Annotated in this window: 53 protein-coding genes (1 of these 53 cut by a window edge); 28 read left to right on the forward strand and 25 right to left on the reverse strand. The window is 71.1% G+C overall.

Features of this window, described 5'->3' with window-relative positions; translation table 11 throughout:
• Positions 1–85 precede the first annotated feature (85 nt).
• Positions 86–478 (reverse strand): response regulator, encoded by a 393-nt coding sequence (locus BM314_RS07090; RefSeq protein ID WP_026604893.1) that lies wholly within the window; start codon positions 476–478, stop codon positions 86–88.
• A 320-nt stretch (positions 479–798) separates the two neighbouring features.
• Between BM314_RS07090 and BM314_RS07095 the strand changes: the two genes are divergently transcribed.
• Positions 799–1,584 (forward strand): class II glutamine amidotransferase, encoded by a 786-nt coding sequence (locus BM314_RS07095; protein WP_091977645.1) that lies wholly within the window; start codon positions 799–801, stop codon positions 1,582–1,584.
• A 101-nt stretch (positions 1,585–1,685) separates the two neighbouring features.
• Positions 1,686–3,119 (forward strand): NAD-dependent succinate-semialdehyde dehydrogenase, encoded by a 1,434-nt coding sequence (locus tag BM314_RS07100; RefSeq protein ID WP_091977647.1) that lies wholly within the window; start codon positions 1,686–1,688, stop codon positions 3,117–3,119.
• 39 nt (positions 3,120–3,158) lie between these two features.
• Here the strand turns inward: BM314_RS07100 and BM314_RS07105 are convergent, their stop codons facing one another.
• Positions 3,159–3,365, reverse strand: a complete 207-nt coding sequence (locus BM314_RS07105; protein WP_020092944.1) for a SlyX family protein — start codon at positions 3,363–3,365, stop codon at positions 3,159–3,161.
• A 372-nt stretch (positions 3,366–3,737) separates the two neighbouring features.
• On the opposite strand from BM314_RS07105, the gene BM314_RS07110 reads away from it, so the two are divergent.
• Positions 3,738–5,213, forward strand: coding sequence for a methyl-accepting chemotaxis protein (locus BM314_RS07110; protein WP_091977649.1), 1,476 nt, complete (start codon positions 3,738–3,740; stop codon positions 5,211–5,213).
• Positions 5,214–5,230: 17 nt separating this feature from the next.
• Here BM314_RS07110 and BM314_RS07115 read toward each other — a convergent pair whose 3' ends face one another.
• The 3 genes from BM314_RS07115 to BM314_RS07125 all read right to left on the reverse strand — a co-directional run bounded on the left by BM314_RS07115 (position 5,231) and on the right by BM314_RS07125 (position 11,450).
• The gene (locus tag BM314_RS07115) at positions 5,231–6,385 is read right to left on the reverse strand and encodes a GGDEF domain-containing protein (protein ID WP_091977650.1); all 1,155 of its coding nucleotides are present in this window, start codon (positions 6,383–6,385) and stop codon (positions 5,231–5,233) included.
• A gap of 295 nt (positions 6,386–6,680) precedes the next feature.
• On the reverse strand, positions 6,681–10,751 hold the full coding sequence (locus BM314_RS07120; RefSeq protein WP_091977652.1) for a Pls/PosA family non-ribosomal peptide synthetase: 4,071 nt from the start codon (positions 10,749–10,751) through the stop codon (positions 6,681–6,683).
• A gap of 111 nt (positions 10,752–10,862) precedes the next feature.
• Positions 10,863–11,450 carry a histidine phosphatase family protein gene (locus tag BM314_RS07125; protein WP_020092948.1) on the reverse strand — a complete coding sequence of 196 codons (588 nt, stop codon included), beginning with the start codon at positions 11,448–11,450 and terminating at the stop codon, positions 10,863–10,865.
• 96 nt (positions 11,451–11,546) lie between these two features.
• Between BM314_RS07125 and BM314_RS07130 the strand changes: the two genes are divergently transcribed.
• Both BM314_RS07130 and BM314_RS07135 read left to right on the forward strand, forming a co-directional pair.
• A complete protein-coding gene (locus BM314_RS07130) occupies positions 11,547–12,539 on the forward strand; it encodes a polyphosphate kinase 2 family protein (protein WP_091977654.1) in 993 nt (330 codons plus the stop codon).
• A gap of 16 nt (positions 12,540–12,555) precedes the next feature.
• Positions 12,556–13,710 (forward strand): AAA family ATPase, encoded by a 1,155-nt coding sequence (locus tag BM314_RS07135; RefSeq protein WP_091977656.1) that lies wholly within the window; start codon positions 12,556–12,558, stop codon positions 13,708–13,710.
• A gap of 55 nt (positions 13,711–13,765) precedes the next feature.
• Here the strand turns inward: BM314_RS07135 and fabI are convergent, their stop codons facing one another.
• Together fabI and BM314_RS07145 are read right to left on the reverse strand one after the other, a co-directional pair.
• Positions 13,766–14,590: an enoyl-ACP reductase FabI gene (fabI, locus tag BM314_RS07140; RefSeq protein WP_020092951.1), complete on the reverse strand. Its 825-nt coding sequence runs from the start codon at positions 14,588–14,590 to the stop codon at positions 13,766–13,768.
• A gap of 127 nt (positions 14,591–14,717) precedes the next feature.
• Positions 14,718–15,638 carry a DnaJ C-terminal domain-containing protein gene (locus BM314_RS07145; protein ID WP_056531888.1) on the reverse strand — a complete coding sequence of 307 codons (921 nt, stop codon included), beginning with the start codon at positions 15,636–15,638 and terminating at the stop codon, positions 14,718–14,720.
• A 231-nt stretch (positions 15,639–15,869) separates the two neighbouring features.
• Here BM314_RS07145 and BM314_RS07150 point away from each other — a divergent pair, with 231 nt between their 5' ends.
• The 4 genes from BM314_RS07150 to BM314_RS07165 are packed head-to-tail and all read left to right on the forward strand — an operon-like array spanning position 15,870 to position 19,139.
• Positions 15,870–16,253, forward strand: a complete 384-nt coding sequence (locus BM314_RS07150) for a VOC family protein (protein ID WP_091977658.1) — start codon at positions 15,870–15,872, stop codon at positions 16,251–16,253.
• A complete protein-coding gene (locus BM314_RS07155) occupies positions 16,253–17,317 on the forward strand; it encodes an iron ABC transporter substrate-binding protein (RefSeq protein WP_091977660.1) in 1,065 nt (354 codons plus the stop codon). Before BM314_RS07150 ends, BM314_RS07155 begins: the two co-directional genes overlap by 1 nt.
• Positions 17,314–18,366, forward strand: coding sequence for a FecCD family ABC transporter permease (locus BM314_RS07160; protein WP_091977661.1), 1,053 nt, complete (start codon positions 17,314–17,316; stop codon positions 18,364–18,366). The genes BM314_RS07155 and BM314_RS07160 overlap by 4 nt, the downstream gene beginning before the upstream one ends.
• Complete coding sequence (locus BM314_RS07165; protein ID WP_091977663.1) at positions 18,366–19,139, forward strand: ABC transporter ATP-binding protein; 774 nt, start codon at positions 18,366–18,368, stop codon at positions 19,137–19,139. The genes BM314_RS07160 and BM314_RS07165 overlap by 1 nt, the downstream gene beginning before the upstream one ends.
• A 28-nt stretch (positions 19,140–19,167) precedes the next feature.
• Here BM314_RS07165 and BM314_RS07170 read toward each other — a convergent pair whose 3' ends face one another.
• A complete protein-coding gene (locus BM314_RS07170) occupies positions 19,168–19,941 on the reverse strand; it encodes a Crp/Fnr family transcriptional regulator (protein WP_020092957.1) in 774 nt (257 codons plus the stop codon).
• A gap of 134 nt (positions 19,942–20,075) precedes the next feature.
• Entirely contained in the window at positions 20,076–20,960 is an 885-nt protein-coding gene (locus BM314_RS07175; protein ID WP_020092958.1) for a glycoside hydrolase family 25 protein, read from the reverse strand.
• A gap of 202 nt (positions 20,961–21,162) precedes the next feature.
• Here BM314_RS07175 and BM314_RS07180 point away from each other — a divergent pair, with 202 nt between their 5' ends.
• A complete protein-coding gene (locus tag BM314_RS07180) occupies positions 21,163–21,606 on the forward strand; it encodes a DUF488 domain-containing protein (protein WP_020092959.1) in 444 nt (147 codons plus the stop codon).
• A 6-nt stretch (positions 21,607–21,612) separates the two neighbouring features.
• Here BM314_RS07180 and BM314_RS07185 read toward each other — a convergent pair whose 3' ends face one another.
• The 4 genes from BM314_RS07185 to BM314_RS07200 all read right to left on the reverse strand — a co-directional run bounded on the left by BM314_RS07185 (position 21,613) and on the right by BM314_RS07200 (position 26,711).
• The gene (locus BM314_RS07185; RefSeq protein WP_091977665.1) at positions 21,613–21,999 is read right to left on the reverse strand and encodes a DUF6894 family protein; all 387 of its coding nucleotides are present in this window, start codon (positions 21,997–21,999) and stop codon (positions 21,613–21,615) included.
• 47 nt (positions 22,000–22,046) lie between these two features.
• Complete coding sequence (locus BM314_RS07190; RefSeq protein WP_042669484.1) at positions 22,047–22,280, reverse strand: hypothetical protein; 234 nt, start codon at positions 22,278–22,280, stop codon at positions 22,047–22,049.
• A gap of 146 nt (positions 22,281–22,426) precedes the next feature.
• Entirely contained in the window at positions 22,427–23,344 is a 918-nt protein-coding gene (locus BM314_RS07195; RefSeq protein WP_091977666.1) for a response regulator transcription factor, read from the reverse strand.
• On the reverse strand, positions 23,337–26,711 hold the full coding sequence (locus BM314_RS07200) for a hybrid sensor histidine kinase/response regulator (protein WP_091977668.1): 3,375 nt from the start codon (positions 26,709–26,711) through the stop codon (positions 23,337–23,339). The genes BM314_RS07195 and BM314_RS07200 overlap by 8 nt, the downstream gene beginning before the upstream one ends.
• A 283-nt stretch (positions 26,712–26,994) precedes the next feature.
• On the opposite strand from BM314_RS07200, the gene urtA reads away from it, so the two are divergent.
• From urtA to BM314_RS07250, 10 genes are all read left to right on the forward strand, one after another.
• Complete coding sequence (gene urtA / locus BM314_RS07205; RefSeq protein WP_091977670.1) at positions 26,995–28,263, forward strand: urea ABC transporter substrate-binding protein; 1,269 nt, start codon at positions 26,995–26,997, stop codon at positions 28,261–28,263.
• A gap of 194 nt (positions 28,264–28,457) precedes the next feature.
• Positions 28,458–29,384, forward strand: a complete 927-nt coding sequence (gene urtB / locus BM314_RS07210) for an urea ABC transporter permease subunit UrtB (RefSeq protein WP_012322399.1) — start codon at positions 28,458–28,460, stop codon at positions 29,382–29,384.
• Positions 29,385–29,396: 12 nt separating this feature from the next.
• On the forward strand, positions 29,397–30,569 hold the full coding sequence (gene urtC, locus BM314_RS07215) for an urea ABC transporter permease subunit UrtC (protein WP_091977671.1): 1,173 nt from the start codon (positions 29,397–29,399) through the stop codon (positions 30,567–30,569).
• A gap of 7 nt (positions 30,570–30,576) precedes the next feature.
• The gene (gene urtD / locus BM314_RS07220) at positions 30,577–31,362 is read left to right on the forward strand and encodes an urea ABC transporter ATP-binding protein UrtD (protein WP_091977673.1); all 786 of its coding nucleotides are present in this window, start codon (positions 30,577–30,579) and stop codon (positions 31,360–31,362) included.
• A gap of 2 nt (positions 31,363–31,364) precedes the next feature.
• Positions 31,365–32,129 carry an urea ABC transporter ATP-binding subunit UrtE gene (gene urtE, locus BM314_RS07225; protein WP_244539876.1) on the forward strand — a complete coding sequence of 255 codons (765 nt, stop codon included), beginning with the start codon at positions 31,365–31,367 and terminating at the stop codon, positions 32,127–32,129.
• A gap of 9 nt (positions 32,130–32,138) precedes the next feature.
• Positions 32,139–33,158 (forward strand): alpha/beta fold hydrolase, encoded by a 1,020-nt coding sequence (locus tag BM314_RS07230; RefSeq protein WP_091977674.1) that lies wholly within the window; start codon positions 32,139–32,141, stop codon positions 33,156–33,158.
• A gap of 65 nt (positions 33,159–33,223) precedes the next feature.
• Positions 33,224–34,453 (forward strand): formamidase, encoded by a 1,230-nt coding sequence (gene fmdA / locus BM314_RS07235; RefSeq protein ID WP_012322394.1) that lies wholly within the window; start codon positions 33,224–33,226, stop codon positions 34,451–34,453.
• Between the two features lie 118 nt (positions 34,454–34,571).
• Positions 34,572–34,889, forward strand: coding sequence for an FmdB family zinc ribbon protein (locus BM314_RS07240; RefSeq protein ID WP_091977676.1), 318 nt, complete (start codon positions 34,572–34,574; stop codon positions 34,887–34,889).
• 47 nt (positions 34,890–34,936) lie between these two features.
• Entirely contained in the window at positions 34,937–35,992 is a 1,056-nt protein-coding gene (locus BM314_RS07245) for an aliphatic amidase (protein ID WP_091977677.1), read from the forward strand.
• Positions 35,993–36,051: 59 nt separating this feature from the next.
• On the forward strand, positions 36,052–36,621 hold the full coding sequence (locus BM314_RS07250; protein WP_091977679.1) for a ClpP family protease: 570 nt from the start codon (positions 36,052–36,054) through the stop codon (positions 36,619–36,621).
• 189 nt (positions 36,622–36,810) lie between these two features.
• Here BM314_RS07250 and BM314_RS07255 read toward each other — a convergent pair whose 3' ends face one another.
• Positions 36,811–38,772 (reverse strand): cytochrome C oxidase Cbb3, encoded by a 1,962-nt coding sequence (locus tag BM314_RS07255; RefSeq protein WP_091977680.1) that lies wholly within the window; start codon positions 38,770–38,772, stop codon positions 36,811–36,813.
• Between the two features lie 134 nt (positions 38,773–38,906).
• Complete coding sequence (locus BM314_RS07260; RefSeq protein ID WP_091679002.1) at positions 38,907–39,659, reverse strand: SDR family NAD(P)-dependent oxidoreductase; 753 nt, start codon at positions 39,657–39,659, stop codon at positions 38,907–38,909.
• Positions 39,660–39,770: 111 nt separating this feature from the next.
• Between BM314_RS07260 and BM314_RS07265 the strand changes: the two genes are divergently transcribed.
• Positions 39,771–40,664, forward strand: coding sequence for a LysR substrate-binding domain-containing protein (locus BM314_RS07265; RefSeq protein ID WP_091977682.1), 894 nt, complete (start codon positions 39,771–39,773; stop codon positions 40,662–40,664).
• A gap of 10 nt (positions 40,665–40,674) precedes the next feature.
• Here the strand turns inward: BM314_RS07265 and BM314_RS07270 are convergent, their stop codons facing one another.
• Together BM314_RS07270 and BM314_RS07275 are read right to left on the reverse strand one after the other, a co-directional pair.
• The gene (locus BM314_RS07270; RefSeq protein ID WP_091977683.1) at positions 40,675–41,616 is read right to left on the reverse strand and encodes a 2-hydroxyacid dehydrogenase; all 942 of its coding nucleotides are present in this window, start codon (positions 41,614–41,616) and stop codon (positions 40,675–40,677) included.
• Between the two features lie 104 nt (positions 41,617–41,720).
• On the reverse strand, positions 41,721–42,008 hold the full coding sequence (locus tag BM314_RS07275) for a hypothetical protein (protein WP_244539877.1): 288 nt from the start codon (positions 42,006–42,008) through the stop codon (positions 41,721–41,723).
• A gap of 160 nt (positions 42,009–42,168) precedes the next feature.
• Here BM314_RS07275 and BM314_RS07280 point away from each other — a divergent pair, with 160 nt between their 5' ends.
• Positions 42,169–43,641, forward strand: a complete 1,473-nt coding sequence (locus BM314_RS07280) for an MFS transporter (RefSeq protein ID WP_091977687.1) — start codon at positions 42,169–42,171, stop codon at positions 43,639–43,641.
• An 85-nt stretch (positions 43,642–43,726) separates the two neighbouring features.
• On the opposite strand, the gene BM314_RS07285 is transcribed toward BM314_RS07280, so the two are convergent.
• The 3 genes from BM314_RS07285 to otsB all read right to left on the reverse strand — a co-directional run bounded on the left by BM314_RS07285 (position 43,727) and on the right by otsB (position 46,022).
• Positions 43,727–44,728, reverse strand: coding sequence for a glucokinase (locus tag BM314_RS07285; protein WP_091977688.1), 1,002 nt, complete (start codon positions 44,726–44,728; stop codon positions 43,727–43,729).
• A 117-nt stretch (positions 44,729–44,845) separates the two neighbouring features.
• Positions 44,846–45,250 carry a DUF4260 domain-containing protein gene (locus BM314_RS07290; RefSeq protein ID WP_091977690.1) on the reverse strand — a complete coding sequence of 135 codons (405 nt, stop codon included), beginning with the start codon at positions 45,248–45,250 and terminating at the stop codon, positions 44,846–44,848.
• 28 nt (positions 45,251–45,278) lie between these two features.
• Entirely contained in the window at positions 45,279–46,022 is a 744-nt protein-coding gene (otsB, locus tag BM314_RS07295) for a trehalose-phosphatase (protein WP_091977692.1), read from the reverse strand.
• A 114-nt stretch (positions 46,023–46,136) separates the two neighbouring features.
• Between otsB and BM314_RS07300 the strand changes: the two genes are divergently transcribed.
• The gene (locus BM314_RS07300; RefSeq protein WP_091977693.1) at positions 46,137–46,646 is read left to right on the forward strand and encodes a DUF427 domain-containing protein; all 510 of its coding nucleotides are present in this window, start codon (positions 46,137–46,139) and stop codon (positions 46,644–46,646) included.
• 52 nt (positions 46,647–46,698) lie between these two features.
• Positions 46,699–47,922 carry a serine hydrolase domain-containing protein gene (locus tag BM314_RS07305; RefSeq protein WP_091977695.1) on the forward strand — a complete coding sequence of 408 codons (1,224 nt, stop codon included), beginning with the start codon at positions 46,699–46,701 and terminating at the stop codon, positions 47,920–47,922.
• A gap of 28 nt (positions 47,923–47,950) precedes the next feature.
• Here BM314_RS07305 and BM314_RS07310 read toward each other — a convergent pair whose 3' ends face one another.
• From BM314_RS07310 to BM314_RS07330, 5 genes are all read right to left on the reverse strand, one after another.
• Positions 47,951–48,562: a DUF2147 domain-containing protein gene (locus tag BM314_RS07310; RefSeq protein ID WP_020090565.1), complete on the reverse strand. Its 612-nt coding sequence runs from the start codon at positions 48,560–48,562 to the stop codon at positions 47,951–47,953.
• Between the two features lie 237 nt (positions 48,563–48,799).
• The gene (locus tag BM314_RS07315) at positions 48,800–49,330 is read right to left on the reverse strand and encodes a GNAT family N-acetyltransferase (RefSeq protein ID WP_020090566.1); all 531 of its coding nucleotides are present in this window, start codon (positions 49,328–49,330) and stop codon (positions 48,800–48,802) included.
• A gap of 141 nt (positions 49,331–49,471) precedes the next feature.
• The gene (locus BM314_RS07320) at positions 49,472–49,681 is read right to left on the reverse strand and encodes a hypothetical protein (protein ID WP_020090567.1); all 210 of its coding nucleotides are present in this window, start codon (positions 49,679–49,681) and stop codon (positions 49,472–49,474) included.
• A gap of 394 nt (positions 49,682–50,075) precedes the next feature.
• Positions 50,076–50,276, reverse strand: coding sequence for a hypothetical protein (locus tag BM314_RS07325; protein WP_012322375.1), 201 nt, complete (start codon positions 50,274–50,276; stop codon positions 50,076–50,078).
• Between the two features lie 98 nt (positions 50,277–50,374).
• Entirely contained in the window at positions 50,375–51,478 is a 1,104-nt protein-coding gene (locus tag BM314_RS07330; RefSeq protein WP_091977696.1) for a helix-turn-helix transcriptional regulator, read from the reverse strand.
• Between the two features lie 458 nt (positions 51,479–51,936).
• On the opposite strand from BM314_RS07330, the gene BM314_RS07335 reads away from it, so the two are divergent.
• The 4 genes in view from BM314_RS07335 to BM314_RS07350 are tightly spaced (each overlapping or abutting the next) and all read left to right on the forward strand, a layout consistent with a single transcriptional unit that may run on beyond the window.
• Positions 51,937–53,091 carry a polysaccharide biosynthesis/export family protein gene (locus BM314_RS07335; RefSeq protein WP_091679028.1) on the forward strand — a complete coding sequence of 385 codons (1,155 nt, stop codon included), beginning with the start codon at positions 51,937–51,939 and terminating at the stop codon, positions 53,089–53,091.
• Positions 53,088–54,620 (forward strand): GumC family protein, encoded by a 1,533-nt coding sequence (locus BM314_RS07340; protein WP_091977698.1) that lies wholly within the window; start codon positions 53,088–53,090, stop codon positions 54,618–54,620. Before BM314_RS07335 ends, BM314_RS07340 begins: the two co-directional genes overlap by 4 nt.
• The gene (locus BM314_RS07345) at positions 54,617–55,258 is read left to right on the forward strand and encodes a CpsD/CapB family tyrosine-protein kinase (RefSeq protein WP_091925281.1); all 642 of its coding nucleotides are present in this window, start codon (positions 54,617–54,619) and stop codon (positions 55,256–55,258) included. The genes BM314_RS07340 and BM314_RS07345 overlap by 4 nt, the downstream gene beginning before the upstream one ends.
• On the forward strand, positions 55,255–56,005 hold the beginning of the coding sequence (locus tag BM314_RS07350; protein WP_091977700.1) for an O-antigen ligase family protein. Its footprint extends 878 nt past the window's final position; the window shows 751 of its 1,629 coding nt (coding positions 1–751); its start codon is at positions 55,255–55,257; its stop codon lies off the right edge, out of view. The genes BM314_RS07345 and BM314_RS07350 overlap by 4 nt, the downstream gene beginning before the upstream one ends.

The raw sequence follows: 56,005 nt of genomic DNA on the forward strand, positions 1-56,005 counted from the left end.
CGCCAGCTCAGGCCGCCAGCTCAGGCCGCCAGCTCAGGCCGCCAGCTCAGGCCGCCAGCTCAGGCCGCCAGCTCAGGCCGCCAGCTCAGGCCGCCTTGGCGGCCATGGTGGCGTGCTCGGCCTGGACCAGCACGTCGAGGGCCCGCCAGGGCTTCTGCATGTAGACCGCCTGATCGGGGAGCCGCGCATCCCGGCTCGCGCCCGAGGTGACGACCACGCGCACGTCCGGCCACCGCCGCTTGACCGCCTGCGCCAGCGACACGCCGTCCATGGCGCCCGGCAGGCGCACGTCCGCGAAGAGCAGCGCCACGGTCACGTCGGACCGCTCCAGCACCGAGAGGGCCGCCTCGGCGCTCTCGCAGGCGATCACGCCGAGATCGGTCTCCTCGAGCACCGCCGTCGCGAGATCGCGCACAGCCGCATCGTCCTCCACGACGAGCGCCACGGGGGCGGAACTATCGGGCGTTGCGCGATCCATCAAAGTCTCCTGCTGCCGGTGCCTTGCCCCGCGTCGGGTGGCCGCCTGTACGGCGAGCTTCTGATTCCCCGATTCGGCCATGCTGATCCTTCATGAGGCGGCTCACAAGAGTCGCGTCGCTCCGGAGGCGAATGCCTGCCCTGCGGACAGGCGGCACCATTTTCATGCGGAACGCACGAAAATGGCGCAGTTTCCGGGCGGTTAAGAAACTGTTCACCGGAGTGGACCGACTGTTAACGTCCTGCGGCGGAACGTCTCCACCCGCGCGGGGCGTTTCGCCGGATCGAACGCGGCCCAGAGCTGAAGGATCATCGTCCGACATGTGCCGCTTCCTCGCCTACAGCGGTGAGCCGGTCTTCCTCTCCGACCTCGTCTGCGCGCCGACCCACTCGCTGGTGCACCAGTCGCTGCACGCCGACGAGGGGAAGACCGAAACCAACGGCGACGGTTTCGGCATCGGCTGGTACGCCGAGCGGCCCGAGCCGGGTGTCTACCGCGACATCTCCCCGGCGTGGTCGGACGAGAACCTCGTGAACCTCTGCGGGCAGGTGCGGGCGCGGACGTTCTTCGCGCACGTGCGCGCCTCGACCGGGACGGCCACTGCCCGGGCCAACTGCCACCCCTTCGTGCTCGGCCGCCACCTCTTCATGCACAACGGCCAGATCGGCGGTTACCACCGGATCAAGCGTCGCCTGGAGGCGCTGATCCCGGATTCCTACTACGACCATCGCCGCGGCAGCACCGACTCGGAGGCGATCTTCCTCCTGGCGCTCGCCAACGGCCTCGAGGCGGACCCCGTCGGCGCGATGGCGCGGACGCTGAAGACCGTCCGCGAGCTGATGGAGGCGGCGAATGTCTGCGAGCCGCTGCGCTTCACCGCGCTGCTCACGGACGGCGAGACGCTGACCGCCTATCGCTGGGCCTGCGACGGCCGGCCGCCGAGCCTGTACTACCGCGAGGGGCCGGGCGGCATCGTCGTCGTCTCGGAGCCCATCGACGGCTGCCGCGAGGGCTGGCGGGTGGTCCCGAAGGGCGCGACCCTGCGTGCCCGCCACGGGACCGCGACCATCGTCGAGGCGCCGGAGCCGGCCCGCGCCGCCGCCTGAATACAGACGGCCCCAGCCATGCCGCCGCGGGGATTGCCGGGGCGCGCCACATCGCCACATTCCGCCTGCGGCCGATGGTGCGGCCGAGCGGGAATCGACCGATGTATCCGGATACCGAGCTTCACATCGCCGGGCGCTGGCGCGCGGGTGGCGACCGGGACACCCTGGGGGTCCTGAACCCCGCGACGGGCGAGACGATCGGCCAGTGCGCGGTCGCCACCACGGCGGATCTCGACGAGGCCCTGGCTGCGGCCGCCCGCGCCTTCCCGGCCTGGCGCAAAGTCGCCCCCTTCGAGCGCGCCAAGGTGATGCGCAAGGCGGCCGACCTGCTGCGCGCCCGGGTCGACGAGATCGCCCGGATCATGACCCTGGAGCAGGGCAAGCCACTGGCCGAGTCGCGGGTCGAGACAATGGCGGCGGCCGACATCATCGACTGGTTCGCCGAGGAGGGTAAGCGCGCCTACGGCCGCGTCATCCCGGGCCGCGCCGACGGCGTGCTGCAGGCGGTGGTCCGCGAGGCCGTCGGGCCGGTGGCCTGCTTCACGCCCTGGAACTTCCCGATCAACCAGGCGGTCCGCAAGATATCGGCGGCGCTCTGCACCGGCTGCACGGTGATCCTGAAGGGTCCTGAGGACACGCCGGCGAGCTGCGCCGCCCTGGTCCGCGCCTTCCTGGATGCGGGCGTCCCGGGCGACGCGCTCTCGCTGGTCTACGGCGATCCCGAAGCCATCTCGGCCTACCTGATCCCGCACCCGGTCATCCGGAAGATCTCGTTCACCGGCTCGACTGTGGTCGGCAAGAAGCTCGCGGCGCTCGCGGGCGAGCACATGAAGCGCGCCACGATGGAACTCGGCGGCCACGCCCCCGCGATCGTGTTCGGCGACGCCGACGTGGAGAAGGCGGTGGCCGTCCTGGCCCCCTCGAAGTTCCGCAATGCCGGCCAGGTCTGCGTCTCGCCGACCCGCTTCCTCGTGCACGATTCGGTCTTCGACCGCTTCGTCGAGGGCTTCACGACCTTCGCCAAGTCGGTGAAGGTCGGCGACGGGCTCGATCCCGAGACCAAGATGGGACCGCTGGTCCACGGGCGGCGCCTCGACGCCGTAACGGCGCTGGCGGCGGACGCCGAGTCGAGCGGCGCGACGCTGCGCGCCGGCGGCAAGCGCATCGGCAACCAGGGCAACTTCTTCGAGCCGACGGTCTTCACCGAGGTGCCGCTGACCGCGCGGATCATGAACGAGGAGCCCTTCGGCCCTCTGGCGATGATCAACCGGTTCTCCGACGACGAGGAGGCGCTCACCGAGGCCAACCGCCTGCCCTACGGGCTCGCGGCCTACGCCTACACCCGCTCCGCCGAGCGCGCGGCGCGGGTGTCGAACGCGGTCGAGAGCGGCATGATCTCGATCAACCACCACGGCCTCGCCCTGCCCGAAACGCCGTTCGGCGGCGTCAAGGATTCGGGCTACGGTAGCGAGGGCGGCCCGGAGGCCCTCGACGCCTACCTGGTCACCAAGTTCGTCACGCAGGCGAATTTCTGACGCACCGGCCGGCGCGCCGCGGCGCGCCGGCCCCTCCCCTCAGTAATGCGGCGGCGGCGGTTCCGGCCCGCGCGGCGCCGCGCGGGCGGCCGCCTCCTCCACCTGCTCCCGCAGCGCGTCGAGCTGCCGGACGAGCCGGTCGATCACCCGCCACTGCTCGGTCACGGTCCGGTTCAGATCCTCGATTGTCGCATCCTGCTCGGTCAGGCGCATCTCCAGGCGATCGATCCGTGTCGCCTCGTCCATGTCGGGTCTCCAGGCAGTGCCGTGTCGCGAGCTGTCCCCGACCCGATCGTCTCGGACCGCCGGCGCTCAACGCTCCTCCTAACGCAGGCCGCGCGCCGAACAACCCGACGGACCGCCTCCAGCCATGACCAGTCGAGAACGTCCATCAGTCGATGTATAGACTCGAAGACCGATAATTGCGCGAAATTGATTTATATCTCGCGTGTCTTTGCCGTCTGAATAAATGCATCTTGCGACGATTGACTGCGCTCCTACAACTTTCTCGCGCTCTCATTGAGCCTGTTTCATGACGAGAGCACGCCATTGACGGTTTTTTAAGCGCGTCTCCTCATGATCGTCCGAACTTTACAGATTAGGCGGGCACGGGCTCCGATGGCGATGTTTGGTTCACGCGACGACGCCCTCCTCGCGGCGATCGACCGGACGATGGCGCGGGTAGAATTCGACCTCGACGGCACCGTCACCGACGCGAACGCCGTATTCCTCGACCTCGTCGGCTACACGCTCGACGAAGTCCGGGGCCAGCATCACAGAATGTTCGTGCCTGAGGCCGACAGGTCCGGTCCGAACTACAGCGCCTTCTGGGACCGGCTGCGCGCCGGTCGGCACGAGGCGCGTGCCTTTCCGCGGGTGACGAAAGCCGGCCAAACCGTGTGGATCCAGGGCTCCTACAACCCGATCCTCGACCGCCGCGGCAAGCCCACCAAGGTCGTCAAGCTCGCCACCGACATCACCGCGGAACGCGCCCGCAACGCGCTCCACGCCGGTCAGGTCGAAGCGCTCAACCGTTCGCAGGCGGTGATCTGCTTCGCCCTCGACGGGACGATCACGGACGCGAACAGCAATTTCCTGTCCACGATGGGCTACACGCTGGAGGAGATCCGCGGGCGGCATCACCGCATGTTCATGGCGCCGGCGGAGGCGGCCAGCCCGGACTACACGGCGTTCTGGGCCGCGCTCGGCAACGGCCAGTACCAGGCGGGCGAGTTCCGGCGGATCGGGAAGGACGGCCGCACCGTCTGGATCTTCGGCGCCTACAACCCGATCCTCGACGCCGACGGCAAGCCCTGCGCGGTGGTGAAGTTCGCTACCGACGTGACCCGGCAGGTCGAAGACCGCCAGCGCCGGGCCGAGGGGCAGCGCGCGATCGACGCCGACATCGCGGCGATCCGCGATTCGATGAGCCGGGTAGTCCGGCAGGCGGACGAGACCGCGGAGGCCTCGAGCCGGACAAGCCGCAACGTCGATGCGGTCGCTGCGGGTTCGGAGGAGTTCGCCGCCTCGATCGAGGAACTCAGCCGTCACGCGATGCAGGCGAAATCCTCCGTCGATCTGGTCGTTTCCCGCGCCGAGGAGGCGGGGGCGATCGTCGTGGGGCTGACCGGCGCCGCGGACCGGATCGGGGCGGCGGTGAGCCTGATCCGGTCCATCGCCGACCAGACGAACCTGCTGGCGCTGAACGCCACGATCGAGGCGGCCCGGGCCGGAGCGGCCGGCAAGGGCTTCGCGGTCGTCGCCGCCGAGGTGAAGGCGCTCGCCGAGCAGACCGCCAAGGCCACCGGCGAGATCGGAACCCAGATCGCCGCCGTGCAGGCCGAGACCTCCCGGGCCGTCTCGGCGATCGACGGGATCGGCGCCACGATCGAGCAACTCAGCGCGATCTCGCTCAGCGTCTCGTCGGCCGTGACCGAGCAGGCCGCGGTGACCCGCGACATGACCGAGAACATGCAGTCGGCGGCGCAGGGCGTCGCGGCGATCCACACCGCCATGGCGGAGATCGCCTCCTCGGCGAGCGTCGTCGACGCCTCGGTGCGCAAGGTCTCGGAGGCGGCGCGCGCCCTCGCGTGAGCCGGCCCGGCAGGGCCTCAGGCCGCGCGGGTGGCGACCGGATCGGCCACGGAGATCCGGTCCCGTCCGCCATTCTTGGCGGCGTAGAGCGCGGCGTCGGCCCGCTGCATCAGCAGGTCGAACGCGATGCCGGGGCGCGCCTGCGCGATCCCGATACTGACGCTGACGCGCAGGGCCGGAAGCTCGGGAACCGCGAGTTGCGCGAAGGTCTGGCGCAGCTCCTCGGCCCGGGCCAGGGCTTCGGCGGGCGAGACGTCCGGCAGGAGGCACGCGAACTCCTCACCGCCGAGGCGGCCCAGCAGGGCCTCCCGCGGCAGCAGGGTCGACGCCATGGTGCAGAAGCCGACGAGGACCGCGTCGCCCACTCCGTGGCCGAAGCGGTCGTTGACGGCCTTGAACCGGTCGAGGTCGAACAGCAGCAGGGCGGCGTCGCCGTGCCGCGCCATCGCGTCCGCGGCGGCCCCGGCGAAGGCCCGGCGGTTGCGCACGCCCGTCAGCGCGTCGGTGGAGGCGGCGATGCGCTGCTCCCGCTCCGCCCGCTCCTTGACCAGCGCCATGAAGGTGAAGGCCGAGGCAATCGAGAACATCAGGGTGACGAAGCACAGGATCGCCACCCAGTGCGACGCGAGCGGGCTGAGACCCGGCTGCGGGGGCGCCACCAGCGTCGCGGGGATCCGCACGATGTAGAAGCTGCCGTGCAGTCCCAGGATGGTGGCGGCGGCGATCCGGGAGGCGAGCCGCTCGGCGCGACCGCGCCAGATCTCCGCGGCCGCGGCGCAGCAATAGAGCGCCGCGGTCCCCGAGGCGTAGATGATGCGGGCCTCGATCGACGCGTAGAAGGTCGGGATCAGGCACAGGACGCACCAGCCGAGGGCGCCGGCCATGGCGATGCCCACCCGCGGCTCCCGATGCTCGAAGGAGCGGACGCCGCTCCAGATGAGGCCGTAGGCGGCGAGCACCACGGCATTGGCCAAGCCCACCGAGATCAGGTCGGGGATCTGGTTGCGCAGCGCGAGGCCGGCCGATCCGGCCGCGCCCACGAGATGCGCCGCGCCCCAGTAGGCGAGCACCCGGGATTCGGGCGCCTGCCGCCACGAGGCCATGAAGAGCGTGCCGACCAGGAAGGTCGTCGCCGCGCTGACGACCAGCAGGGTGGCGGGATCGAGCTGCACGGACGCCTGTCTATCCTCGACCCGGACGTTAGCCGCCCCCGCCCCCGCGTCGCACTACGGCCGAGCAACGATACGAGCCGGCAGAGTATATCGCTCTATCTTGCCGGAAGCCACTGTAAGCTAGATTAGAACGACCAACCGGGACGAGGGTGCTAGTACACCGGCATATTCGCCCCGGAGCCTGCCGGGTCTCTCGTGCTGAGTGCCGCAGGGTCGCCGACTCTGACCTCGGCGGGGGCCCGCCCCCGCACGGTCCCGGGACGCCGGGGCCGGAACGCGCGGTGCGGCCCGCCCGTCAGGCGCGGTGGATCACCGGGACCGCGGGCGCGCCCTCCCACTCGGTGTTGGCGGGGATCGACTCGCCCTTCATGACGATGGTGAGCGGGCGCAGCCGGGCGAAATCGCCCACCTTGGTGTCGTAGAGCACGGTCGAGAACGCACCCACCGAGACGCCGCGCCCGACGACGACGCGGCCGATCTTCATGATCCGGTCCTCGTAGAGGTGCGTCTGCAGTGCCGAGACGCGGTTGATCGTGGCGTAGTCGCCGATGGTGACGCAGTCGAATTCGGTGATGTCGGTGGTGAGCATGCAGACGCCCTTGCCGACCTTCACGCCGAACAGCCGGAGCACCCAGGGCAGGAAGGGCGTGCCCTGGAGGTGCTCGAGCAGCACCTTGCCGGCGAGCCCCCAGTAGGCCACCGCGATCGCCTCGGTGCGCATCGCCCACCACGACCACATCGGCTGCATGCCGGGCTTGTAGACGCCCATCAGCAGCCACTTCATCGCGATGACCGCCGAGGACTGGATCAGCGCGATGGCGACGCTCGCACCGACGAAGCTGTAAGCCAGACCCCACCAGTCCTGCTCCAGGATGGCCGGGTAGAAGTACCAGTCGATCGCCGTGATCGCGAGGGTGATGTAGAGCATCGGCGAGAACGAGGTCGCGAAGGCCTCGAAGACGCCGCGCCGGATCTTCGGCCACGCGCCGGGCTCGTAGGTCTGGGCGGTCGAGCCGAGATCGACCTTCTGGCGGGCCGGCAGCCGGATCGGCGGCGAGCCGAACCACGTCTCGCCGGGGCTCATCGCGGCGTTCTCGGGCGGCTTCGACTTGATGCCGATGAGAACGTCGTCGGGGATGACGGCGCCGGGCGGCACAACGGCGTCGTTGCCGACGAAGACCCGGGCGCCGGTGCGCACCGGCTCCAGGTGCATCCAGCCGCGCCGGATCTCCTCCTCGCCGTACACCACTTCGTCGGCGATGAAGTTCTTCGCGCCGACCTCGGCGAGGTCGTAGCGGCCCGCGAGGTTGGTCGAGATCTCGGCGCCGTGGCCCATATTGGCGCCCATCAGCCGGTACCAGGCCCGCATGTAGACGGTCGCGAACAGCGACGAGAGCGTCTCCAGGGTGACCTCGACGGCGAGCGCCAGCGACCATTTCCGCAGGTAGAACAGCGAGTGGACCGAGTAGGTGCCGGAGCGGGTCCGCGGCAGCACCACCCAGCGGATGCCGGCGATCAGCAGCACCGTGCCGGCGGTCATCAGCATGGCGGTCGGCCAGGTGAGGATCGGCAGGTACCAGTGGTAGTCGATGTCGGTGATGTCGGAGAGCGAGTCCGAGATCTGGTCGAAGATGAAGAAGGCCGGGAAGATCGGCAGCAGACCCACCGCGGGGATCGCGCCGAGCAGCACCACGTAGGCCGCCATGAACGCCGCGCGGCGCGCGAAGGAGGCCTCGGCGGGGGGGGGCAGCTCCGCGGGGTCGGCCATCCCGACCTTGCGGCCGGGCGAACCGTCCCACCGCTCGGCCGCGCCCACCCGCGAGCCCGTGGGGATCGTGGTGAGGTCGGCGATCTCCGCCTGCGGCCCGATCACCGCGTCGTGGCTGATCACGCAGGAGGTGCCGACCGCCGCGTCCGCGCCGATCTCGACCCTGCCGATGACCAGCTCGTTGCCGACGATCTCCGCGTTGGCGATGACGAGGCGGCCGCCCAGGGACGCGCCGTCCCCGATGGTCAGGAGGTCGGCCGCGCCGATCTCGATGTCGGAGATGAGCGTGTCGCGTCCGACCTTCGCACCCATCAGCCGGAGGTAGACGGCGATCGCGGGCGAGCCCTGGAGCCACTTCACGTGGACGAGGGGCGCCAGCCGCTGCGCGAGCCACCAGCGATAATAGTAGGTGCCCCAGAGCGGGTACCGGCCCGGCTTGGTCCGGCCGAGGATCAGCCACTTGCCGGCGACCGCCGCGACCGCGGTCACGCCGTTGATCGCCACGTAGACGAGGAGCAGCACGCCGAGTTCGGCGAAGAAGCTCAGGCCTCCGCCGGTGAGCAGCAGGTAGGTCACGAACATGCCGAGCCACTGCGCGGTGGCCAGCGCGATCACGAAGGGCAGCGCGACGAGCTGCCCGAGGCCGCACAGCGCCCGGCGCAGCAGCGGCGGCGGCGCGAAGCTCAGGTCGCGGGTCGCGGCCCCGGCGCCCATGCCGCCCGTCCGGGCGATGAGCGCGTCGGCCATCGCCCGCACGGTGCGCAGGGCGTAGACGTCCGGCAGCGTGATCCCGGCCAGCGGCGGGTTCTCGCGCACCGCCGAGACGAAGCGCGCGGCGAGCAGCGAGTGGCCGCCGAGATCGGCGAAGAAGTCGCCCTCGAGGGCGATCGGCTGGTTGCCGAAGATCTGCTTGGCCGCGGCGACCAGGGCCGCCTCGGTCTCGTTGGCGGGCGGCTCCTGCTCGCCGTCGGCGGCGACCACCGTGAGCGGGGCGACCTTGAGCGCCTTGCGGTCGACCTTGCCGGACGTGAGCCGGGGCAAAGTCTCGGCCACCTCGAAATGGCCGGGCACCATGTAGGGCGGCATCTGCCCGGCGAGGGTCCGGCGGAGGGCGGCGGCGTCGATGGACCGGCCGCGCTCCGGGATCAGGAAGGCGACGAGGCGGTCGACGCCGTCGTCGTTCCGCAGCACGACGGCGGCCTGGTTGACGTCGGGCGCCGCCCGGATCCGGGACTCGATCTCGCCGAGTTCCACGCGGAAGCCGCGGATCTTCACCTGGTCGTCGATCCGGCCGTGGAACACGATCCGGCCGGCGGCGTCGAGGGAGACCGCGTCGCCCGAGCGGTAGAGCACCGGGTCGGTCCCGTCCGACGCGAACGGGTTGGCGATGAACTTCTCCGCCGTCAGCTCGGGACGGGCGAGGTAGCCCCGCGCCACGCCGGGACCGCCGATCAGCAGCTCGCCCTGCTGGTCTCGGCCGAGCAGGGTCAGATCCTCGCCGGCGACGTAGACGGAGTAGTTCGGGATCGGGCCGCCGATGGTCACCGGCTCGCCGGGCCGCATCTCGGCCGCGGTAGCCACCACGGTGGCCTCCGTCGGGCCGTAGGTGTTGAACAGTTGGCGGCCGCCGGTCGCCCAGCGGGCGATCAGCGGCTCGGGCAGCGCCTCGCCGCCGAGCAGGACGAGGCGCACCCGCGGCAGGTCGCCGGAGATCATCGCCAGGAGCGTCGGGACGGTGTCGAGCACCGTGATCCCTTCGGCCTCCAGGATGCCGGGGAGCGATTCTAGGTCGCCCATCATGGCGGGGCTCGCCACGAACAGGGTCGCGCCCACGAGATACGGCACCCAGATCTCCTCCATCGAGAGATCGAAGGCCACCGAGGCGCCCTGGAAGACCACGTCGTCGGCGCGCATCCCGTAGAGGGCGTTCCCGGACCGCAGGAAGTGGCAGATGTTGGCGTGGCTGATGACGATGCCCTTGGGCACGCCGGTCGAGCCCGAGGTGTAGATGAGGTAGGCGGGGTGCTCGGGTGTCAGCCCGGCCGCGCGCGGATCGGGCAGCGGCGCGCCGGCGGGCGTCCCGGAGTCGAGATCGGCGGGCGTCAGGGCCGGGGCGGCGTCGGGCGCCGCCCCGGCGAGCGCCGGGGAGACCAGCAGCGCCTTCGCGCCCGCGTCGGCGAGGCACACGCCCACCCGGTCCGCCGGCGCCTCGGCGTCGAAGGGCAGCCAGGCTGCGCCCGCCATCGTGATGCCGATCTGCGCCACGAGGAGGTCCGGGCCACGGGCCATCCAGAGGCCGACGATGTCACCCGGCCCGATGCCGCGATGGGCGAGGCCGGCGGCGATCCGGCCGGCCCGGGCGGCGACCTCCGCGTAGGTCAGGTGCGGGTGGACGCCCCCGGCGCCGACGCCGGCGCCGTCGACCAGGCAGGGATGATCGGGCCGGGTCTCGGCCGCGTGCAGGAAGATCTCGGCCAGGACCTCGTCGCGGATGAGGTCGGGCCGGTGGTCGCCGCGCAGGATCGCCGCCGCGGCTCCGAGAGGCGCGGGCTCCCCGGCCGTCGGTCCGGGCCGGGTCTTCTCGGCGACGTCGCTCATCCGCTGCTCCGCTGGCCGCCCGCTCGGGCCGGCGCCTGTCCTGGCCGCCGCCCTATAGCCTGCCGATCATGCCGTTATCGAGGCGGCTTTGCACTGCGCCGGCGCACGGGATCAAGCCCAGCGCCAGCCACCGGGCTCGAGGATCAGGACCTCGCCCTGGCGGATGCCCAGGCGGGGCGCCGCGTAGACGTCGAGATGGCCGAGGGCGACCAGCGCGGCCCGCGCGACGCCGCCATGGGCGACGATGACTGTGTCCCGCTCCAGCCCCGCGATCATCGGCCCGACGCGCTCGACGAGGCCGGCATAGCTCTCCGCGCCGAGGCCGGGCGGGCGGTAGTGCCAGCGGTCCCGGTCGCGGCCGGCGGCCCCGGCCGGGTCGCGGCGGCGGATCTCCGCCCAGGTGGAGCCTTCCCAGCTGCCGAAACCGATCTCCCGCAGGCGCGGGTCGACGCGGTACGCCTCGGGCGGCAGGCCGAGTGCGCCCCGCAGGATCTCCATGGTGCGCCGGGTGCGCTTGAGCGGGCTCGCGACGAAATCGGCCTCTGCCAGGGCCGGCCCCGCCGCGGCGGCGAGGCGCTCCGCCACGGCCGCGGCCTGTGCCTCCCCCTGGGCATTGAGGTCGGTGTCGCGCCCGCCCTGGAGGCGCCCCTCGGCGTTCCAGGCGGTCTGGCCGTGCCGGATGAAGTAGATCGTACCCAACCGTCTCAACCCCGTCCTGCACAGGCGTCCGGAACAGCCTGGACTACCGGCCGTTCTCGCCGGCGGTCGGCAATATCCGGAACTAGGTCCTGCCCCATGTCCAAGAAGCACGGCAAGCATCATCGCGGCCACAAACGCGGTGACGGCATGACAGGTGAGGCCGATCTGCATGGCGCCACCGTGGATCACCGCCCGTCGACGGCCCGCTGGGCCGGCAGCGTCGACAGCGTGGCCGAATCCGTCCCGGCGGCGCTCGGCCGGCACGGGCCGGTACCGATCCGCCCGGCGCCCGGCATCGTGGCGGTCGAACCGGGGGCGCCCTTCGATCTCGGCACGGTCGATCCCGACGACGTCGGCGGCCTCGAGAAGGACTGGGCCAAGGACGCCCTCGCCCAGGAGCGGGCGCGCATCGTCGCCATCCAGGAGCGCCTCTACGCGGAGCGCGCCCGGAGCCTCCTGCTGGTGTTCCAGGCGATCGACACGGGCGGCAAGGACGGCACGATCCGGTCGGTGCTCAAGGGGGTGAACCCCCAGGGCTGCGCGGTGGCCTCGTTCAAGGTGCCCTCGAGCGAGGAGCTCGATCACGACTTCCTGTGGCGCTACCACGCCCGGGTGCCGGGGCGCGGCATGATCGGTGTGTTCAACCGCAGCCACTACGAGGACGTGCTCGTCGTGCGGGTGAAAGGCCTCGTGCCGGACGCGGTCTGGCAGAGCCGCTACGGCCGGATCAACGATTTCGAGCGCCTGCTCACCGAGTCGGGCACGACGGTCGTGAAGTTCTTCCTGCACATCTCCAAGGCGGAGCAGAAGCGACGCCTGGAGGCCCGGATCGCCGACACCGAGAAGCACTGGAAGTTCGACCCGGCCGACTTGGTCGAGCGGAAATCCTGGGACGCCTACCAGCAGGCCTTCGCGGACGCCCTCGGCCGCTGCTCGACGCCCGAGGCGCCCTGGCTGGTGGTGCCGGCCAACCACAAGTGGTTCCGCAACTACGTGATTGCCCGGACCGTGGCGGATACGCTGGAGGCCATGGACCCGCGATTCCCCGAGGCCGCCAAAGGCATCGCGGATCTGACGGTCCCCGACTGACGCGGGAGAATCCGGGATGCTGGTGGTTCGAGAGGTCGCGGTCTCGGGCTACCGCTCGCTGCGGCGGATCGGCTTCCCGGTCGACGCGCTGTCGGTCTTCGTCGGCGGCAACGGCACCGGCAAGACCAACCTCTACCGGTCTTTGGAGCTGCTGCAGGCCGCCGCCCGGGGCACCCTCACCCGCGACCTCGCCGCCGAGGGCGGCATGGACTCGGCCCTCTGGGCCGGCCGCCGGCGGCAGGGCGAGGCCGCACGGATCCGCCTGTCGGCCACCCTGCGCCACGACACGATCGGGCAGGAATTCGTCTACGCCGTCGAGATCGGGCTGGTGCAGCAGGTCGGCGGGACGACCTTCGGCGCCGCCTTCCGGAAGGAGCCGCAGGTCAAAGCCGAGCGCCTGACGGTCCGCACCCGCGGCCGCGCGGCCGTGATCCTCGATCGCGACGGGCGGAGCGGCTTCGTCCGGGACGCGGAGGGCCGCAAGCGCACCCTCGGCGGTGACCTGCTGCCGACCGAGACCGCCCTCGGCAGCCTCCTCGACGCCACCGGCCATCCCGAGATCGCCGTGGTCCGCCTCGCCCTGGCGGGGTGGCGCTTCCACCACGATTTCCGGACCGATGCCGAGTCACCTCTGCGCCGGCCCTGCCTCGCGGTGACGACGCCGACCCTCGCGTCCGACGGCGCGGACCTCGCCGCCGTCTTCGCCACCCTGGCGCATATCCGGGAGGACACGACCGAGATCGACGAGGCCGTCGACGGCGCCTTCCCGGGCGCGGCGCTCGTGCTGCCGGAGCCGGGCCGTCACGCGCGCTTCGGCCTGCGCTTCCCCGACTTCCCGGGCCGGACCTTCGATCCGCCGGAACTGTCGGACGGCACCCTGCGCTACCTCGCCCTGGCCGGCGCGCTGCTCGGCTACCGGCTGCCGCCGTTCATCGCGCTGAACGAGCCCGAAACCAGCCTGCATCCCGATCTCATGGATCCGCTGGCGCGGCTGATCGCGCGGGCCGCGGAGCGCACGCAGGTCTGGCTCGTCACGCACTCGGAGCGGCTGGCGGCCGGCATCGCGGAGCACGGGAAGGTCCGGCCGCGCACCGTCATCAAGCGCGACGGCGAGACCTGGATCGACGGGCTCACGCTCTCGGGAGAGTTCGACGAGGCGGAGGACGCGTGAGCCACGCCGGGCCGCTCACGCCTCAGGTCCGGGCCGCCGCGACGACCGACCCGTCTCAGTCCTTGTCGAGGGTGAGATCCGGCGCCTCGGGATTCTTCATGCCGACGACGTGGTAGCCGGCATCCACGTGGAGGATCTCGCCGGTCATGCCGGCCGCCATGTCGGAGACGAGGTAGGACGCGGTCTCCCCGACCTCCCCGATCGTCACGGTCCGGCGCAGGGGCGCGTTGTACTCATTCCACTTCAGGATGTAGCGGAAATCGCCGATCCCGGAGGCCGCGAGGGTCTTGATCGGGCCGGCCGAGATGGCGTTGACCCGGATGTTCTTCGGGCCGAGATCGGCCGCGAGGTAGCGCACCGACGCCTCCAGGGCCGCCTTGGCGACGCCCATCACGTTGTAGTGGGGCATCCACTTCTCGGCGCCGTAATAGGTCAGCGTCACCAGCGAGCCGCCCGGGCGCATGATCTTCTCGGCGCGCTGGGCCACGGCAGTGAACGAGTAGCAGGAGACCAGGAGCGACTTGGTGAAATTGTCCTCGGAGGTCTCGATGTAGCGGCCCGTCAGCTCGTCCTTGTCGGAGAAGGCGACGCAGTGGACGACGAAGTCGATGCCGTCCGGGAAGACCCTGGCGGCCTCCGCGAAGACCGCGTCGATCGTGGCCGCCTCGGTGACGTCGCAGTGCCCGATCACGTGGGCGTCGAGTTCCTTGGCCAGGGGCTCGACACGCTTGCGCAGGGCGTCGCCCTGGTAGGTGAACGCCAGTTCGGCCCCGTGGGCGCGGGCGCTGCGGGCGATGCCCCAGGCGATCGAGCGGTTGTTGGCGACCCCGAGGACGATGCCCCGCTTGCCCGCCAGAAGGCCCTGCCCGTGTTCCGCCATGATCGATCCCGAAGCCGCGCGACCCCTCTCGGGGCCGGGGGGCCTCCTTAGCGGAGGCGGCCCGGCGACGGAAGTCCGGGACGCCGCCGAGCACCTTCATGCGCGCCCCGGTGGCTACGCCGGCGCGTCAGGCCGCGTTGGCCGCCCGGCGGCCGCGGGCGAATTCGGTCAGTGCCGCGTCCTCACCCTCCGGCAGGACGATCGCCGTCGTGGCGAACAGGTCGCCGCGGGTGCCGTCCTTCTTCGGAAGCCCCTTGCCGCGCAGGCGGAAGGTGCGGCCGGAACTCGTCATCGCCGGGATCTTCATCTCGACGGCGCCGGTAAGCGTCGGCACGCGGATCGTGCCGCCGAGCACGGCATCCTCCAGCGGAACGTCGACGCTGGTGCGCAGGTCGGCCCCCTCGACGGTGAAGCGCGGGTGCGGCCGGATCCGGATGGTGAGGAGGGCGTCGCCCGGCTCGGCCCGGAGGCCGCCGCTCTGGCCGAGGCCGCGCAGTCGGATGGTCTGGCCGTCGACCACGCCGCGGGGAATCACGACGTCGACCTCACGGCCCGTGGGCAGGGCGAGGCGCAGCTTCTCCTCGCTGGCGACCTGCTCCAGCGTCACCAGCAGTTCCGCGGCGACGTCCTCGCCCCTGGCCGCTTGACGCTGGCCGCCCGGACCGGCCCCGCCGGCGCGGAACGCCTCCCCGAAGATGTGCGAGAAGATGTCCTCGCCCATCCCGCCGCCGCCGCCGCGCTGCGCGCGCGCCATGTTCTCGAAATCGAAATTGCCCCCGCGCCCGCCGCCGAAGCCGCCGAACCCCTCGAAGCCGGTCGCGCGCGGCTTGCCCTCGGCGTCGATCTCGCCGCGGTCGAACTGCTTGCGCTTCTCGGAATCGCCCAGGATCTCGTAGGCCGAATTCGCCTCGGCGAACCGGTCCTTGGCCTTGGCGTCGTTCTTGTTGCGATCGGGGTGGAAGTCCTTGGCGAGCTTGCGATAGGCCTTCTTGATCTCGGCCTCGCTCGCCCCCTTGGCCACGCCCAGCACGTCGTAGGGATTGCGCATGGATCTCTTGGCTGTGCGGTTGGCTGTGCGATGTGGGTTCGCAACCGGGATGTGGGATGGATGTTGCATCCCTGCAACGGTTCTGGCGGCGAAAGTCTGCGGGTTCGGGCCGAACGTCAAGCGGCCGATCTCGCCGCGGCTCCGCGCCGGCCCTATCGTCGGACATGGCGCAGAACGGCGCCTCCGGGCCGGGGGCCGCGCCCGTCTGGATCACCTGAAACCGGAGAGCCGATGCACTACGCCTGCGACCACCTCCACCTGCGCAGCCGCGACGCCGTCGCGGCCGCCTCCTTCTACGTCGAGACCTTCGGGGCCCGGGAGGTGAAGCGCGTCGGCGCGGACCCGGTGCAGCGCGTCGTGCTCGACCTCGGCGGCCTCGCCGTCTTCATCGAGCAGGCCCCGGACGAGATCGCGCCGGCGACCGCCACGCCCTGCCTCGGGATCGAGCATTTCGGGCTGCGCGTCGCCGACATCGAGGCCGCGATGGCCGATCTCACCGCCCGGGGCGTGCACGTGCGGACCGGCATCACGGAGCGCGGCCCCGGCCTGCGGATCGCCTTCGTGGAGGGCCCCGACGGGGCGCTGATCGAGATCTTGGAGCGGAAATCCGCCTGATGGCGCCGCGACCCGCGCGCCGCCGCGCCCTCACCGCGGCGCTGATCCTGCTGCTGGCGGCGTCCGGCGGGGCGGCGGCGCGCCCGTTCACGGACGCGGCCGGCCGCACGGTCGAACTCCCCGAACGGGTCGGGCGGGTGCTCGCCGCGGGACCGCCGGCCGCGGTGCTCCTCTACACGCTGGCGCCCGACCTCATGGCCGGCTGGGTGAGCGCCCCGCATCCCGAGGCGCTGCCCTTCCTCGCGCCCCGGACCCGGGCCCTCCCTGCCTACGGCCGCCTGACCGGGCGCGGCGGCACGGCGAACGTCGAGGCGGTGCTGGCCGCCAAGCCAGACCTGATCGTGGATTCGGGCAGCCTCGGGCCGACCTACGCGTCGCTCGCCGACCGGGTCCAGGCCCAGACCGGGATCCCCTACATCCTGCTCGACGGCAGCTTCGCGAAGACACCGGAGGCGTATCGGCAGCTGGGCGCGGCCCTGGGCCGTCAGTCCGACGCGGACGCCCTGGCGGCGGAGGCCCAGAGCCTCGCCGACACGGTGGACCGCGCCGTCGCGACGGTCCCGGAGGACAAGCGGCCGCGGGTCTACTACGCGCGCGGGCCGCGCGGGCTGGAGACGGGGTTCGCCGGCTCGATCAACACCGAGCTGGTCGAGGCCGCCGGCGGCCGCAACGTCGCGCAGGACGGGGGCGGCCGCCTCGGCAACGTCTCGCCCGAGCAGGTTCTCGCCTGGAACCCCGACGTGATCGTCACCCTCGACCCGGCCTTCGCGGCCGGGCTGCGCGCCGACCCGCTGTGGCGGGACGTCCGGGCCGTGCAGACCGGGCGGGTCTACGTGGCGCCGCTCCAGCCTTTCCCGTGGTTCGACGCCCCGCCGGGGGTCAACCGGCTGATCGGCCTGCGCTGGCTGGCGGCCCGGCTTCATCCGGACCTGTTCCCGCAGCCGATGCCCGAGGTGGTGCGCGCCTTCTACGGCCGCTTCTACCATGTCGACCTCGATGCCGGTCAGGCCGACGCCCTCCTCGCCCCGACGCCACCGGGCGCGTCCCCGGGCCCGGCGCGGTGAGTCGCGTCCCAGCCGCCGCCGAGACGATCCGGGCGCGCGCCCGCCTCCGCCTGCCCGCGGCGCTGCTGGCCGGGCTCGCCCTGCTGACGCTGACCGCCGTGGCGCTGGCGGTCGGCAAGTACCCGGTCGCGCCCGCCGACCTCGCCGCGATCCTCGGCCACCGCCTGCTCGGGCTGCCCCTCCGGGTTCCGGCGACGGCGGAGACGGTCGTGATGCAGGTGCGCCTGCCCCGGGTGATCGCCGCGCTGGTCGTCGGCGCGGCCCTGTCGGCCGCGGGGGCCACCTACCAGGGCCTGTTCCGCAACCCGCTGGTCTCGCCCGACATCCTCGGCGTCTCGGCCGGCGCCGGCCTCGGCGCAGTGCTCGGGATCTATCTCGGCCTGCCGGTGGCGCCGATCCAGGCCCTGGCCTTCCTGGGCGGGCTCGGAGCCGTCGCGGCGGTCTACGGCGTCGGCCTCGCCGTGCGGCGGCACGACCCGGTCCTGACGCTGGTCCTCGCCGGGGTCGCGGTCGGCGCGGTGCTCGGGGCGGGCATCTCGCTCCTCAAGGTGCTGGCCGATCCCTACAATCAGCTGCCGGCGATCACCTTCTGGCTCCTCGGCAGCCTGTCCTCGGTCACCCTCGGCGACGTCGCCGCCACCCTGCCGATGCTGCTTCTCGGCCTCGTGCCGCTGGTGCTGCTGCGCTGGCGCATGAACCTGATGAGCCTCGGCGACGCGGAGGCGCGGGCCCTCGGCGTGGAGACGCGGGTGCTGCGCCCCGTCCTGATCGCCGGCGCGACCCTGATCACGGCGGCGGCCGTGGCGATGACCGGGGTCATCGGCTGGATCGGGCTGATCGTGCCGCACGTCGCACGGCTGCTGGTCGGACCGGATTACCGCCGCCTGCTGCCCGCCTCGCTCGTTCTCGGGGCGGGCTACCTCGTGCTGGTCGACCTGATCGCCCGCAATCTCGGCACCGTCGAGGTGCCCCTCGGCATCCTGACGGCCCTGGTCGGGGCGCCGTTCTTCCTCTGGCTGCTGGCGTCCGGGCGCCGGGGCTTCAGCTGATGCTGCTCCGGGTCCGGGACCTCGCCTTCGGCTACGGCAGCCGGATCGTCGGCCACGACGTGTCGTTCGACCTCGCCGCCGGCGAGGTGCTGTGCCTCGTCGGGCCGAACGGCGGCGGCAAGACCACGCTGTTCCAGACGCTGCTCGGCCTGCTGCCCGCCCGCGCCGGGCGGGTGATCCTCGACGGGGCCGACCTGTCGCGCCTGTCGCGGAAAGCCGTCGCCCGCACCATCGCCGCCGTGCCGCAGGCGCACGCGGCGTACTTCCCGTTCACGGTGCGCGAGGTCGTCGTGATGGGCCGGGCGAGCCGGCTCGGCCCGTTCGCTGCCCCCGGGCCGTCGGACGTCGCCGCCGCCGAGCGGGCGCTGGCCGCGCTCGGGATCGGGCATCTCGCCGATCAGGTCTACACCGAGATCAGCGGCGGCGAGCGCCAGCTCGCGCTGATCGCGCGGGCGCTCAGCGGCGAGCCGCGGCTCCTCGTCATGGACGAGCCGACCGCGAGCCTCGATTTCGGCAATCAGGCCCGCGTCCTCGGGCAGGTCCGCCGCCTCGCCCAGGCCGGCATCGCCGTGCTGTTCTCGACGCACGATCCCGGGCACGCCCTGCTCTGCGCCGACCGCCTCATCGCCCTGCACGCGGGCCGCCTCGTCGCCGACGGGCCCGCCGCCGCGACGGTCACGCCGGAGCTGCTGCGCCTGATCTACGGGATCGACGTGGTGGTGGCGCAGGTGCCTGGCCTCGCGGCGACGGTCTGCGTGCCGGTCGTTGCCTGACGTGGTCGACGGATCGCGGGCCGGTCCCTCACCCGGCGCGCGACAGCGTCTCGACCGGCTCGGTCCGGCGGGGCTCCTCGGCCCGGAAAACCGCGCCGAGCACCGCCTCGCACTGCATCCGCACGCGGGCGTGGCACTCGCAGGCCGCGTTCGAGACCGCCCGGCGGTCGAGGATCGTGATGCGCCCGCGGCCGACCCGGATGAGGCCCTGCTCCTGCAGCACCCGCAGGATCCGCGTGAGGTAGGTCCGCTGGACCCCCAGCATGGAGGCCAGGACCTCGTGCGTGATCGGGAGGGTGTCGCCGCCCGTCCGGTCCTGCAGCGACAGCAGCCAGCGCAGGCAGCGCTGCTCGATCGGGTGCAGGGCGTTGCAGGCCGCGATCTGGAACAGCTGAGCCAGGAAGCAGTCGGCGTAGCGCGCGAACAGGTCGCGGAGCGTCGATGACTCGAGCTCGGCCTGCCGGAGCCGCGCCGCGTCGAGGCGCAAAGCCGCGCCGCCGATCTGCGCCAGCCCGCTGACCGCGGGCGGCAGCCGCCCCTCGCCGATGATCCCGCCGATCGCGCCCTCGTGCCCGACGCTCGCGATCTCGGCCGTCCGGCCGTCCCGCGTGGCGACGATCAGCGCCACGACGGTCTGGTCGCGGGGGAAGATGACGTGGCTCGCCGCGGCGCCCGCCGCCAGCGCCGTATCTCCCTTGGCGAAGGTCACCGGCTCCAGGTGGGGGGCGATCAGGGCGCGATCCGAACCCGGCAGCGCGTCGAGGAGCAGGTTGCCGGTGGAGGCGGCAGAGTCGATCGGCATGGGGGACGGAGAGGTGCGGGAGGAGAGTCTCCCGTCAGGATCCTCTCGGGCTCGCCCGCCGGTGCGCGGGCCCGTCAGCCATACCCTGCGCTCTACGTCCTTGAACTAACCTAGGTTTCGCCGACGCCTTTCATCTACTTGTCCGTGCAGAGCCCCTGCTCGGAGAGCCGCTTGTGCTCGCGCGGGTCGCAGTCGGTCGTCAGGAACGAGGCCCATTCGGACGGGGTGCCGTAGAAGGCGTTGCGGTCGACATCGCCGCGCACGCCCGGAACCCGGCCCGTGGACGTGAACTGCCACAGCATCCACTTGCGGTTGACGAAGCGCTGCTCCGGCTCGGCCGCGGTGGAGCGCAGCCAGTGCGGGTAATCGGGGAGCTCGCCCTCCAGGACGTCCTTGTGGAACGTGATGTCGGTGTAGATGATCGGGCGCTTGCCGGTGTAGCGCTCCATCTCCTCCAGCATCTCGGTGACCATCGCCAGGGCCTGGGCCTTGGGCAGCTTCTTCGGGCAGGTCTGCGAGTGGCCGTTCCACTCGACGTCGAGGACCGGCGGCAGGGCGGTGGGGTCGTTGGGGACGTTCTTCTTGAACCAGTCCATCTGCTCCCGGGCGGAGCGGCACCAGAACACGAAGTGGTAGGCCCCGCGCGGCACGCCGGCCCGGGCCGCGCCGTCCCAGTTGGTCCGGAAGCGCTCGTCGACGTGGTCGCCGCCCTCGGTGGCCTTGATGAAGGCGAACTGGGTTCCGGCGGCGCGGACCGAGGCCCAGTCGACGTTGCCCTGCCACTTCGAGATATCGATGCCCTGGATCGGGTGAAGCTTGGCCTTGGCCACGCCCGGATGGGGCTTGGCGTCGCCCTTCGTCGGATAGAAGTCGTTGTTCGACGCGCAGGCGGCGAGGCCGGCCAGGATCGCGGCGGCGGCGAAGCGCCCGGCGAGACGCCGGGCCGGCTTGAGGCGACTGATCAGGCCCCGAGCGAGATCTTCGATCGGTGACCGCGAAGGCGTGTAGATCCGCGACATCAGTGTTTAGCCCGCCACCGAAGATGCGCCACAGACAGGCGTATTCGATGGCCCTGGCGCGGTTAACGGAGCTTTGCGATCATTGCGGCGGAATTCCGGGACGCGTTGCATCCCCGCGACATACGGCGTCGATCCCCGGCTGGTTCACAGGGCCGCATACGGCTAAGTCGCGGTCCCGCAACGCGAGTCCGGACGGGGCACCGTGAGTAAGCAACTCTTTACCATAGGCTACGAAGGCCTCGACTCGGAGCGCCTCGTCGGCGTCCTGCGCTCGGCCGGGGTCGCGGTGCTGGCGGATGTCCGGGCGGTGGCGAACTCGCGCAAGCGCGGCTTCTCGAAGGGCGCGCTCGGCACCTCCCTGCGCGAGGCCGGGCTCGGCTACGCGCATCTGCGCAGCCTCGGCACCCCGAAATCCGGCCGGCAGGCGGCGCGGGCCGGGGACGCGGCGCTGATGCGCCGGATCTACTGCGAGGAAGTGCTGGACACCGCTGCCGGGATCGCGGCGCTAGACGAACTCGCCGCGCTCGCCGAGGCGTCGCCGATCTGCCTGCTCTGCTTCGAGCGCGATCCGGCCGGCTGCCACCGGCGCGTGCTGGCCGAGCGCCTCGCGCCGCGGGGCTTCGTGGTCAGCGATCTCTACGGCTGAAGCGTCTCAGCGCCCGGGCAGCGGTCGCGGCTGCGGGTGCGCGCGCATGCCCAGCGCGCCGGCGAGGCGCCGGACCGGGCCGAGGGCGGCCGTCAGTCCCCGCGGCGCGGCCCCGCGGGGCGCGCGCGGCCGGCGCCGGTCGGCGTCGGGCACCGGCTCGACCGGCAGGTACAGCGTGTCGAAGAAGGACATCTCGAGCAGCACGGCACCGTCGTCGCCGGTGATCACCATCGCGGCCTCCATGAGGCGCGGGTCGCCGCCGTGCTGACGCATCAGCCCCTGCACGATCGTGCGCGCGGTCGACCGGGCGGCCTCGACATCCTCGACCCACTGGGCCGCCGAGGCCGGGAGCGAGGCGTTGCCGAGGCGGATGGTGAAGTGCGCGCGGACCATGGAGCGCTCCTGGGAGGGGACCGGCGGGGCGCCGCCGGCAACGGGTGTCAGGCGGCCTGGGCGTCGTCGACCGCTTCGGCGACGCTCGCGCCGTCGGCCTCGGATCTCTCGGCCGCGGATTTCGGATCGAAGGCGTCCGCGAGCAGGCCGAGGCGCCGCGCCATGTCCCGCACCTCGTTGAGGGCGATCGACTTCTGGCCTTCCTTCACCGCCCGCGTGATGTCGCTGACCTGGGTGGTGGCGATCCGCTTCAGTTCGTCGGCGAGCTGCTGGCTGGTCATCATCGCATCCGGACTCGGCTTGTCGGGCTGAGCCGGGACCGTGGGGCGGCGGGGCTTACCAAGGCGTTTCGCCGGGGATCGACGCCTGTGGACAAGCTTGGGGATCCGCGGCCGGCGCAACCCTGCCGACAGGCCTCCGCGCGGGCTCAATCCTGCAGGTGCCGCGCCGCGATGATCGAGGCGGCCGTGCGGTTCTCCACGCCGAGCTTCGCGTAGATGCTCTCGAGGTGCTTCGTCACGGTCCGGTGGCTGAGCCCGAGGATCTCGCCGATGTCGCGGCTCGACTTGCCCCGGGACAGCCAGAGGAGGACCTCCGCCTCGCGCCCGGTGACCGGCAGGCGCACCCGCAGCCGCTCGACCCCCGCCGACAGCGCGTCGCGCGACAGGCGGAGCAGGATCTCGTCCGGGGTGCGGCCGATGAAGGTCAGGGCGTAGGCGACGCCGTCGCGATCGGTCAGCGCGAGGGGCTGGACGGCGCCGGCGAGGCAACCGCGCAGCCACTCGCGGGCGCCGGCGGGCAGCGCGGGGGCGCCGGAGGGTACCGCGCCGAGCCCGGCCAGCAGGCGTCCGGCCTGCGGGGTCGACCACAGGATCGTGCCGTCCTCGGCGACCGCGAACAGGGTCCGCCCGGCCGTGTCGAGGGCGGTCCGGGCGCTCTGCGCGGCGCGGGCGCTCGCGAGATGCACGCGGATCCGGGCCAGGATCTCGTCGGGGGCGATGGGCTTCGTGACGTAGTCGATCCCGCCGGCGGAGAGCCCCTTCACGATGTGCTCGGTCTCGCTCAGCCCGGTCATGAAGATCACCGGAACGCCGGCGAGCTGCGGCTTGGCCTTGAGCCGCCGGCAGGTCTCGAACCCGTCGAGGCCCGGCATCACCGCGTCGAGGAGGATCACGTCGGGGGTGATCTCGTCCACCAGGGTCAGGGCGAGGTCGCCGCCGACCGCGACCAGCACGGTGGCGCCGGACCGCTCGATCGCCTCGGTGAGGAAGCTCAGCGTGTCGGGCGAATCGTCGATCACCAGGACGATGTCCCGGTGCGGCTGGACCTTCGGCGCCTCAGTCATGGCGGGCGAGTTCCTGCAGGACCGCGAGGTAGCGGCGAAGGTCGTATCCCTCGACGAGCCCGCGGATCCGGGCGACGAAAGCGGGCGGCACGGTCGGGTCCTGCTCCATCTGGGTCAGCTTGGCCTCGATGGCGCGGATATGCCCGATCCGGCCGAGACGCAGGAGCTCGCCGACATGCTCGGGCCCCGGCCCCGGGACGTCCGCCGTGGCCGCGGCCGCCCCGGACCGCCCTGGCGCGGCGCCCTCGGTCCATTCGAGGTGCAGGAGCTTGCCGATCCGCTCCATCACGTCGCGCAGGTCGAAGGGCTTGGCGAAGATCGCGTCGTGCGGGGCGTCGTCGCCCCGGGTCGGGCTGATCTCGTGGACGTTGGCGGACATCATGGCGATCGGGCCGGTATGCCCGGCCTGCCGCAGGGCCGCCGCCGCCGCCCAGCCGCTCATCCCGGGCATCGCGATGTCGAGGAGGACGAGGTCGACGCCGCCTTGCGCGACCGTCGCGAGGCACTCGGATCCGGAGCCGGCCTCCCGCACGGAGATGCCCTGCGGCTCCAGGATCGCCCGCATCAGCGCGCGGTGAGCGCTGTCGTCGTCGGCGACCAGAACGGTGCGGCGCGCGCCCGCGTAGGCCCGCTCCGGGGGTGCGGCCGGCGCGGCCGGGGCGATCGGCGCGGGCTGGGCCACGGAGGCCAGCATCAGGCGCAGCCGCGCCTGCGTGCCGCCGCCGGGGGCGGCGGTGACGGTGATCTCACCGCCCAGCAGCTGCGCCAGCAGGTTGGCGATGGTGAGCCCGAGCCCGGTCCCCGGCGTGCTTCGGGCGGCCGGGGTCGAGCCGCGCTCGAACGGCTCGAAGATCCGCGCGAGGTCCGCCTCCGGGATGCCCGGCCCGGTGTCGCGGATCGTGAACACCGCGATCTGGCTCCGGTAGCTGAGGTCCAGCGAGACGGTGCCGGCTTCCGTGAACTTGATGGCGTTCGACAGGAGATTGAGCAGCACCTGTCGCAGGCGCTTCTCGTCGGTGGCGACTACCGCCGGCAGGATCTCGGGCCTTGAGAACCGGAACTCCAGTCCGGCCTCCCGCGCCTGGAGGCGGACCATGTCGACCAGCTGGTCGAGGAAGTCGGTCAGCCGGACCTCGTCGCGGTGGATCTGGAGGCGCCCGGCCTCCATGCGCGAGATGTCGAGGAGGCCGTCGATCAGGCCCGACAGGTGCTGGGCACTGCGCCGGATCACCCGCAGGCCGTTGACGCGATGCGCCGGGATCGCGGGGTCGGATTCGAGGAGCTGGGCGTAGCCGAGCACGGTGGAGAGCGGCGTGCGCAGCTCGTGGCTGATCCCGACCACGTAGCGGCTCTTGGCCTGGTTGGCGGCCTCGGCCCGCTCCTTGGCCTCCTGCAGCTTGGCGTCGGTGATCTTATGGGCGGCGATCTCGGCCTGGTAGAGCGCGGTCTGGCGCATCGTCTCGGCCTGAGCGACGCGCCGGCTCTCCTGGGCGAGCACGAAGAGCCACGCCACGACGCCGAGGATCACCACCAGGGTGAAGAACACGCTGGTCAGCGCCGTGCGCAGGAACTCGCGATTCTCCGGGTGGGCGATCGTCGCGCCCGCGTGCACGATGCCGAGGATCAGGCCGATCACCGCGCAGAGCGTCAGCATCACCGCGAGGTAGCGGCCCAGTGGCGCGCCGATCCAGGCAGCGGTGCGGCCCGGCAGGATCCGCGCGACGGCGGCCTGCGCCTGCACCTCCAGGCGCCCGTGGGGCTTGCACAGGTCGCCGCAGCGGGCGTCGAGCGAGCAGCAGAGGGAGCAGATCGGGGCGTCGTAGGCCGGGCAATGGGCCATGTCCTCGCCCTCGAAGGGCAATTCGCAGACCCGGCAGACCACCTCGGCCGCGCCCCAATCCCGCTTCGGGACCCGCGCCAGGTACCAGCGCCCCGCCGTCGCCCAGGCGATCGCCGGCGCGGCGCAGAACGCGATCGCCAGGGTCAGCAATGGCGCGAAGGGCTGCAGGGTCGCGCCGAGCCAGCCGACATAGGCCGCGCCCCCGGCCGCGAGGGCCAGCGCCATGGCGCCGGTCCCCACGGGATTCACCGCGTAGAGATGGGCGCGCTTGAACTCGATGCTCGGGGGCGAGAGTCCGAGCGGCTTGTTGACCGCGAGGTCGGCGGCGAGCGCGCCGACCCAGGCCGAGACCACGGAGGCGTAGAGTGGCAGGGTGCTCTCGATGGTCTTGTCGATGCCGAGCTCCATCAGGAGCACCGCGATGGCGACGTTGAACACGAGCCAGACCACCCGTCCCGGATGGCTGTGGGTCAGGCGCGAGAAGAAGTTCGACCACGCGATCGAGCCGGCATAGGCGTTGGTCAGGTTGATCTTGAGCTGCGACACGAGGACGAACAGCCCGGTGAGCAGCAGCGCCGCCCGGCTCCCCTCCCCCGTCAGGTAGCCGAAGGCCACCGCGTACATGCGGGTCGGCTCGGCGGAGTGCTCGGCGGGGACGCCGTGCCCCAGCGCCAGGACCGCCAGCGCGGCGCCGAGCAGGATCTTCAGCATCCCGGGCAGGATCCAGCCGGCGCCGCCCGAGAGGACGGCGAGCCACCAGCGGCGGTCGCGCGGGCCCCGCGGCTCCGGCACGAAGCGCAGGAAGTCGACCTGCTCGCCGACCTGGGCGAGCAGCGCCAGCAGGACGCCGGTGGCGAGACCGAAGCGCGCGAGGTCGAAGCCGCCCCCGCCGCCGTCGAGCCCCGGGTAGCCGGCGAGCGCCCGCAGCGGCCCGGCGCCCTGCGCCGCCACGAAGATCAGCGGCAGCAGGCTCAACCCGATCCAGATCGGCTGCGTCCAGATCTGGAACCGGCTGATCAGCCGGATCCCGTAGACGACGAGGGGAATCACCGCCCCGGCGCAGAGCAGGTAGCCGACGCCGAGCGGCAGCCCGAAGCAGAGCTGCAGCGCCAGCGCCATGATCGCCGCCTCGATGGCGAAGAACAGGAAGGTGAAGCTCGCGTAGATCAGCGAGGTGACGGTCGAGCCGAGATAGCCGAAGCCGGCGCCCCGGGTGAGCAGGTCCATGTCGACGCCGTAGCGGGCGGCGTAGACCGTGATCGGCGCCGCCGTGGCGAAGATGATCAGGCCGACGACCAGCACGGCCGCCACCGTGTTGGGAAATCCCGCTGTGAGCGCCAGCGTCCCGCCGATCGCCTCCAGCGCGAGGAAAGAGATCGAGCCGAGGGCCGTCTGCGCCACCTCGAGGCTCGACCAGCGCCGCGCCTTCTTGGCGGTGAAGCGGAGGGCGTAATCCTCCAGCGTCTCGTCGGCGACGAAGCGGTTGTAGTCCCGGCGGATGGGGATGATGCGCTGCGGACCGCTCATCGGGCCCCGGCCGGGACGATCAGCCCGTCGTGCCCGGGCAGCGTCGCGCACGGGCGGCCGCGCGACGCGCGCGCGCGCGAAAGACCGGGCACCGGAGCGGTGCTCCCACTATTCGCGCTCTCAGCCACCCCGACCTCAAAGTATTCCGCCGCGATGGTGCGGCGCATGCAAGACCACGGCCATACGCAAAATCGCGTATAGGCCGCACTGCAACCCAGGACCTAGCCTGCGCTCGTCGATCCGGGCCGCCTCTCAAGGCCCGGACGCGAACAGGGTCAGGCACATGGCAGACGACACCGAGACCGGCGCCGATCACGGCTTGCGCTCCCCGCTGCGGCGCAGGCTGCTCATGGGATTGGCCGGCGCCCCGGCGCTGGCGCTGTTGCCACGCACCGCCTGGGCGGCGCCGCCGACCTCGGCGGTCAACACCACGGGCCTCGCGGTGACCGACAGCGAGGTGACGGTCGGCATTCTGCACTCGGTCACCGGCACGATGGCGATCTCGGAGACGGGCGCGCAGGAAGCGGAGAAGCTCGCGATCCAGCAGATCAACGACGCCGGCGGCGTGCTCGGCCGCAAGATCAAGATCATCCAGGAGGACGGCGCCTCCGACTGGCCGACCTTCGCCGAGAAGGCCAAGAAGCTCCTCGTCAACGACCACTGCGCCGCCGTGATGGGCTGCTGGACCTCGGCCTCGCGCAAGGCGGTGCTGCCGGTCTTCGAGCAGTACAACGGCCTGCTGTACTATCCGACCTTCTACGAGGGCCTGGAGCAGTCCAAGAACGTCTTCTACACCGGCCAGGAGGCAACGCAGCAGATCCTCGCCGGCCTCGACTGGGTCCACAAGGAGAAGGGCGGCGACAGCTTCTATTTCATCGGCTCCGACTACATCTGGCCGCGCACCTCCAACAAGATCGCCCGCAAGCACGTGGAGAACGTGCTCAAGGGCAAGGTCGTCGGCGAGGAGTACTTCCCCCTCGGACACACGCAGTTCAACTCGGTCATCAACAAGATCAAGCTCACCAAGCCCAAGGTGATCTTCGCCGACGTGGTCGGCGGCTCGAACGTGGCGTTCTACAAGCAGCTCAAGGCGGCGGGCATCGACCTGTCGAAGCAGGTGCTGATGACGATCTCGGTCACTGAGGACGAGATCGACGGCATCGGCGGCGAGAACATCGCCGGGGCCTACGCCTGCATGAAGTACTTCGAGTCGATCCAGAACGAGAACAACAAGGCGTTCGTGGCCGCGTTCAAGAAGATGTGGGGCGAGAAGACGGTCATCGGCGACGTGACGCAGGCGGCCTATCTCGGCCCGTTCCTGTGGAAGATGGCCTGCGAGAAGGCCGGCTCGTTCGACGTCGACAAGGTGGTGGCGGCCTCCCCGGGACTGGAGTTCAAGGGCGCGCCGGAAGGCTACGTGAAGATCGACGAGAACCACCATCTCTGGTCGAAGACCCGGGTCGGCCGGGCCAAGCCCGACGGCCAGTTCGAGATCGTCTACACCAGCCCCGAGCTGATCAAGCCCGATCCCTTCCCGAAGGGCTACCAGTAATCCGTTGTCCGGAGGGGTGAAATCACCCCTCCCCAGCGTCATCGCGAGCGCAGCGAAGCGACCCAGGGCAGCGGGACTTCCCGGCACGAAGCGCGTCCCTGGATTGCTTCGCTCCGCTCGCAAAGACGGCCCGGTTCGCCCGGAGGCCGTGACGAGTCGGCAGAAGACGCACTCCTTTTGCGGAAGACCAAGTCATGCTCGGCGACTACTCCCTCGGCGACCTCGGCGCGATCTTCGCCATGCAGGGCTTCGCCGGCCTGATCCTGTTCTCCGTCTACCTGCTGATGGCGCTGGGACTCGCGATCATCTTCGGCCAGATGGGCGTGATCAACATGGCCCACGGGGAGTTCATGATCCTCGGCGCCTACGTCACCTATCTCTGCTCGACCTTCTTCCAGACCTACCTGCCGGCGCTCTTCCCGATCTACTTCTTCATCGCGATGGGCTTGGCGTTCCTCGCCTCCGGGGCTCTGGGCATGCTGGTGGAATGGGGCCTGATCCGGTTCCTCTACAAGCGCCCGCTCGACACGCTGCTCGCCACCTGGGGCCTTTCGCTGATCCTCCAGCAGGCCTACCGGTCGATCTTCGGCGCACGCGAGGTCGGCGTCGAGCTGCCGTCCTGGCTGATCGGCTCGGTGCAGGTCACCGACACGATCGAGATCCCGATCAACGGCCTGTTCGTCATGGCCGTCACCATCCTGATCACCGTCAGCGTCGCGCTGCTGATCTTCCGCTCGCGCTTCGGCCAGCAGGTCCGCGCCGTGATGTCGAACCGCGCCATGGCGGGGGCGGTCGGCATCGATACCGAGAAGGTCGACCGCTACACGTTCGGCCTCGGCTGCGGCATCGCGGGCATCGCCGGCTCGGCCTTCACGATGATCGGCTCGACCGGGCCGACCTCCGGCCAGCTCTACATCGTCGACACCTTCCTGATCGTCGTGTTCGGCGGGGCCGCGAGCCTGCTCGGCACCATCGCGTCGGCCTTCTCGATCTCCCAGACGCAGTCGACCCTCGAGTTCTTCCTCTCCGGCTCGATGGCCAAGGTCATCACCCTGCTCGCGGTGGTCGGCATCCTGATGCTGAGGCCGCAGGGCCTCTTCACCCTCAAGGTCCGGCGCTGAGGATTTTCGACCATGACGAACCCGGTCCAGACCCTCACCAAATCCGTCACCGTCAACGATAACCCGTTCATGAAGCCGGTGGAGTGGCTGAGCCTGCTCCTCCTGGCCGGGGTGATCCTGGTCGTCCTGCCGCTGGCGCTCGACAGCTTCCGCCTCAACCTCGTCGGCAAGTACCTCACCTACGCCTTCGTCGCCCTCGGGCTGGTGATCTGCTGGGGCTACGCGGGCATCCTCTCCCTCGGCCAGGGCGTCTTTTTCGGATTGGGCGGCTACTGCATGGCGATGTACTTGAAGCTGGAAGCTTCGAGCATCGAGAATACGAAAATCCAGTCGACTCCCGGCATCCCGGACTTCATGGACTGGAATCAGATCACCGCCCTCCCCTGGTTCTGGCAGCCGTTCAAGAGCCTGCCGCTGACGCTGATCCTGGCGGTCGCCGTCCCGGTCCTGTTCGCGATGCTGATCTCCTTCGCGATGTTCAAGCGCCGGGTCGGCGGCACCTACTTCGCCATCATCACCCAGGCGATCGCCGCGATCCTGACCATCCTGATCGTCGGCCAGCAGGGCTATACCGGCGGCATCAACGGCATCACGGACCTGCGCACCCTCCACGGCTGGGACATCCGCACCGACTCGGCGAAGTTCATCCTGTACTTCGTCAATGGCGGCCTGCTGATCGCCTGCATCCTGGCGGCGCAGTACGTGAAGAAGTCGAAGCTCGGCCGCATCCTCGTCGCCATGCGCGACAAGGAGGACCGGGTCCGGTTCTCCGGCTACTCGGTGGCGGGGTTCAAGGTCTTCGCCTTCTGCTTCGCCGCCGGACTGGCGGCGATCGGCGGCGCGATGTTCACCCTGCAGGTCGGGTTCATGTCGCCCTCCTTCGTGGGCATCGTCCCCTCGATCGAGATGGTGATCTACGCCGCGGTCGGCGGGCGCCTGTCGCTGTTCGGCGCCGTCTGGGGCACGCTGCTCGTGAACTGGGCCAAGACCACCTTCTCCGAGAGTTTTCCGGATCTCTGGCTGTTCGGCCTCGGCGCCCTGTTCATCGCGGTGGTGCTGGCCTTCCCGAACGGCCTCGCCGGCATCTGGCGCGAGCATATCGAGCCTCGCCTCACCCGCCGGGTGAAGGGGCTGCGCGCCCCGCCGCCCGCCATCGTCCCGCCCCACGGCGCCCCGGCCGAGTGAGCATGCCATGAACGCCGCGATCCTCTCCTCCCCCGTGGTCGGCGCCGAGGCCGCCCCGCCCGACTACCTCCTCGCCGTCGAGGCGCTCACGGTCTCGTTCGACGGGTTCAAGGCGGTGAACGACGTGTCGTTCTACGTCGATCCCGACGAGATCCGGGTGATCATCGGGCCGAACGGCGCCGGCAAGACCACCGTCCTCGACCTGATCTGCGGCCGCACCCGAGCCAGCGCTGGCTCGATCAAGTACAAGGGCCAGGAGCTGACCAAGCTCTCCGAGAGCGCGATCGTGCAGGCCGGCGTCGGCCGCAAGTTCCAGACGCCGTCGATCTACGACGACCTGACGGTGTTCGAGAACCTGGAGATCTCGTTTCCCCGCGGCCGCTCGGTCTTCGGCGCGCTGACGTTCAAGCGGGACGCCGAGGTCCGCGACCGCATCCACGCCATCGCCGAGACGATCTTCCTGAAGGACCAGCTCAGGGAGCGGGCCGAGTTCCTGAGCCACGGTCAGAAGCAGTGGCTGGAGATCGGCATGCTGCTGATCCAGGACCCGGAGCTGCTGATGCTCGACGAGCCGGTGGCCGGGATGAGCGTCGGCGAGCGGATCAAGACCGCGGAGCTCCTCAACCAGATCATCAAGGGCCGCTCGGTGCTGGTGATCGAGCACGACATGAAGTTCGTCGAGGACATCGCCCACCGGGTGACGGTCCTGCACCAGGGCAAGGTGCTGTCTGAGGGTTTGATGGAGCGGGTCAAGAACGACCCGAAGGTCATCGAAGTGTATCTGGGACATTGACGATGGCCTCGCTCCAGACCGCGCACGCGGCCCCCGTCCAGGCCCCCCCGCTCGCCGCGATCCCGTCCGCGACGCCGGCGCTCGCCGTCGAGGACCTGCACGCCGCCTACGGCCAGAGCGAGGTCCTGCACGGGCTGACCTTCTCGGTGGCGCCCGGCGAGATCGTCGCCGTGATGGGCCGCAACGGCATGGGCAAGACCACGCTGATGAAGACCCTGATGGGGCTCGTTCCCGTCAAGGCCGGCTCGATCCAGGTCGAGGGCGCGGACATCGCCGGGCTCAAGAGCCACGCCCGGGTCGCCAGGGGCCTCGCCTACGTGCCGCAGGGCCGCATGATCTTCTCGACCATGACGGTGCAGGAGAACATCGAGACCGGCCTGACGGTCACCGGCGCCCGCGAGGTGCCGCAGGACCTCTACGACATGTTCCCGGTCCTGCTGGAGATGAAGGGACGGCGCGGCGGCAACCTCTCGGGCGGGCAGCAGCAGCAGCTCGCCATCGCCCGGGCGCTGGCGAGCCGGCCGAAGGTCCTGCTGCTCGACGAGCCGACCGAGGGCATCCAGCCCTCGATCATCCGCGAGATGGGCCGGACGCTGAAGAAGATCCGCGACCAGCGCGGCCTGTCCATCGTCGTCTCCGAGCAGGTCCTGAGCTTCGCCCTCGACGTCGCCGACCGGGTGATCGTGCTGGAGAACGGCGCCATCGTCCACGAGGCCCCGCGCGACGGCATCGACGAGGCCGCCGTCGCCCGGTTCCTGTCGGTCTAGGGGCGCAGCATGGCCGATCACGAGATCTTCGAACTCGGCGACTTCGTGCTCCAGTGCGGCAAGACGCTGCGCGCGGCCAAGCTCGCCTTCAAGACCTTCGGCACGCTGAGCCCGGCCAAGGACAACGCCATCGTCTACCCGACCTGGTACTCGGGCCAGCACACCGAGAACGAGTGGCTGATCGGCCCCAGCAAGGCGCTCGACCCGGACAAGTACTTCATCATCATCCCGAACATGTTCGGCAACGGGCTCTCGTCCTCGCCGAGCAACACGCCGGCGCCCTGGAACGGGCCGCGCTTCCCCAACGTCACCGCCTACGACAACGTCCGCGCCCAGCACCGCCTCGTCACCGAGCATTTCGGCATCGAGAAACTGGTTCTGGTCACCGGGTGGTCGATGGGCGCGCTCCAGACCTACCACTGGGCGTCGATGTACCCCGACATGGTGCCGAGGATCCTGCCGTTTCAGGGCTCGGCCAAGTGCTCCCGGCACAACTACGTCTTCTTGGAAGGCGCCAAGGCGGCGCTCCAGGCCGACGCCGCCTGGGCGGAGGGCTGGTACACGAGCCCGCCGACCCGGGGCCTGCGCGCCTTCGGCCGGGTCTACGCGGGCTGGGGCCTCTCGCAGACCTTCTACCGGCTCGAGGCCGACATTACCCACATGGGCTACGCCTCGCTGGAGGACTTCCTGATCGGGTTCTGGGAAGGCCTGTTCTACGAGCGCGACGCCAACAACCTGCTCACCATGCTGTGGACGTGGCAGCACGGCGACATCAGCGCCAACGATACCTTCAAGGGCGACTTCAAGGCCGCGCTCGGCGCCATCCGCGCCAAGGCGATCCTGATGCCCGCCTCGACCGACCTGTATTTCCCGCCCGAGGACAACGCCATCGAGGCGGCCGCCATGCCGAACGCGGAGCTGCGCGTGATCGACACGTGGTGGGGCCACTTCGCGGGCGGGCCGGGCACAAGCCCGGACGACATCAAGGTCCTCGACGACGCGCTGAAAGAGCTGCTCGCGAGCGGGTGAGAGACGCGCAGCGGCGCGCGGACGGGGCCTGTGCCCCGGTTAAGTCAGGGAGCTGGAGACACGAGATGCCCGAGACGCTGATCAAGGTCGATCTCACGCAATCGGCCTACGACAACGACATGGTGCACAACCGCTGGCACCCCGACATCCCGATGGTCGCGTATGTGAAACCCGGCGCCGACTTCATCGTCGAGACCTACGACTGGACCGGCGGCTTCATCAAGAACAACGATTCCGCCGACGACGTGCGCGACATCGACCTGTCGATCGTGCACTTCCTCTCGGGTCCCATCGGCGTCGAGGGCGCCGAGCCCGGCGACCTGCTGGTGGTCGACCTCCTCGACATCGGCGCCAAGCCCGAGAGCCAGTGGGGCTTCAACGGCTTCTTCTCGAAGAAGAACGGCGGCGGCTTCCTCACCGAGCACTTCCCGCAGGCCCAGAAGTCGATCTGGGACTTCGAGGGCATGTTCACCAAGTCCCGCCACGTCCCGGGCGTGCGCTTCCCCGGCCTGATCCATCCCGGCCTGATCGGCTGCCTGCCCGATCCGAAGATGCTGGAGACCTGGAACACCCGCGAGAAGGCGCTCTACGACACCGACCCGGAGCGCGTGCCGGCGCTCGCCACCCTGCCCTTCGGCCCGACCGCCCATATGGGCCGCCTGAAGGGCGACGCGAAGGACGCGGCCGCCGCCACCGGCGCCCGCACGGTCCCGCCGCGCGAGCACGGCGGCAATTGCGACATCAAGGACCTGTCGCGCGGCTCGAAGATCTACTTCCCGGTCTACGTCCCCGGCGCCGGCCTCTCGATGGGCGACCTGCATTTCAGCCAGGGCGACGGCGAGATCACCTTCTGCGGCGCCATCGAGATGGCCGGCTGGGTGCATCTCAAGGTCGAGCTGATCAAGGACGGCATGGCCAAGTACGGGATCAAGAACCCGATCTTCAAGCCGTCGCCGATCACGCCGAAATACGACGATCACCTGATCTTCGAGGGCATCTCGGTCGACGAGAGCGGCGGCCAGCACTACCTCGACGTGCACATCGCCTACCGGCAGGCCTGCCTGAACGCGATCGAGTACCTGAAGAAGTTCGGCTACTCGGGCGCGCAGGCCTACTCGATCCTCGGCACGGCGCCGGTCCAGGGCCACATCTCGGGCGTCGTCGACATCCCGAACGCCTGCGCGACCCTCTGGATCCCGACCAAGATCTTCGAGTTCGACATCAATCCGGGCGCCGACGGACCGACCAAGTTCCTCGACGGCTCGATCCAGATGCCGCTATCGCCGGATCTGTGATGGTTCGTTTCCCTGCCGGTCGCGGCTGACGCGACAGGCCTCCTCTCCCGTGCGGGAGAGGGGGCCAGCGATCCTTCGGCACCGTTCGTACCTCTCAAGTTCATTCCGGGAGCCTCCCATGCCCGTCTACGACTACGCCTGCGAGGCCTGCGGGCCCTTCACGGTCATGCGGCCGATGGCGGAGTTCCGCGAGCCGCATGCCTGCCCGGATTGTGGCGGCGCGAGCCAGCGCGCCTTCCTCACCGCGCCGCGCATCGCCGGCATGGATGCGGGCCTCAGGACCGCCCACGCCACCAACGAGCGCAGCCGCCACGCGCCCAGGCGCTCGAGCAGTCACGGGGCCGGCTGCGGCTGCTGCTCACCCAAGAAAGCGAGCGCCGCTCCGGCCGCCGCCAAGAGCTTCCCGAAGGCGCGGCCCTGGATGATCAGCCACTGAGCCGCCCTCAACCGGGGGGACGATCAAGGTCAGGAGGACATCACGCCATGATGCACGGAGACATCTCGTCCAGCCAGGACAGCGTCGGCGTCGCCGTCGTGAACTACAAGATGCCGCGCCTGCACACCCGCGCCGAGGTGCTGGAGAACGCCAAGGCGATCGGCAAGATGATCGTCGGCATGAAGACCGGCCTGCCAGGCCTCGACCTCGTGATCTTCCCCGAATACTCGACCCACGGCATCATGTACGACGCCGCCGAGATGTACGAGACCGCCTCGACGGTCCCGGGCGCGGAGACCGAGGTGTTCGCCGCCGCCTGCCGGGAGGCCAAGGTCTGGGGCGTGTTCTCGCTCACCGGCGAGCGCCACGAGGAGCACCCGCACAAGGCGCCCTACAACACCCTGATCCTGATGAACGACCAGGGCGAGATCGTGCAGAAGTACCGCAAGATCATGCCCTGGACCCCGATCGAGGGCTGGTACCCGGGCGACCGCACCTACGTGTCGGACGGGCCGAAGGGGCTGAAGATCAGCCTGATCATCTGCGACGACGGCAACTATCCCGAGATCTGGCGCGACTGCGCCATGCGGGGCGCCGAGCTGATCATCCGCTGCCAGGGCTACATGTACCCGGCCAAGGAGCAGCAGGTCGTCATCTCGAAGGCGATGGCCTTCGCCAACAACACCTACGTGGCGGTGGCCAACGCGGCCGGCTTCGACGGCGTCTACACCTATTTCGGCCACTCCGCGATCATCGGCTTCGACGGCCGCACGCTCGGCGAGTGCGGCGAGGAGGAGATGGGCATCCAGTACGCCGCCCTGTCGAAATTCCTGATCCGGGACTTCCGCGCCCACGGCCAGTCGGAGAACCACCTCTTCAAGCTGCTGCACCGCGGCTACACGGGCATGATTAATTCGAAGGAGAACCGGCACGGGATGTCGGAATGCCCCTACGATTTCTACCGGCGCTGGATCGAGGATCCCGACGGGACCCGCGACGCCGTCCGGGCCATTACCCGTCAGAGCGTCGGCACGGAGGAATGCCCGATCGAGGGCATCCCCTTCGTGGGCAAGGGCCAGGGTGCGCCCGACCCGGCGCGCTGATCGCCGGGCCGGAGCCGCGGGAGAAGTGGGTCTGGGCCGCTCCATCGATGAGGAGGACCATGGACACGACTCCCCTCGACCCCACCGCCTTCCGGGCCCCGGCCGTCCTGCTCTCCGGACCGGTCGACTACGACATGTACAAGGACTTCCGCCGCCAGCTCGACGCGGCGGGGGACCGCGACCTCGTCGTCGTCGAGCTGACGACGCTCGGCGGCGACCCGGAGGTCGCCCGGATGATGGGCGAGGACATCCGCTTCAACAGTGCGATGGATCCGAACCGGCGGTTCGTCTTCCTCGGCAAGGCCGCGATCTACTCGGCCGGCACGACCTTCATGAGCTTCTTCGTCCGGCCCAACCGGTATCTCACCTGCGGGACGCGGCTGATGATCCACGAGCGCAAGATGAACAAGCAGCTGCAGGTCGAAGGACCGCTCACCACCTGCATCGCCTCTGTGAAGGCGACGCTCAACGAGATCCTGTGCTCGATCGAGATCCAGAACGAGGGCTTCGCCAACCTGATCCAGGGCTCTGACGTCACCCTCGACGAGGTGCTCGAGAAGGCGCCGGCCAACTGGTACCTCGAGGCCGAGGAGGCCAAGCGGCGCGGCCTGATCGAGGCGGTGATCTGAGCCGCGTCTTTGCGAACGCAGTGAAGCAACCCAGGGCAGCGCGACACCGGCGCGCGCGGCGCTGCTGGATCGCTTCGCCTCGTTCGCGCGGACGGCGAGGTTTCACAACTCCGGGTAACAGGCCCCGAGGCTGAACCAGACCGGGGTGAGGGTCTGCGACATGGGAGATCCGGCTCGCGGGCGGCGCGGTCAGGGCGTCGCGGCCGGCTCCGTCAGGCGATCGACCGAGAGCAGGTACGCGATCAGCGCCGTCTGCTCTTCGCGCGAGACGCCCGAGCCGGCATCCGCCCAGTAGGCGTGCCCCTTTCCGGTCACGCGGGCGATCCGCGCCGTGTCCGAGGCGGCGTTGGCGGCGATCACCTTCGCCCGGAGATCCCGGTCGACCAGGGCGCGCAGGCTGTTGGCGGGATCGGGGGCGACACCCCGGTACAGCGTGCCCGGTACGCCGAGCTGCGACCCCGCGTCGGAACCGACAGCGACGCCGGAATCGTGCAGGTACGGCGCCGTCCAGGCGAGGCCCACAAGGTTCGGCACCTTGTAGCCGCCCTCCGTGCCCCCCTGCCCCCAGGCGAGCTGCACCTGGGCGAGGGCGTCGCCCGCGAGCGGCACCGGGACGATGACCGGGTCGGCCGGGGTCGGGAACGGCGTGTCGGCGGCGAACATCGCCGGCGCCGACAGGCGCGCCTCCATCTTGGCGCCCGCCCGCGCCCGGGTCGGCTCGGTGCCGATCTCGGCCTCCGGGACGACCCGGTGATTGGTGAGCGCCGGGCCGGAATGGCAGCTGCCGCAGCCGGCCTTCTCGAACACCGCGCGGCCCGCGCGGACCCGGTCGGGATCCTGCCCGGCGGCCGGCGGGTGCAGCAGGTTCTGGAAGGCCGACATGGCGTTGTTGGCGTGGTTGACCGGCTCCCCGGGCACGGACGTGAACAAGCCGTTGTCGGTGACGTAGTTGGTCGCCGGATAGGTCGGCAGGACCGCGTAGCTGTTCAGCCCCGGCGAGGCCGGGGTCGGATCGACGCTGCGCAGCACCTCCGACGGGCTCCGGCCGCCGTCGGGCCTGTAGCGGAACGCCTCCGTGGCCGAGCCGCGCAGCACGATCCCGAGATACGTCTCGGGATCCATGCCGAACAGCCAGGACGCGGCGGCGGCGAGCTGGGTCGTGTCGGAATTGGCCGCGTGGACGTTGTTGTTGAGCGAGGACAGGCCCGCGAAGGGCCCGATCGCCTCGCGCCCGCTCCAGCTGTAGGGCTCGCCGTGGGCCGAGAAGCTCGACGGGATCGAGGTCGGGTTGGTGACCCGGTCGGCGGACGAGTCGAAGCTGCCCGGCGGCCAGCTCGCCACCTGCACCTTCGTGGCCGCCTCGACGGAAGCGGCGTCCGGGAGCGCCGGCCCCGTGCCGGTCGAGCCGGTATGCTGCGGATCAGCGGGGGGCTTGGCATCGGCCTCCGGCACGCTGGCGTGCATGAAGTAGGCCGAGGAGTTCTTCGCGAGTGCCATCAGCAGGCCGGCATTGAGGTCGGTGTTGGGCGCGCCCTCTACGACCCTGCCGGTGCCGGGATCGACCGCCGCGTGGCACAGGGCGCAGGTGATCCCCATGCGCAGGTGGCCGCGGTCGTAGAAGGTCTTGATCCCGATGATGAAGGCGCCGCCCTTCGGCACGTCGAGCCCGGTCGGGACCAGCTCGCCCGCCCGGTAGACGCGGTCGCCGACGCGCACGTCCCTGGCCATGGCAACTTTGAGATCGGTGGTGCCCTGGCCACCGAGCTTGGCCACCGCCAGGGCGACCTGCGTGGGAGTCAGGCCGCCGTCGAGCATGCCCATGACGTCGGTGAGGAAGACCTCGTTGCCGAACGTCTCCTGATAGAAGGCCTGCCGGCCGCGCTCGACCATGGCAGGATCGATCGCGACCGCACCGCTCTTCGGCGAGAACGCCTTCCGTCCGGCCTCGGTGCCGCTGAGCCGGTCGGCCTCCGCGCGCGAGACGCGGCGTCCGAGGATGTCGAAGGCGGTCTCGATCGGGTAGCGGTCCGGGTTGAGCAGGTCCGCCCGGTCGGGCATCGGCGCGTAGCTGAAGCGGCCGACGCCCAGGGCGACGCCGGCCGTGACGGTCGCCAGACCGGCGGTGATCAGGATGCGGCGCGGCCAATCCATGGAAACCGTTTGTCCTTCCCGGCGCCCGTCCGCGAGGAAGCGGGACCGGAGGGCCGGGCCTTTAACCGCCGGCCATTGCCAGGGTTCACGGGGGCGGCCGGGACCGGGTGTCGCGTCCCGGCCACCCCGAATCCTCAGATCTGGACCTGCCCGCCGTCGGCGAACAGCTCGACGCCGTTGACGAAGCTCGCCGCGTCCGAGGCGAGGAACAGCACCGCCTGGGCGATCTCCTCGGGCCGGCCGACGCGGCCGGCCGGGATCTGGCCCGCGAGATAGTCCTTGGTGGCCGCCGCCTGATCGCCGCCGCCGAAGAGCTCGTCGAGGCCGGCGGTCTCGGTCACGCCCGGGCTGATCGTGTTCACCCGGATGCGCCGGTCCTTCAGGTCGAGGATCCAGTTCCGGGCGAAGTTGCGCACGGCCGCCTTGGTGGCCGAGTAGACGCTGAAGGCCGGCGTGCCCGAACTGCCGGTGGTCGATCCGGTGAGCACGATCGCGGCCCCGTCCCGCAGGAGCGGCAGCGCCTTCTGCACGGTGAAGAGCACGCCCTTCACGTTGGTGTCGAAGATGCTCTGATAATGCGCCTCGGTGATCGCGCCGAGCGGCGCGAAGCTGCCGCCGCCGGCATTGGCGAAGACCACGTCAATCTGCGCGTGCTTCTGCTGGACCGCGTCGTACAGGCGGTCGATGTCGGCGAGGTTCGCCATGTCGCCGCGCACGCCCGTGATCCGGCCGCCGATCCGCCTGACCGCCGCGTCGAGCGCCTCCTGGCGGCGACCGGTGATGAACACCGAGGCCCCCTCGTCCACGAAGGCCTGGGCGGTCGCGAGGCCGATACCGCTGGTGCCGCCGGTCACCACCACCACCTTGTCCTGAAACCTGCCGGTCATCGTCGTTCTCCGCTGGTCGGCGCCGTGCGCGCCGCTGGTCGGAGAGATGCTGCCGGAACGATGGTGCGGGTAGTCGGCGATTGTGGCACCCAGCGTTCTACAGGAGGAACGATGGTCCGCGCCGATCTCAACGACTACGTCTACTTCGCCGAAGTCGTCGCGCACGGCGGCTTCGCCGCGGCCGGCCGGGCGCTGCACCAGCCGAAATCGAAGCTGAGCCGCCGCATCGCGGCCCTGGAGGCGCGCCTGGGCGCCCGCCTGATCGAGCGGTCGAGCCGGCGCTTCCGCGTGACCGAGGTCGGCCAGGGGTTCTACGAGCGCTGCCGGGCGATGATGCTGGAGGCGGAGCGGGCCGAGGCGCTGGTCGCGGAGGCGCAGACCGAGCCGCACGGGCGGATCCGCATGAGCTGTCCCACGGGCCTCACCGACATCGTCGCGGCGCGCGTCCGCGGCTTCCTCGTCCGATACCCGAAGGTGCGGCTGCAGCTGGTCGTGACCGACCGGCCCGTCGACCTGATCGAAGAGCGGATCGACGTGGCGCTGCGGGTCCGACGGGACCTGACGAGCGACGCGTCGCTGACCATGCGCACGCTCGGAACCTCGCGGTGGATCCTGGTCGCCGCGCCGCGGATCGCGCGCGACCTCGGCCCCGACATCGCCGCGCTCGGCGCGGTCCCGACCCTCGGCACCCGCGACGATCCGGGCGAGGCGGAGTGGCGGCTGGAGCACCGGGACGGCACGATCTTCACCCTGCGCCACGAGCCGCGCCTGACCTGCGGCGACTTCGCCGCGCTGTGCGACGCGGCGGCCGACGGCCTCGGGGTCGCGTTCCTGCCCGACCACGCCTGCACCGATGCCGTCGCGGCCGGCCGGCTCGTGCCCGTCTACCCGGACTGGCAGGGTCAGCCCGGGATCGTGCACATCGTCTTCACGACCCGGCGCGGGCTGCCGCCGGCCGTGCGGGTGCTGATCGACCACCTCGCGGCGACATTCCCGAAGCTGTGAGGCGCGCGCCCTAGTATCCGCGCGCCGCGTCGACGCCGTCCGGCACCTGGCCGGTCCGCCGATAGGCCCGCAGGTTGGCCGCCACCGTGGCGGCCGCCGAATCCATGTCGGTCGGCCCCGAGACGTGCGGCAGCACCGTCACGCCGGGATGCGACCACAGCGGCGACTCCGCCGGCAGGGGCTCGACCGCGAAGACGTCGAGCACGGCGTGGGCGAGGTGGCCCTTGTCCAGGGCGGCGATCAGGTCCTCGGTGACGACGATCGGTCCGCGGGCGAAGTTGATCAGCGCGGCGCCGGGCTTCAGGGCGGCGAGGCGCTCGGCGTTCACGAGGCCCCGCGTCTCCGGCGTCAGCGGCACGAGGCAGACGAGGATGTCGCACCGGCCGAGCATCGCCGGGAGGCCGTCGGCGCCGTGGAACGTCTCGAGGTCCGGCACCGCCTTGGGGCTGCGGCTCCAGCCGACGACGCGGAAGCCGGCTCCGGTGAGCCGCTCCGCCGCCGCGGTCCCGAGCGCCCCGAGGCCGAGCAGGCCGACCGTGGTGTCGGACGGCTTGCGGTAGGCGTGCGGGCGCCAGACCCGGTCCCTCTGCTGGCGGGCGTAGGCCGGCATGTCGCGCTGGAGATAGTAGGTCCAGGCCAGCACGGCCTCGGCCATGGTGCGGGCCATCTCGCGGTCGACGAGGCGGACGATCGGCAGCGGCCGGTCGAAGGCGCCGACGAGCTTCTCGACCCCGGCCCAGATGCTCTGCACCCAGACGAGCCCCGGCAGCGCCGCGACCTCGGCCGGATCGGGGTTGGCCACGACGGCGACCCGTGTCGCCGCCCGGGCCGCGTCGTCCATCGACCGGAACGGGATCAGGCGCTCCTCGGGCATGGCCGCCGAGAGGATCCGCAGGTACTCCGCCTCCTGATCCGGCCCCTTGCACCCGACCAGGGCGATCGCCTCCGCCATCTAAATCCTCCGCACCGTACCGCTTCGCCCGTCCACGCGCGGGCGAAGCAGGCGCTGTGCCTGACGGGATCCGGATCGTCGAGATGGGTCGGGCGCCGGCTCGGTCAGCGCCCCTCGATCAGCGCCGGGTAGACGAGGCGGACGTTGCGCCGATCCTCAGGGATCGCGGTCTCCGCCCGCTTGCGGATGCTGCCGGTCGTCGCCGCCACGACGGGCTCGGTCGGCCGCAGGCGCCAGCGCTCGGCCGCCTGGATCGCGACGCGGGGCTTGGGCCGTTCGAGGTGCCGGTCCGCGCCCTCGGTGGGGGCGGTCGCGAGCCCGCCGAGCGTCATCGCGGCCAGCAGGGCGTACCGGGGCCAGGATCGGCGGGGACGGGCGGGACTGGAAGGCATGGGAGGGGCACCGCGTGGACCTCCCTGTTCTGCGCCGCGCACGTGAAGACGAAATCGAACCGAATCGATTTCCAACCCGTTCCCAACACCTGCCTACAGTCGCGGTAAATGCCCGCTGTCCAGGCACGGTTAAACAGGTGAATCGGGAGGACACGCGGACATGGCGAGCAAGGTCGAGGGGGGATCCGGGACGCCGGAGCGCGCGGAGATCGGCCGCGTGATCGACACCGACATCTCCGCGCGCCTGGACCGGCTGCCCTGGGGCCGCTTCCACGTCCTCGTGATCGTGGCGCTCGGCATCACCTGGGTGCTGGACGGCCTCGAGGTGACGCTCGCCGGCTCCCTGGTGGGCGCGCTGCGCCAGCCGCCGATGTCGTTCTCGGAGTTCGACGTCGGGCTCGCCGCCTCCTGCTATCTCGTGGGCGCCGTGACCGGCGCGATCGGCTTCGGCTGGCTCACCGACCGGATAGGCCGGAAGAAGCTGTTCTTCATCACGCTGGCCCTCTACCTCGTCGCAACGGCGGCCACCGGCCTGTCTTGGAACATCTGGAGCTTCTGCTTCTTCCGCTTCCTCACGGGCGCGGGGATCGGCGGCGAGTACACGGCGATCAACTCGACCATCCAGGAGCTGGTCCCGGCCCGGGTCCGCGGCTGGACCAACCTCGTCATCAACGGCTCGTTCTGGATCGGCGCGGCGCTCGGCTCGTTCATGTCGATCGTGCTCCTGAAGCCCGAGGTGATCGACCCGGCCTGGGGCTGGCGCGTCGCCTTCTTCACCGGCGGCGCCATCGGCCTCGTGATCCTGCTGCTGCGCACCTGGATCCCCGAGAGCCCGCGCTGGCTCGCGACCCACGGCTACGCGGCGGAGGCCGACCGTGTCGTCACCGGCATCGAGAAGCGCTTCACCGACGAGGGCGTGACCCTGCCGCCGGTGGACGAGAGCAAGCGCATGAAGGTCCGCACCCGCGACCACACCCCGCTCCCCGAGGTGTTCAAGGCGCTGTTCGTGACGAGCCGCAAGGAGACCATGGTCGGCCTCGCGCTGATGATCGCGCAGGCCTTCTTCTACAACGCGCTGTTCTTCACCTACGCGCTGGTGCTGGAGCGCTTCTATCAGGTGCCCGGCAACCATGTCGGCTGGTACCTGCTGCCCTTCGCGCTCGGCTCGTTCCTCGGCCCGCTGCTGCTCGGACGGCTGTTCGACACGATCGGCCGGCGCAAGATGATCGCCTTCACGTACGGCATCTCGGCGCTGCTGCTCGCCGCGGTCGGACTGCTGTTCCGCCTCGAACTGCTCGGGCCGGTCGGCCAGACCGCGGCCTGGATGGTGGTGTTCTTCTTCGCCTCGGCGGCGGCGAGCTCGGCCTATCTCACGGTCTCCGAGACGTTCCCGCTGGAGATCCGGGCGCTCGCCATCGCGGTCTTCTACGCGGTCGGCACCGGCATCGGCGGCGTCTCGGGCCCGCTCCTGTTCGGCACGCTGGTCGAGACCGGCTCGCGCGACTGGGTACTGTTCGGCTACGGCCTCGGCGCGGTGCTGATGCTCATCGCGGCGGTCGTCGGAGGCATCTGGGGCACCGCCGCGGAGGGCAAGTCCCTGGAGGAGGTCTCGAAGCCGCTGGCGGCGGCCTGAGGGCAGGCCCGGCGCGACAGCGGGACGCGCGCGGAGCGGAGCCGTCCGGCCTCGCTCCGCGCCCGGCCGACGCCGCCGCGGGCGCTCACGCCCCCTTCCGCCACACCTGCCCGTGGTAGACGAACTTGGCGCCCTCGTTCGCCAGGGCCGCCAGGCCCCGGAAAGCGGGGTCGTGGACGGTGATCACGCTGGTCGGGATCTGGCGCATCATGGCGGCGAAGGGCGCCTTCTTCTCGAAGGCGGTGCGGAAGCCGCTCTCCTCCAGCACCTTGAGGATCCGGGGCGCGATGCCCCCGCCGATATAGACCCCGCTCGTCGCCAGGAAGGTCAGAGCGAGGTCGCCGCAGACGCGTCCGAGCACCCGGCCGAACAGCGCGAGCGTCTCCGCAGCGTGCGGATCGGTGGCGTTCAGACCGGCCTCGGTGACCGCGGCCGGCTCGATCTTCTCGTGCGGCTGCCCGGTCCGGACATGGGCGACGGCCGCGTGGAGCCGCGACAGGCCCGGTCCCGACAGCACCGTCTCCACGGTGATCCGGTCCTCGACCCGCTCCAGCGCGTGCCAGACCTTCTCCTCGAAGGCGTCGGCCGGACCGATATCGGTGTGGCCGACCTCGGTGGAGACGATGGCGAGATGCGCCGCATAAGGGACCAGCGCGGCCGCGCCGAACCCGGTCCCGGGGCCCAGCACCACGCGGGCGCCGCCGGGCACGGGGGGACAGGGGCCGACCGGCGTGAGGTCGTGGGGCTCGATATCGGCGGCGCCGGCCGCCACCGGCACGTAGTCGTTGACCACCGTCGCCGAGGAGAGCCCGAAATCCTCGGCGATGTGCTGGCCCGCGATCTTCCAGTGCGCGTTCGTCAGCTGGATCTCCGGCCCGTCGACCCGGCCGGCGATCGCCAGGATCGCCGAGCGCGGTGCCGGGCCGCCGCCCTTGGCGAGCGACGCCTTGATGGCGCTCGACGGATCGGGATGGTCGGCGGTCGCCTCGTGCGCGAGGAGGCGGGGCTGGTCGCCGGACGTCTCGATCAGACCGAACCGCGCGTTCGTCCCGCCGATGTCGCCGACCAGAACCGGAAACTCGAACATCGCAACTTGCCCCTGCTCTCTGGCCCGCCGCGACGGGACTCGCGTCCAGCACGGCTCCGGCGATTCATCGGCCGCGCGACACCGCGCGGGCAAGTCCCAATCGGCGGCATCCGCCGCTCAGGATTGCGCGATCGTCTTGTCACGAGCCCGGCCGATCACGCCGAGATGGGTATCTCCGAAGCCGCTGCCGTATTTGAGACCGTAACCGAGGGCGCGGTCGAGGCCGATATGGGCCAGCCAGATGAGGACCGGCCCGATGGCCTCGGGGCGGCCTGAAGCGATCGCCAGGGACAGGCCGACGAGCGGCAGCGCGAGCGTGTGGGCCGCGTTGTAGAGCACGGCGCCGACCACGGGACCGGCCGCGTAGCCCAGCATGCTCAGGTCGGGGACGAAGAGCAGCGCCGCGAAGAGCCACCACGACGGCCCGAGCCAGCCATAGGCGAGCAGGGCGGCGACGAGGATGCAGCCCCCCTCCAGCCGCAGCAGCAGGCGCGGCCAGCCCGTGACGGAACGCCCCGACATCGCGATCTCCTCTGAACGGCGCGGCGCGTCAGGCCGGCGGCAGCGCGTCCGGGTCGATCGCGCCACCGGCAGCCCAGTTGCTCAGCAGGGCACGGACGGCGGCGGGGTCGGGCAGGCGCCGCCGGGCGACGGTCTCGCCGTCACCGACGCGCACCGCGACCCCGCCGTCCTCGTTGATCGACGCGAAGGCGATCTCGTCGGTGCGGTCGTCGCCGAAGAAGACGGGGACCCGTCCGGCGTAGGGCGCCTGCGCCATGAAGGCGCGGATCGCGTGGGCCTTGGTGGCCTGCGCGGGGACGATCTCGCCGACCGCCTTGCCGAGCTGCAGGCGGTACTCGGCGCCGAGCGCCTCCGCCGCGCCCTTCACCAGCGTCTCGGCCCGCAGGGCATCGTCCGGGTTCGCGAGCCGCCAGTGGACCGCCACCGAGGCGCCCTTGTCCTCGATCAGGACCTGCGCGAGCGCGGCGGTCTCGGCCTGCAGGCGCGCGACCTGCCGGCGCAGATCCGGATGGTCCTCCGCGCGGCCGCCCGTGAGCGCGCCGGCGACCCGGCGCTCGACGCCGTGGAGACCGGCCGCATCCAACCGGGACGGCGCCAGGAAGCCGTCGATCACCGTGACCGGCCGGCCGGTGACGATGGCGAGGGCGCCGTCGAGTCGCGCCCGGAGCCGCTCCAGATCCTCCACGAGGCCGGGCTCGACCCGCACGGCGTCCGGACGCGGCGCGATCTCGGCGACCGTGCCGTCGAAGTCGAGGAAGAGGGCGATGTCCATCGCGGGGGATCCCGGGCTCGAGTGTCGGCGACGGGCTAGCACGGGCGCGCCGGACGACAAACGCCGGCAGCACTGCCCTATCTGGATCCGAAGCGGCACAGCACGAGGTTCTCCATGCGCGGATCGCCCTTCCGGCCCGTCCCCGATCCGGTCAGACCCGGCGAGGAGAGCGTCTGGGACTATCCGCGGCCGCCCCGGCTCGAATCCGTCCCGGACCGGCTGCGGGTCGTGCTCGGCGGCCGCGTCATCGCCGAGACGGGCTCCGGGTTCCGGGTGCTCGAGACCTCGCACCCGCCGACCTACTACCTGCCGCCCGCCGACATCGCGGACGGGACGCTCGTGAACCGGCGGCGCGGCGGGATCTGTGAGTGGAAGGGACAGGCGGTCCTGTTCGACGCGCGCGGCGGCGACCGTCTCGTGCCCGGGGCGGCCTGGGCCTACCCGGATCCGACCCCGGATTTCCGCGCGATCGCCGGCTACGTCGCGTTCTACGCCGGCCCGATGGACGCCTGCTTCGTCGGGGCGAACCCGGTGACGCCGCAACCGGGAAACTTCTACGGCGGCTGGATCACGCCCGGCATCGTCGGCCCGTTCAAGGGCGGTCCCGGGACGATGGGCTGGTGATTTCGTCCCCCGCCCCTTCTACGTTCGCGGAAGGCCACCACGAGGAGACCGCATGAGCGCGCTGACCGAGACCGATCCGACCGGCGCCGGGTTCAGTCCGGAGGGGCTCGCCCGGATCGCGCCGTGGATGGACCGCCTCGTCGGCGACGGCCGGCTGGCCGGACTGTCGGTCACCGTGGCGCGGCGCGGGCGCATCGCCTTCGCGCGCGCCTGCGGGCAGGCCGACCTCGCCCGGGCAACGCCGTTCACCCTCGACACGGTCACCCGGATCTACTCGATGACCAAGCCGCTGACCTCGGTGGCGGTGATGCAGCTCTACGAGCAGGGCCTGTTCCAGCTCGACGATCCGATCTCCCGGGTCCTGCCCGAGTTCGCCGAGATGCGCGTCGCCGTGGGCGGCAACCGGGCGAAGCTCGAGACCGAGCCGGCCCGCCGGGCGATCACCGTGCGGGACCTGCTGACCCACACGGCCGGGCTGACCTACGGCTTCATGGAGGCGACCCTGGTCGACGCGCAGTACCGCGAGCACGGCGTCGACTTCCTGGCGCGCGAGGGCACCCTCGCCGAGATGACCGCGCGGGTCGCGAAGCTGCCGCTCCTCGCCCAGCCGGGCAGCGCCTGGAACTACAGCGTCGCCACCGACGTGCTCGGCCAGTACGTGGCCGCGCTGACCGGCCGCCCGTTCGCCGACCATCTCCGCGACGCGGTGATCGGGCCCCTCGGCATGGTCGATACCGACTTCCACGTGCGACCCGAGCTGATGCCGCGCTTCTGCGCCACCTACGCGTACGACCGCGCGCGGCAGCTGCGCCTGTTCGACGATTCCGTGGACACGGCCTTCGCGCGCCTGCCCGCCATCGCGTCGGGCGGCGGCGGCCTCGTCTCGACGGCGGCGGACTATCAGCGCTTCTGCCGGATGATCCTCAACCGGGGCACCCTCGACGGCGCGCGCCTGCTGGGCCGCAAGACGGTCGACCTGATGCTGGCGAACCACCTGCCGGGCGACTTGGCCGCGATGGGCACGCCGCGCTTCGCCGAGACCTCCTACACCGGCATCGGCTTCGGCCTGGGCTTCTCGGTGATGCTCGACCCCGCCCGGGCCCAGATCCTCGGCACGCCCGGCGAGGTCGCCTGGGGCGGCCTCGCCTCGACGGCGTTCTGGATCGACCCGGCCGAGGACCTGTCGGTGGTGCTCATGACGCAGCTCGTCCCGTCCTCGGCCCTGCCGATCCGGCGCGAGCTGCGCGTCCTGACCTACGCGGCCCTGGCCGAGTGAGGGCCGGCCACGCGCGGGTCCGCGCCGGTCACTCCTCCTTGGGCGCCTCGGCGGCCGGCTTCTGAGCCGGCTTCGCGCCGGCCTTGGCGGTCGGCTTCGGGGCGGCGGTGGCGTATTCGGGATCGCTGCGCGGACCGTTCGCACCGTTGGTCGGGCCGGGGAGCTGGCCGGGCGCGAGATCAGTCACCTTGGTCCAGGTCTGGGACTTGCACAGGAACGCGATCAGGCAGCCGCGCACCGTCAGCTCGCCGGCCGTCTCGGTCCAGATGGTGACGTCGTAGGACTTGCCGTCCTCGGAATTGTAGATCTTGCCCTCGTAATGGGCGTCGGCATTCGGCTTCAGGCCCAGGATCAGCTGGTGTCCGAGGGACGGCCGGGCCTGCTTCTTGGGATCAGGGTTCTTGAAGTCGATCCGCGGCTCGCCCTTGTCGTTCAGCGGGACCTTCAGCCAGACCACGTATCCGCACAGCCGGTCACCCGCGGTCCCGCACTTCTCGAGGCGCACGCGCGCGCGGCCGTCCTCGGTGAGATAGGTGCCGCTGGGATCGGTCGGCGTCTTGGCCTGGGCCGTGCCCGCCAGCGCCGAGAGCGCCAGGATCGCGAGCGGCGCAACCCGGCGACCGATCGATGTAAACCGCATACCCGAACTCCCATCCCTCGCGAGTCGTGATGGAGCCTTGACCGCCCGTCCTCGCGTGTGCCGCTTCCGCGCAGGAAGGATCGCTCCCTCCGCGTCATCGCGCCCGCGCCGAGAACCGGACGGCGTGCGCGTCATGCCCGCCCTCTCCCGCGCGAAGTTGTCCGCATCATGACAACTCAGCCGGGACTCTGGACGGGAATCGACCCGGCGATACTGGGATCGGTGCGCGTTGGACGGTCAGATCCGGGTCGGCGGAAGGCTGCGGCCGGGTCCGAGGCTGCGCTGCATGAGCGTCACGTCGAGCCAGCGCCCGTGCTTGTGGCCGACTCCCGCGAGCGTTCCGACGGGCGTGAAGCCGAGGCTCGCGTGCAGCGCGATCGAGGCGGGTGAGCCGCTCTCGGCGATGATGGCGACCAGGGTCCGGCAGTCGATCTGCTCGCTCGCCGCGATCAGGGCGGCGAGCAGGCGCCGGCCGACTCCGCCGCCGCGGGCCGTCCGGGCGACGTAGATCGAATCCTCGAGGGTCGAGCGATAGGCGGCGCGCTGGTGATAGGGGCCGGCATAGGCGTAGCCCGCGACCGCGCCGTCCCGTTCGGCCACGAGGTAGGGAAAGCCGCCCGCGCGCAGCACCTCGAAGCGGCGCGTCATCTCGGCCAGCGTCGGCGGCTCCGTCTCGAAGCTGGCCGTGCTGGAGGCGACGGCGTCGCCGTAGATCGCCGCGATGGCGGGAAGGTCGGCCTCCGTGGCCGGGCGTATCACGTCTGTCACGGCCGCAGGTTACGCGAGGCGGCGCGGCTCCGGCAATCTGCCCGCACGAGCCGGGCGCGGCTCGATCCCGCGGACAGTGGCGGAGCCTCGGCGGGACCGGCGCCTCGGCGCAGATCCCGCACGGCTCGAGGATGCGATGACTTACTCGGCGGCGGACATCTCGGCCGTGAAGTGGCCGCACCAGTCCTTCGAGGCCACGACCGGCCAGAGACCCTTCGACTCGGGGGCCGGCTGGCTGACCGGCGGATTGAAGCGGCAGAGGCCCTCGTCACCCTGCGCCTGGGCACCGTTGAGCTTGTGATCGTCGAAGAAGCGGCAGCTTTCGCAAGCGGCGTTCGCGGAACCGGCCATCGGGTCTCTCCATCGGGTATCTCGGAGGGAGGGGACCGCCTCGGCAGCGCGCCCTCCACAGTTCTTAATTAGAATAGCTCGAAAGTAAGGTCAACGGCCGGCTTGCGCGGGGCTTGCGGGCGGGGGGCCGAGCGCGACGCGGTGCGAAAGGGTGGAGCGAGGGCGACTGGAGACGTGGACGCGCGGGCGGTCCGGGTCGGCGGGCGCCGCGCCGACGGTCCCGTCATCTGGGTGAGAAGGTCAGGTGCCGCGCGAACCGACCTCGCTGGCGCCATGGCCCAGAACGCAGCGAAGCCGGATTCCGCTGGGAATCCGGCTTCGGAGAAGCGGCGATGACTTGGTCATCACCCTCTGGTCGATCCGATCGCCGTCAAAGTAGACGGCGTCGGAACGGTCAGCCCTGCTTGGCCTTCTTGTTGGCGTTGTGGTGACCGATCGCGCAGCCCGCGGCCGCGCCCATCTTGCCGTGTCCGGCCATGTGCCCGGCGACTCCGCCGACCACGGCGCCCTTGAGGCAGCCCTTCGCCTGGGCGGGCGCGCCGGCCAGTAGGCCCGCGACGGCCAGGGCGGAAACGAGTGCGATCCGATTCGTCATCGAGACATCTCCTGTCGTTCCTGCGGCAACCGGCGGCCGGCCCCACCCGTTCCGGCGCCGACCCGACAGGGCCGCGCGCCTCTCGGAACCGTGACCCCTCAGCGCGCGAGCCCGGCCACGAGCCGCACGAGATCCGACTGGCGCGTCGCTCCGGTCTTGGCGAAGATCGCCTTCAGCTGCGAGCGCGCGGTCGCCGCGGTGATCGCGAATCGCGAAGCGGCTTCGGCCAGTGAGATTCCGCTCGACAGCGCCTGGGCGAGGCGCGCCTCCGCCGGGGTCAGCCGATAGGCCGCCTGGAGGATCGCGGTCGCGGGCGCGGCCGGGGCCCCGGGCACGTTCCCGAGGAGCAGCGTGCTCGCCCCGGCGAACAGGCCGCGGCTCGGCCCGACCAGCGGCACGACGTGGATCACGAGCGGCGGCCCGTCCCGTCGCGCCGCGACGACCGCCGAGATCGGCGGGCGGCCGGAGGGCCGCGCCAGGGCTTCGAGCTGCCGCGCGGCGTCCGGATCCTCCGCGGTGAGGCGGCCGCCCGAGAGCTTCAGGTCGCGCCCGAGGAGGGCGCCGAACGCGTCGTTCCAGCGGAGCGCCCGTCCGTCGGCGTCGAGGATCAGGGCGGCGCGGTCGATCAGCTCGAAGGCCTGCGTCAGCCCGGCGAGCCGGGCCCGCTCGACCATCGACGTCAGCAGGCCCGCGCGCTGCAGGAGCGGCGACAGGGTCGCGAGGCGCCGCTGCTCGTGCGGCTCGTACGGTCCCTGCTCCACGGTCCGCTGCAGGGAGAGGCACCACAGGCGTCCCTTCACGGAGAAGCCGATCCCGGCGAACCAGCGCAGGCCGCGGGAGGCCAGCAGGTCCTGGTAGAAGGGCAGGCGCGCGATCTCCTCCGGCGTGGTGAAGTCCTGATCGACCGCGATCCCGCGCGTCCGCATGAGCGGGATGCCGCGGAGGCGATGGTCGTCGCGGTGCCAGCCCTCGTCGAAGTAGCGGCGCGAGGCGTCGGCGAGGGAGGCGGTGCAGAGCGATTCGAGGCCGGTCCGGTCGGAGCGCAGAAGCAGGGCGCCCTCGCTGCCGGACGCCCGCACGACGCGCTCGGCCAAGTCAGGCCAGCGCGCGGGATCGATCACGGCCTCCTCGAGGTCCTCCCGGAAGCCGGACTCCAGGTCGTCGTGCAGGCGGGCGAAGAGATCCGGCCTCACGCCCGACATGTGACGCGCCTCCGCCGCGCCGGATACTGGCGCCCCGCGCCGGCTCGCCGAACTCTCGTCCTGGCTCGGTACGGCTCCATACCGTCGAACTATAGATCACGTTCTTAAATCCGGGCAAGCATCCCTCTAATTACAGGTTTAGATCGGCGGGAGCGTGCGCGGGACTTGTCGGGAGACGGCACCGCCGCGGCGGGATCCGCGCGTCGACCCGCCGGCGGCGGGAACGACGGCGCCCCGGCCGCGCACACGCGTTCGGCCTGCGCCGGAACCCACCCCCCTCTCCGGGGCGGGCGAGGCTCAGCACTTTGCCACGGCTTGCCAGACACAACTTCTGATAGAGTTGCCGAGAGCCGGGTTCAAGCCTCGTTAACCAAGCTTGGCGATTGTATCGCGGTGCGCGGTTCGATCACGAGTTGTGATGGGACGAGCGCACTCGAGCAGGATGCGGCTGAAGGTCGATGGCGTTTACCCTGTCTGCGTTCCTCGGTGTCGCGCGACGGCGTCCCGGCCGGCCATCCGGTGCCGCGGCGGTCGCGCTCGCGCTCGTCGCCTGCGCGCCGCTGCTCGCCGGCTGCAGTTCCGGGCGCCCGCAGAGCGCGGCGCGCTCCGGCCTCGACGTGGCTCAGACCGGCTCGGTCACCGAGGGCCTCCCGGCGGCGCTCGTCGCGGCCGCGCAGGAGGAGGTCGGGCGGACCATGCGCCTCGGGCTGGCGAACTACCGGCTCAACGTCGGCGACAACCTGGAAGTCTCGTTCCTGATCGATTCCAGCGTCGTCCAGCCGACCTACCGCCTGAACCCGAACGACGAGTTCGACGTCGATTTCCGCACGCACCCGGAATACAACCGTACGGTGATCGTCCGGCCGGACGGCCGGATCTCGCTGCCGGGCAAGAACGGCATCAAGGTCGCGGGCCTGTCGCCGGAGGCGGCCGCCGCGCTGATCAAGAGCACCTACGACGACGTGCTGATCGATCCGGTCGTCACCCTGATGCTGCGCCGGTTCCGCACCGTCACCGACGATTTCCGCGACCTCACCCAGCGGGCCGACATGGGCCGCGTGAAGGTCCTGGCGATCGAGCCGGACGGCAAGATCAACCTGCCGATGGTGCCCCCGGTGCAGGCGGCGGGCCGGACCGTCCACGAGGTCATGGGCAGCCTGAATGCCGCCTACAAGCACCAGCTGGCCTCGGTGACGACCAGCGTCCGGCTCGCGAGCCTCGTCCCGGCCAACACCATGGTGTTCGGCGAGGTCCGCGCGCCGGGTCCCGTCACCCTGCAGGGGCCGCGGACGCTGGCGCAGGTCCTGGGCTCGGCCGGCGGCGTCCTGCCGACCGCGGCCGGCGAGGCTGTGCGGATCATCCGCTTCGACGCCGAGGCGGCCGGCAGCGTGCGCATCGTCGACATTGGCCAGCCGGGCTTGGCGGACTCGATCGTGGTGCCGCCCAACGCCACCGTCTACGTGCCGCCCTCGCTCCTGGCCAAGACCGCCCGCGCGGTGGACCTCGTGGTGCGCCAGATCCTGCTCTTCAACGGGACCGGCTTCGGCGTGAACTACATCACCGGTCCGTCCGCCAGCACCTCCACCAGCGCCACCGTGAGGTCCGGCACGTGAGGCAGAGCGACCTGACCGCCGCCGACGCGGTCGAGGGCCCGGCCTTCGACCTCCGCGACGCCCTCGCGGCCCTGTTCCGACACATCCGGCCGGCGCTGCTGATCCTGGTCGCGGCGATCCTCGGCGCCGGGATCTACCTCCTGCTGACGCCGGCCGAGTACACGGCCGACGCCAAGCTGATCATCCGTCTCGGCCGCGAGAAGGCCGGCGCCCCGCTCCAGGGCGGCGCGAACCAGAACTACATGTTCTCGGAGCGCGCGCAGAACGTGAACAACGAGATCGAGATCCTGCGCGATCCCAGCATCGTGCGCGACGAGTTCGCGACGCTGAAGGCGATCACCCCGACCGGCGACCTCGGGCCGCCCCCGGCGGACTGGACCGACTGGCTGATCTACCAGGGCCGTCAGGCCGTGCGGAGCGCGAAGGCGGTCAAGACCTGGATCGTCGACACGGTGCGGATCCCGTTCGAGGCGGTGGGCCTGCTGCGCCACCTGACCCCGGACGAGAAGCTCTACGAGGCGTACCTCGCGGCGTTCAAGGTCGTCTTCGTGAAGGAGACGGACGTGATCCTCACGGGCTTCACTTGGACGGACCCGCACTTCGCCGCCCAGGCGCTGAACCGGCTGCTCGACGCCTACAAGCGCCGCCACGTGGAGGTCTACGCCGACGAGACTCCCGCCTCGTTCTACCAGAGCAAGCTGGAGCGCGCCCGGGCCGACCTCGCCGCCATCGACGCGCAGCTCTCGACCTACCTCAAGGGCAACAACACTGCGAGCTTCGAGATCGAGCAGCAGAACGACCTCGGCACCTTGGCCGACCTCGCCAAGCAGAAATCGGCGGCGCAGATCGAGCGCGAGGTGGTCGAGACCCGGCTCAAGCGCACCCGCGAGGCCGGACCCAACCGCTGGCAGCCGACGCCGCCCGACGCGGACCCGACGGTCACGGCCTTCGACCAGCGCTGGGCGGACCTGCGGACGAAGCGCGCCGAGCTGGCGGTGCGGTTCCGGCCGACCGCCCCCGAGTTCGTGAGCCTCGATCGGGACCTCGCGGCCCTGGCCCGGCAGAAGTACCAGGCGCTCCTCGCCGCCGACACGGCGAAGCTCGCCATCCTCGCCGAGAAGATCCAGAGCATCACGGGGATCGAGCAGAGTCGCCGCCGGGCGGCCATCGGCCAGAGCGACGCCGCCCTGGCCTACGGCCGGCTGACCCAGCAGAAGGGCCTGCTCACCGACGAGATCACCGAGACCCAGAAGCGGATCGACGCTCTGAAGACCGGCACGGGTCTCGACGCGCAGGCCGTCACCTCCTCGGCCCTCGTGGCGCGCGCCGTGCCGCCGCGGCTACCCTCCGGCCCGAACCGGCCGCTGATCCTCGGGCTCGCGGCCGGTCTCGGCCTGCTCGCCGCCCTGGCCTACGTCGCCCTCGCGGAGATCCTGGCCCAGACCTACCGCAGCGCGTCGGAGGTCGCCCGCTCGCTGCGGGTGCCGGTGCTGGCCGCGGTGCCGCTGCAGACGGGAGCCGCCGCATGATCGCCGCCGCCATCGCGCCGAAGATCGATCCGGCGATTCTGGAGCCGGCCCTAGTCCAGCTCACCCGGCACGAGGCGCGCGTGCGCCGGGTCGGCGTCACCGCGGTCCAGCCCGGCGAGGGCGTGAGCACCCTCGCGCGTGAACTCGCCGGCGCCTACGCCCGGCGGGGCCGCAGCGCCGTGCTGATCGAGGCGAACTGGTCCCGCCCGTCGCTGGCGGAGGCCTACGGCCTGACCGGCCAGCCGGGCTTCGCCGACATCGTCGCCGGCACGGTCGCCCCGAGCCGCGGCGTCCACCCGGTCGCCGACCACCTCAGCGTCGTGCCCGCGGGCAGCCCGTCGGCCATCCGCCAGGCGACCCTGGACGACGGCCGCGTGGAGGATTTCCTGGCGCTCGTCGACGACCGCTTCGAGCTCGCGATCGTGGATTGCGAGCCGATCACCGAGATCGGCGACGCCGCCGCGCTCTCCCCCTTCGTGGACGGCTTCATCGTGGTGATCGGCGCCGAGCGCACCCGTCGGGCCGTGGCGCAGCGCGCCCTGGCCGACCTCAAGGCCGCCGGCGGGGCGCCGCTCGGCGTCGTCCTGAACCGCACGCGGCGGCCGATCCCGCGATGGCTCTACCGGTGGCTCGGATGAGCGCGGCGCCCGTCCGCGCGCTGCGGGTCCTGCCGCTCGCCGGGATCGGCTTCGCGGCCGCGGCCGGGGCGATCGCCCTGAGCGCGGCACCGCTCAAATTCGCCGTCGTCGGCCTCGCGGCGGCCTTCGGCGGGGTCGGCGCCCTGATCGTCGGGCGGCTCTATCGCCTCACGCCGCTCCTGCTCGTCGCCCTCGCGGTCGGGCTGACGGTCAAGCTCGACGTCAGCTTCCTCCAGCATTTCGAGGCCGTCGGGCAGTACCTGCCGAGCATCGGCGGCGGCGCCGGCCTGACGGTGAGCGTCGCCCTGCTGGTGGCCGTGGCGCTGATCGTCGCAAAGCTCACCGGACTCGGGGAGGACGCCCCGGGCCTGCGGCTCGACCGGCCCCTCGTGCTGACGCAGCTCGGCTTCCTGATCGCGGGGCTGCTCTCGCTCTCCAACGCCACCGACCCGGCCTATCTCTGGTTCGACACGTGGCGCTTCGCCGGCCTCCTCCTGGCCTCGGTCGCGGTCTCGAACCTGTCCGAATCCGACATCCGGACCCTCGCGCTGGCGATCTGCGCCCTCTGCCTCGTCCAGACCGCGGTGGCAGGCCTGCAATACGTCTCGGGCTCGGAACTCGGCCTCTCGGTGCTGGGCGAGGAACAGATCGTCGAGGAGAACATCAACTTCTCGGCTCAGCGCCGCGCCGGCGGACTGAAGGTCCACCCGAACATCCTCGGCTACTACTACGAGTTCGTCTGGCCGC

Source organism: Methylobacterium sp. 13MFTsu3.1M2 (assembly GCF_900112625.1).
In the GTDB taxonomy this organism is placed as follows: domain Bacteria; phylum Pseudomonadota; class Alphaproteobacteria; order Rhizobiales; family Beijerinckiaceae; genus Methylobacterium.

Coding starts and splice junctions, on each gene's coding strand:
- BM314_RS07280 (WP_091977687.1), top strand. CDS start 42,169: ATGGCGAGCAAGGTCGAGGGGGGATCCGGGACGCCGGAGCGCGCGGAG.
- BM314_RS07245 (WP_091977677.1), top strand. CDS start 34,937: ATGATGCACGGAGACATCTCGTCCAGCCAGGACAGCGTCGGCGTCGCC.
- urtD (WP_091977673.1), top strand. CDS start 30,577: ATGAACGCCGCGATCCTCTCCTCCCCCGTGGTCGGCGCCGAGGCCGCC.
- BM314_RS07150 (WP_091977658.1), top strand. CDS start 15,870: ATGCACTACGCCTGCGACCACCTCCACCTGCGCAGCCGCGACGCCGTC.
- BM314_RS07190 (WP_042669484.1), bottom strand. CDS start 22,280: ATGACCAGCCAGCAGCTCGCCGACGAACTGAAGCGGATCGCCACCACC.
- BM314_RS07270 (WP_091977683.1), bottom strand. CDS start 41,616: ATGGCGGAGGCGATCGCCCTGGTCGGGTGCAAGGGGCCGGATCAGGAG.
- BM314_RS07325 (WP_012322375.1), bottom strand. CDS start 50,276: ATGACGAATCGGATCGCACTCGTTTCCGCCCTGGCCGTCGCGGGCCTA.
- BM314_RS07345 (WP_091925281.1), top strand. CDS start 54,617: ATGATCGCCGCCGCCATCGCGCCGAAGATCGATCCGGCGATTCTGGAG.
- BM314_RS07230 (WP_091977674.1), top strand. CDS start 32,139: ATGGCCGATCACGAGATCTTCGAACTCGGCGACTTCGTGCTCCAGTGC.
- BM314_RS07290 (WP_091977690.1), bottom strand. CDS start 45,250: ATGTCGGGGCGTTCCGTCACGGGCTGGCCGCGCCTGCTGCTGCGGCTG.
- BM314_RS07335 (WP_091679028.1), top strand. CDS start 51,937: ATGGCGTTTACCCTGTCTGCGTTCCTCGGTGTCGCGCGACGGCGTCCC.
- BM314_RS07285 (WP_091977688.1), bottom strand. CDS start 44,728: ATGTTCGAGTTTCCGGTTCTGGTCGGCGACATCGGCGGGACGAACGCG.
- BM314_RS07110 (WP_091977649.1), top strand. CDS start 3,738: ATGGCGATGTTTGGTTCACGCGACGACGCCCTCCTCGCGGCGATCGAC.
- BM314_RS07155 (WP_091977660.1), top strand. CDS start 16,253: ATGGCGCCGCGACCCGCGCGCCGCCGCGCCCTCACCGCGGCGCTGATC.
- BM314_RS07095 (WP_091977645.1), top strand. CDS start 799: ATGTGCCGCTTCCTCGCCTACAGCGGTGAGCCGGTCTTCCTCTCCGAC.
- BM314_RS07130 (WP_091977654.1), top strand. CDS start 11,547: ATGTCCAAGAAGCACGGCAAGCATCATCGCGGCCACAAACGCGGTGAC.
- BM314_RS07165 (WP_091977663.1), top strand. CDS start 18,366: ATGCTGCTCCGGGTCCGGGACCTCGCCTTCGGCTACGGCAGCCGGATC.
- BM314_RS07310 (WP_020090565.1), bottom strand. CDS start 48,562: ATGCGGTTTACATCGATCGGTCGCCGGGTTGCGCCGCTCGCGATCCTG.
- BM314_RS07195 (WP_091977666.1), bottom strand. CDS start 23,344: ATGACTGAGGCGCCGAAGGTCCAGCCGCACCGGGACATCGTCCTGGTG.
- BM314_RS07300 (WP_091977693.1), top strand. CDS start 46,137: ATGCGCGGATCGCCCTTCCGGCCCGTCCCCGATCCGGTCAGACCCGGC.
- urtC (WP_091977671.1), top strand. CDS start 29,397: ATGACGAACCCGGTCCAGACCCTCACCAAATCCGTCACCGTCAACGAT.
- BM314_RS07305 (WP_091977695.1), top strand. CDS start 46,699: ATGAGCGCGCTGACCGAGACCGATCCGACCGGCGCCGGGTTCAGTCCG.
- BM314_RS07275 (WP_244539877.1), bottom strand. CDS start 42,008: ATGCCTTCCAGTCCCGCCCGTCCCCGCCGATCCTGGCCCCGGTACGCC.
- otsB (WP_091977692.1), bottom strand. CDS start 46,022: ATGGACATCGCCCTCTTCCTCGACTTCGACGGCACGGTCGCCGAGATC.
- BM314_RS07185 (WP_091977665.1), bottom strand. CDS start 21,999: ATGGTCCGCGCGCACTTCACCATCCGCCTCGGCAACGCCTCGCTCCCG.
- fmdA (WP_012322394.1), top strand. CDS start 33,224: ATGCCCGAGACGCTGATCAAGGTCGATCTCACGCAATCGGCCTACGAC.
- BM314_RS07175 (WP_020092958.1), bottom strand. CDS start 20,960: ATGTCGCGGATCTACACGCCTTCGCGGTCACCGATCGAAGATCTCGCT.
- BM314_RS07240 (WP_091977676.1), top strand. CDS start 34,572: ATGCCCGTCTACGACTACGCCTGCGAGGCCTGCGGGCCCTTCACGGTC.
- BM314_RS07260 (WP_091679002.1), bottom strand. CDS start 39,659: ATGACCGGCAGGTTTCAGGACAAGGTGGTGGTGGTGACCGGCGGCACC.
- BM314_RS07250 (WP_091977679.1), top strand. CDS start 36,052: ATGGACACGACTCCCCTCGACCCCACCGCCTTCCGGGCCCCGGCCGTC.
- urtA (WP_091977670.1), top strand. CDS start 26,995: ATGGCAGACGACACCGAGACCGGCGCCGATCACGGCTTGCGCTCCCCG.
- BM314_RS07090 (WP_026604893.1), bottom strand. CDS start 478: ATGGATCGCGCAACGCCCGATAGTTCCGCCCCCGTGGCGCTCGTCGTG.
- BM314_RS07330 (WP_091977696.1), bottom strand. CDS start 51,478: ATGTCGGGCGTGAGGCCGGATCTCTTCGCCCGCCTGCACGACGACCTG.
- BM314_RS07105 (WP_020092944.1), bottom strand. CDS start 3,365: ATGGACGAGGCGACACGGATCGATCGCCTGGAGATGCGCCTGACCGAG.
- urtE (WP_244539876.1), top strand. CDS start 31,365: ATGGCCTCGCTCCAGACCGCGCACGCGGCCCCCGTCCAGGCCCCCCCG.
- BM314_RS07255 (WP_091977680.1), bottom strand. CDS start 38,772: ATGGATTGGCCGCGCCGCATCCTGATCACCGCCGGTCTGGCGACCGTC.
- fabI (WP_020092951.1), bottom strand. CDS start 14,590: ATGGCGGAACACGGGCAGGGCCTTCTGGCGGGCAAGCGGGGCATCGTC.
- BM314_RS07200 (WP_091977668.1), bottom strand. CDS start 26,711: ATGAGCGGTCCGCAGCGCATCATCCCCATCCGCCGGGACTACAACCGC.
- BM314_RS07135 (WP_091977656.1), top strand. CDS start 12,556: ATGCTGGTGGTTCGAGAGGTCGCGGTCTCGGGCTACCGCTCGCTGCGG.
- BM314_RS07120 (WP_091977652.1), bottom strand. CDS start 10,751: ATGAGCGACGTCGCCGAGAAGACCCGGCCCGGACCGACGGCCGGGGAG.
- BM314_RS07145 (WP_056531888.1), bottom strand. CDS start 15,638: ATGCGCAATCCCTACGACGTGCTGGGCGTGGCCAAGGGGGCGAGCGAG.
- BM314_RS07265 (WP_091977682.1), top strand. CDS start 39,771: ATGGTCCGCGCCGATCTCAACGACTACGTCTACTTCGCCGAAGTCGTC.
- BM314_RS07100 (WP_091977647.1), top strand. CDS start 1,686: ATGTATCCGGATACCGAGCTTCACATCGCCGGGCGCTGGCGCGCGGGT.
- urtB (WP_012322399.1), top strand. CDS start 28,458: ATGCTCGGCGACTACTCCCTCGGCGACCTCGGCGCGATCTTCGCCATG.
- BM314_RS07320 (WP_020090567.1), bottom strand. CDS start 49,681: ATGGCCGGTTCCGCGAACGCCGCTTGCGAAAGCTGCCGCTTCTTCGAC.
- BM314_RS07170 (WP_020092957.1), bottom strand. CDS start 19,941: ATGCCGATCGACTCTGCCGCCTCCACCGGCAACCTGCTCCTCGACGCG.